Source organism: Paenibacillus sp. PCH8 (assembly GCF_002968835.1).
Classification (GTDB): Bacteria; Bacillota; Bacilli; order Paenibacillales; family Paenibacillaceae; genus Paenibacillus.
In genome coordinates, this window is sequence record NZ_PKQK01000005.1 from 1 (window position 1) to 57,671 (window position 57,671).

Annotated in this window: 54 protein-coding genes, 1 tRNA gene and 2 pseudogenes (1 of these 57 running past the window's edge); 12 read left to right on the forward strand and 45 right to left on the reverse strand. The window is 46.5% G+C overall.

The genetic code is table 11. The annotated features are described in order from the left end of the window. From C0Q44_RS31605 to C0Q44_RS24060, 4 genes are all read right to left on the reverse strand, one after another. Positions 1-3,327, reverse strand: a 3,327-nt coding sequence (locus tag C0Q44_RS31605; protein WP_105409756.1) for a S8 family serine peptidase, incomplete at its 3' end; no start/stop codon positions are given. Positions 3,328-3,617: 290 nt separating this feature from the next. Next, the gene (locus C0Q44_RS31610; protein ID WP_308737467.1) at positions 3,618-3,887 is read right to left on the reverse strand and encodes a hypothetical protein; all 270 of its coding nucleotides are present in this window, start codon (positions 3,885-3,887) and stop codon (positions 3,618-3,620) included. Continuing rightward, on the reverse strand, positions 3,884-4,327 hold the full coding sequence (locus tag C0Q44_RS31615; protein ID WP_308737468.1) for a class I SAM-dependent methyltransferase: 444 nt from the start codon (positions 4,325-4,327) through the stop codon (positions 3,884-3,886). Before C0Q44_RS31615 ends, C0Q44_RS31610 begins: the two co-directional genes overlap by 4 nt. 265 nt (positions 4,328-4,592) lie before the next feature. Beyond that, positions 4,593-4,666, reverse strand: a tRNA-Arg gene (locus C0Q44_RS24060). Positions 4,667-4,942: 276 nt separating this feature from the next. Between C0Q44_RS24060 and C0Q44_RS24065 the strand changes: the two genes are divergently transcribed. Beyond that, positions 4,943-5,236 (forward strand): magnetosome magnetite crystal formation protein family, encoded by a 294-nt coding sequence (locus tag C0Q44_RS24065; protein WP_105409757.1) that lies wholly within the window; start codon positions 4,943-4,945, stop codon positions 5,234-5,236. Between the two features lie 266 nt (positions 5,237-5,502). Here C0Q44_RS24065 and C0Q44_RS24070 read toward each other — a convergent pair whose 3' ends face one another. Both C0Q44_RS24070 and C0Q44_RS24075 read right to left on the reverse strand, forming a co-directional pair. Continuing rightward, positions 5,503-5,859 carry a hypothetical protein gene (locus C0Q44_RS24070; protein ID WP_105409758.1) on the reverse strand — a complete coding sequence of 119 codons (357 nt, stop codon included), beginning with the start codon at positions 5,857-5,859 and terminating at the stop codon, positions 5,503-5,505. A 25-nt stretch (positions 5,860-5,884) separates the two neighbouring features. After that, on the reverse strand, positions 5,885-6,184 hold the full coding sequence (locus C0Q44_RS24075) for a hypothetical protein (protein WP_105409759.1): 300 nt from the start codon (positions 6,182-6,184) through the stop codon (positions 5,885-5,887). Positions 6,185-6,377: 193 nt separating this feature from the next. Between C0Q44_RS24075 and asnB the strand changes: the two genes are divergently transcribed. Beyond that, positions 6,378-8,222 carry an asparagine synthase (glutamine-hydrolyzing) gene (gene asnB, locus C0Q44_RS24080; protein WP_105409760.1) on the forward strand — a complete coding sequence of 615 codons (1,845 nt, stop codon included), beginning with the start codon at positions 6,378-6,380 and terminating at the stop codon, positions 8,220-8,222. 149 nt (positions 8,223-8,371) lie between these two features. On the opposite strand, the gene C0Q44_RS24085 is transcribed toward asnB, so the two are convergent. The 9 genes from C0Q44_RS24085 to C0Q44_RS24125 form a co-directional block, all read right to left on the reverse strand. Then, a complete protein-coding gene (locus C0Q44_RS24085) occupies positions 8,372-10,069 on the reverse strand; it encodes a methyl-accepting chemotaxis protein (RefSeq protein WP_105409761.1) in 1,698 nt (565 codons plus the stop codon). A gap of 390 nt (positions 10,070-10,459) precedes the next feature. After that, on the reverse strand, positions 10,460-11,320 hold the full coding sequence (locus C0Q44_RS24090; protein WP_105409762.1) for an STM4011 family radical SAM protein: 861 nt from the start codon (positions 11,318-11,320) through the stop codon (positions 10,460-10,462). After that, positions 11,317-12,705, reverse strand: a complete 1,389-nt coding sequence (locus C0Q44_RS24095) for an STM4012 family radical SAM protein (RefSeq protein ID WP_105409763.1) — start codon at positions 12,703-12,705, stop codon at positions 11,317-11,319. Before C0Q44_RS24095 ends, C0Q44_RS24090 begins: the two co-directional genes overlap by 4 nt. A 16-nt stretch (positions 12,706-12,721) precedes the next feature. Further along, on the reverse strand, positions 12,722-13,507 hold the full coding sequence (locus C0Q44_RS24100; protein ID WP_105409764.1) for an STM4013/SEN3800 family hydrolase: 786 nt from the start codon (positions 13,505-13,507) through the stop codon (positions 12,722-12,724). After that, entirely contained in the window at positions 13,473-14,708 is a 1,236-nt protein-coding gene (locus C0Q44_RS24105) for an STM4014 family protein (protein WP_258166530.1), read from the reverse strand. Before C0Q44_RS24105 ends, C0Q44_RS24100 begins: the two co-directional genes overlap by 35 nt. A gap of 6 nt (positions 14,709-14,714) precedes the next feature. Continuing rightward, on the reverse strand, positions 14,715-15,560 hold the full coding sequence (locus C0Q44_RS24110) for an STM4015 family protein (RefSeq protein ID WP_105409765.1): 846 nt from the start codon (positions 15,558-15,560) through the stop codon (positions 14,715-14,717). Between the two features lie 362 nt (positions 15,561-15,922). Next, entirely contained in the window at positions 15,923-16,546 is a 624-nt protein-coding gene (locus C0Q44_RS24115; RefSeq protein ID WP_105409766.1) for an XTP/dITP diphosphatase, read from the reverse strand. A 1-nt stretch (position 16,547) separates the two neighbouring features. After that, complete coding sequence (rph, locus tag C0Q44_RS24120; protein WP_105409767.1) at positions 16,548-17,303, reverse strand: ribonuclease PH; 756 nt, start codon at positions 17,301-17,303, stop codon at positions 16,548-16,550. Between the two features lie 117 nt (positions 17,304-17,420). After that, positions 17,421-18,476, reverse strand: coding sequence for a GerMN domain-containing protein (locus C0Q44_RS24125; protein ID WP_105409768.1), 1,056 nt, complete (start codon positions 18,474-18,476; stop codon positions 17,421-17,423). Positions 18,477-18,635: 159 nt separating this feature from the next. Between C0Q44_RS24125 and C0Q44_RS24130 the strand changes: the two genes are divergently transcribed. Further along, the gene (locus C0Q44_RS24130) at positions 18,636-19,202 is read left to right on the forward strand and encodes a phosphatidylglycerophosphatase A family protein (protein WP_105409769.1); all 567 of its coding nucleotides are present in this window, start codon (positions 18,636-18,638) and stop codon (positions 19,200-19,202) included. A gap of 205 nt (positions 19,203-19,407) precedes the next feature. Here the strand turns inward: C0Q44_RS24130 and C0Q44_RS24135 are convergent, their stop codons facing one another. From C0Q44_RS24135 to C0Q44_RS24155, 5 genes are all read right to left on the reverse strand, one after another. Continuing rightward, positions 19,408-20,061: a ferric reductase-like transmembrane domain-containing protein gene (locus C0Q44_RS24135; RefSeq protein ID WP_181151158.1), complete on the reverse strand. Its 654-nt coding sequence runs from the start codon at positions 20,059-20,061 to the stop codon at positions 19,408-19,410. 36 nt (positions 20,062-20,097) lie between these two features. Then, positions 20,098-21,141, reverse strand: a complete 1,044-nt coding sequence (locus tag C0Q44_RS24140) for an FAD:protein FMN transferase (RefSeq protein WP_105409771.1) — start codon at positions 21,139-21,141, stop codon at positions 20,098-20,100. Further along, positions 21,138-21,554 carry a hypothetical protein gene (locus C0Q44_RS24145; RefSeq protein WP_105409772.1) on the reverse strand — a complete coding sequence of 139 codons (417 nt, stop codon included), beginning with the start codon at positions 21,552-21,554 and terminating at the stop codon, positions 21,138-21,140. The genes C0Q44_RS24140 and C0Q44_RS24145 overlap by 4 nt, the downstream gene beginning before the upstream one ends. Positions 21,555-21,764: 210 nt before the next feature. Further along, the gene (locus C0Q44_RS24150; RefSeq protein ID WP_258166531.1) at positions 21,765-22,748 is read right to left on the reverse strand and encodes an MBL fold metallo-hydrolase; all 984 of its coding nucleotides are present in this window, start codon (positions 22,746-22,748) and stop codon (positions 21,765-21,767) included. A 26-nt stretch (positions 22,749-22,774) separates the two neighbouring features. Then, entirely contained in the window at positions 22,775-23,518 is a 744-nt protein-coding gene (locus tag C0Q44_RS24155; protein WP_105409773.1) for a class I SAM-dependent methyltransferase, read from the reverse strand. Positions 23,519-23,934: 416 nt separating this feature from the next. On the opposite strand from C0Q44_RS24155, the gene C0Q44_RS24160 reads away from it, so the two are divergent. Then, positions 23,935-24,810, forward strand: a complete 876-nt coding sequence (locus C0Q44_RS24160; RefSeq protein WP_105409774.1) for a DUF72 domain-containing protein — start codon at positions 23,935-23,937, stop codon at positions 24,808-24,810. A 319-nt stretch (positions 24,811-25,129) separates the two neighbouring features. Here C0Q44_RS24160 and C0Q44_RS31260 read toward each other — a convergent pair whose 3' ends face one another. The 3 genes from C0Q44_RS31260 to C0Q44_RS24170 form a co-directional block, all read right to left on the reverse strand. Continuing rightward, complete coding sequence (locus C0Q44_RS31260) at positions 25,130-25,534, reverse strand: hypothetical protein (protein ID WP_258166532.1); 405 nt, start codon at positions 25,532-25,534, stop codon at positions 25,130-25,132. 214 nt (positions 25,535-25,748) lie between these two features. Further along, the gene (locus C0Q44_RS29905; protein WP_146113507.1) at positions 25,749-25,910 is read right to left on the reverse strand and encodes an AraC family transcriptional regulator; all 162 of its coding nucleotides are present in this window, start codon (positions 25,908-25,910) and stop codon (positions 25,749-25,751) included. Further along, positions 25,888-26,400, reverse strand: coding sequence for a hypothetical protein (locus C0Q44_RS24170; protein WP_105409775.1), 513 nt, complete (start codon positions 26,398-26,400; stop codon positions 25,888-25,890). The genes C0Q44_RS29905 and C0Q44_RS24170 overlap by 23 nt, the downstream gene beginning before the upstream one ends. Positions 26,401-26,744: 344 nt before the next feature. Between C0Q44_RS24170 and C0Q44_RS24175 the strand changes: the two genes are divergently transcribed. From C0Q44_RS24175 to C0Q44_RS24185, 3 genes are all read left to right on the forward strand, one after another. Next, the gene (locus C0Q44_RS24175; protein WP_105409776.1) at positions 26,745-28,100 is read left to right on the forward strand and encodes a dipeptidase; all 1,356 of its coding nucleotides are present in this window, start codon (positions 26,745-26,747) and stop codon (positions 28,098-28,100) included. Positions 28,101-28,612: 512 nt separating this feature from the next. Beyond that, entirely contained in the window at positions 28,613-29,188 is a 576-nt protein-coding gene (locus tag C0Q44_RS24180) for a TetR-like C-terminal domain-containing protein (protein WP_105409777.1), read from the forward strand. 156 nt (positions 29,189-29,344) lie between these two features. After that, positions 29,345-30,931: an oleate hydratase gene (locus C0Q44_RS24185; RefSeq protein WP_105409778.1), complete on the forward strand. Its 1,587-nt coding sequence runs from the start codon at positions 29,345-29,347 to the stop codon at positions 30,929-30,931. A 647-nt stretch (positions 30,932-31,578) separates the two neighbouring features. Here the strand turns inward: C0Q44_RS24185 and C0Q44_RS24190 are convergent. From C0Q44_RS24190 to C0Q44_RS24225, 8 genes and pseudogenes are all read right to left on the reverse strand, one after another. After that, complete coding sequence (locus tag C0Q44_RS24190; RefSeq protein ID WP_105409779.1) at positions 31,579-31,950, reverse strand: hypothetical protein; 372 nt, start codon at positions 31,948-31,950, stop codon at positions 31,579-31,581. A gap of 123 nt (positions 31,951-32,073) precedes the next feature. Then, positions 32,074-33,267, reverse strand: coding sequence for an N-acetylglucosamine-6-phosphate deacetylase (nagA, locus tag C0Q44_RS24195; protein ID WP_105409962.1), 1,194 nt, complete (start codon positions 33,265-33,267; stop codon positions 32,074-32,076). 17 nt (positions 33,268-33,284) lie between these two features. After that, positions 33,285-34,013, reverse strand: coding sequence for a glucosamine-6-phosphate deaminase (gene nagB, locus C0Q44_RS24200; protein ID WP_105409780.1), 729 nt, complete (start codon positions 34,011-34,013; stop codon positions 33,285-33,287). A gap of 4 nt (positions 34,014-34,017) precedes the next feature. Beyond that, positions 34,018-34,880, reverse strand: a pseudogene (locus tag C0Q44_RS24205) (MurR/RpiR family transcriptional regulator). Positions 34,881-35,109: 229 nt separating this feature from the next. Continuing rightward, positions 35,110-35,649 carry a DUF4303 domain-containing protein gene (locus tag C0Q44_RS24210; protein ID WP_105409781.1) on the reverse strand — a complete coding sequence of 180 codons (540 nt, stop codon included), beginning with the start codon at positions 35,647-35,649 and terminating at the stop codon, positions 35,110-35,112. A 255-nt stretch (positions 35,650-35,904) separates the two neighbouring features. Then, on the reverse strand, positions 35,905-36,129 hold the full coding sequence (locus C0Q44_RS24215; protein ID WP_017692532.1) for a helix-turn-helix domain-containing protein: 225 nt from the start codon (positions 36,127-36,129) through the stop codon (positions 35,905-35,907). 153 nt (positions 36,130-36,282) lie between these two features. After that, entirely contained in the window at positions 36,283-37,221 is a 939-nt protein-coding gene (locus C0Q44_RS24220) for a nucleotidyl transferase AbiEii/AbiGii toxin family protein (RefSeq protein WP_105409782.1), read from the reverse strand. Positions 37,222-37,294: 73 nt separating this feature from the next. Beyond that, entirely contained in the window at positions 37,295-37,828 is a 534-nt protein-coding gene (locus C0Q44_RS24225) for a type IV toxin-antitoxin system AbiEi family antitoxin domain-containing protein (RefSeq protein ID WP_258166534.1), read from the reverse strand. A 368-nt stretch (positions 37,829-38,196) separates the two neighbouring features. On the opposite strand from C0Q44_RS24225, the gene C0Q44_RS24230 reads away from it, so the two are divergent. After that, positions 38,197-41,208, forward strand: a complete 3,012-nt coding sequence (locus tag C0Q44_RS24230; RefSeq protein WP_105409783.1) for a TrlF family AAA-like ATPase — start codon at positions 38,197-38,199, stop codon at positions 41,206-41,208. Between the two features lie 23 nt (positions 41,209-41,231). Here the strand turns inward: C0Q44_RS24230 and C0Q44_RS24235 are convergent, their stop codons facing one another. From C0Q44_RS24235 to C0Q44_RS24260, 6 genes are all read right to left on the reverse strand, one after another. Next, positions 41,232-41,591: a YopX family protein gene (locus C0Q44_RS24235; RefSeq protein WP_105409784.1), complete on the reverse strand. Its 360-nt coding sequence runs from the start codon at positions 41,589-41,591 to the stop codon at positions 41,232-41,234. Between the two features lie 454 nt (positions 41,592-42,045). Then, the gene (locus C0Q44_RS24240; protein WP_105409785.1) at positions 42,046-43,041 is read right to left on the reverse strand and encodes a YhcN/YlaJ family sporulation lipoprotein; all 996 of its coding nucleotides are present in this window, start codon (positions 43,039-43,041) and stop codon (positions 42,046-42,048) included. A gap of 244 nt (positions 43,042-43,285) precedes the next feature. Continuing rightward, positions 43,286-44,266 carry a DUF4340 domain-containing protein gene (locus C0Q44_RS24245; protein WP_181151159.1) on the reverse strand — a complete coding sequence of 327 codons (981 nt, stop codon included), beginning with the start codon at positions 44,264-44,266 and terminating at the stop codon, positions 43,286-43,288. Further along, a complete protein-coding gene (locus C0Q44_RS24250; RefSeq protein WP_105409787.1) occupies positions 44,263-45,657 on the reverse strand; it encodes a GldG family protein in 1,395 nt (464 codons plus the stop codon). The genes C0Q44_RS24245 and C0Q44_RS24250 overlap by 4 nt, the downstream gene beginning before the upstream one ends. 4 nt (positions 45,658-45,661) lie before the next feature. Further along, entirely contained in the window at positions 45,662-46,378 is a 717-nt protein-coding gene (locus C0Q44_RS24255; RefSeq protein WP_105409788.1) for an ABC transporter permease subunit, read from the reverse strand. Continuing rightward, positions 46,375-47,535 carry an ABC transporter ATP-binding protein gene (locus C0Q44_RS24260; RefSeq protein WP_105409789.1) on the reverse strand — a complete coding sequence of 387 codons (1,161 nt, stop codon included), beginning with the start codon at positions 47,533-47,535 and terminating at the stop codon, positions 46,375-46,377. Before C0Q44_RS24260 ends, C0Q44_RS24255 begins: the two co-directional genes overlap by 4 nt. A 1,192-nt stretch (positions 47,536-48,727) precedes the next feature. Between C0Q44_RS24260 and C0Q44_RS32050 the strand changes: the two are divergent. Together C0Q44_RS32050 and C0Q44_RS32055 are read left to right on the forward strand one after the other, a co-directional pair. After that, a pseudogene (locus tag C0Q44_RS32050) lies at positions 48,728-48,892 on the forward strand (glycosyltransferase); the annotation flags it as partial. Positions 48,893-48,904: 12 nt separating this feature from the next. Then, the gene (locus C0Q44_RS32055) at positions 48,905-49,033 is read left to right on the forward strand and encodes a hypothetical protein (protein WP_483874457.1); all 129 of its coding nucleotides are present in this window, start codon (positions 48,905-48,907) and stop codon (positions 49,031-49,033) included. A gap of 83 nt (positions 49,034-49,116) precedes the next feature. On the opposite strand, the gene C0Q44_RS24270 is transcribed toward C0Q44_RS32055, so the two are convergent. Together C0Q44_RS24270 and C0Q44_RS24275 are read right to left on the reverse strand one after the other, a co-directional pair. Continuing rightward, the gene (locus tag C0Q44_RS24270; RefSeq protein WP_105409790.1) at positions 49,117-50,601 is read right to left on the reverse strand and encodes a DHA2 family efflux MFS transporter permease subunit; all 1,485 of its coding nucleotides are present in this window, start codon (positions 50,599-50,601) and stop codon (positions 49,117-49,119) included. Between the two features lie 265 nt (positions 50,602-50,866). After that, entirely contained in the window at positions 50,867-51,226 is a 360-nt protein-coding gene (locus C0Q44_RS24275; protein ID WP_105409791.1) for a hypothetical protein, read from the reverse strand. A gap of 183 nt (positions 51,227-51,409) precedes the next feature. Here C0Q44_RS24275 and C0Q44_RS24280 point away from each other — a divergent pair, with 183 nt between their 5' ends. Together C0Q44_RS24280 and C0Q44_RS30390 are read left to right on the forward strand one after the other, a co-directional pair. Then, positions 51,410-52,648, forward strand: coding sequence for a glycosyltransferase family 4 protein (locus C0Q44_RS24280; RefSeq protein ID WP_105409792.1), 1,239 nt, complete (start codon positions 51,410-51,412; stop codon positions 52,646-52,648). Next, positions 52,645-52,815 carry a hypothetical protein gene (locus C0Q44_RS30390; RefSeq protein WP_181151160.1) on the forward strand — a complete coding sequence of 57 codons (171 nt, stop codon included), beginning with the start codon at positions 52,645-52,647 and terminating at the stop codon, positions 52,813-52,815. Before C0Q44_RS24280 ends, C0Q44_RS30390 begins: the two co-directional genes overlap by 4 nt. A 281-nt stretch (positions 52,816-53,096) precedes the next feature. Here C0Q44_RS30390 and C0Q44_RS24285 read toward each other — a convergent pair whose 3' ends face one another. The 6 genes from C0Q44_RS24285 to wecB all read right to left on the reverse strand — a co-directional run. After that, positions 53,097-53,813: a glycosyltransferase gene (locus C0Q44_RS24285; protein WP_105409793.1), complete on the reverse strand. Its 717-nt coding sequence runs from the start codon at positions 53,811-53,813 to the stop codon at positions 53,097-53,099. 281 nt (positions 53,814-54,094) lie between these two features. Further along, entirely contained in the window at positions 54,095-54,811 is a 717-nt protein-coding gene (locus C0Q44_RS24290) for a glycosyltransferase (protein ID WP_105409794.1), read from the reverse strand. Further along, positions 54,808-55,749 carry an NAD-dependent epimerase/dehydratase family protein gene (locus C0Q44_RS24295; protein WP_105409795.1) on the reverse strand — a complete coding sequence of 314 codons (942 nt, stop codon included), beginning with the start codon at positions 55,747-55,749 and terminating at the stop codon, positions 54,808-54,810. Before C0Q44_RS24295 ends, C0Q44_RS24290 begins: the two co-directional genes overlap by 4 nt. After that, on the reverse strand, positions 55,731-56,558 hold the full coding sequence (locus C0Q44_RS24300; RefSeq protein WP_105409796.1) for a dTDP-4-dehydrorhamnose reductase family protein: 828 nt from the start codon (positions 56,556-56,558) through the stop codon (positions 55,731-55,733). Before C0Q44_RS24300 ends, C0Q44_RS24295 begins: the two co-directional genes overlap by 19 nt. Then, the gene (locus tag C0Q44_RS24305; RefSeq protein WP_105409797.1) at positions 56,555-57,541 is read right to left on the reverse strand and encodes a polysaccharide biosynthesis protein; all 987 of its coding nucleotides are present in this window, start codon (positions 57,539-57,541) and stop codon (positions 56,555-56,557) included. The genes C0Q44_RS24300 and C0Q44_RS24305 overlap by 4 nt, the downstream gene beginning before the upstream one ends. Then, positions 57,534-57,671, reverse strand: partial view of a non-hydrolyzing UDP-N-acetylglucosamine 2-epimerase gene (wecB, locus tag C0Q44_RS24310; protein WP_105409963.1) — the 3' portion only. It continues 954 nt past the right edge of the window; the window shows 138 of its 1,092 coding nt (coding positions 955-1,092); the start codon falls outside the window, past its right edge; the stop codon is at positions 57,534-57,536. Before wecB ends, C0Q44_RS24305 begins: the two co-directional genes overlap by 8 nt.

Genomic DNA, 57,671 nt, shown 5'->3' on the forward strand with positions numbered 1-57,671 from the left:
CGCCGTATTGGCTGTACCCGAAAGCCCCTGTTGGTCTTTGACCCTAAGTTCAACGACATATTTGCCCACTTCGATCCCTTCCAAAGGAAGACTGAAGCTGCCATCAGGTTTGACTTCAAAAACACCCTCTTTTTGAATCGAACCATCCTCGTTTTTCACAACATACGTTGCTTCCAAGGAAGCGGACGGATCAAACTCAATGTTCCATCCACTAGCAAGCGCAGGAGCAACACGGAAGTACAAGTCTTCGACGCTACCGTTAATGACAGCAGATTCATCCTGCTTAAATTCCAACGCTTCTGGTGCGGTTACAGCCGGAGCTGTCTTTTTCACCAAAAATGGAGAAGTATCTTCCTTATAGGTTTTGCCGTCGGCACCAATTGTAGTGATGTCAACCGTATATAAACCATCTGGAATCTCAGTCACTTCGTCAGTCGTGTAATCGGCATATTGACCACCCCATGCCAGATTGTATCTTGCATTTGCATTAAAGTTGTAATAGTTACCGAAAATGGAGCCGATGTATCCGTCCTGGTAATACCCGCCTTCTGGGTTAAGACCATCATAAATCTCAATCAGGGCGAAAGTCATTGGATTATAGAATTCCATCGCTACATTAAGCGTATCCAGTGTACCATCAGCCTTTAATGGATAATGGAACGGATTTTTCTCAGTACCTTTTACCGTTTCAATATACTTAACACCAGACAATGTAACATTAAAATGAGCCACATATGGCACCGTAAACGTATCGGTTCCATTAGACAACTCAATATATCCTTGTGCTTCTGTTACTGCGGTAACCCCGCGTGGAACTGTGATTGTGACTGCAAGTTCTTCCTCACCATTCAATGTGAATGAACTCTTGTCCACAGCAACCGATACTCCAGCGACAGTGCGAGTCGGATTCACATGCACTGTATAATCCCCACCGCTGCCGTTTAGCGCTTCAACCTTAATCGTTTTGGTAATCGTTTTTTCATCTGTGCTCAGGAAATTACCATAGTTAATGCTTCCGGTGATATTTTCCTTTTCCACAACGGAGCCACTTTCCGTGTACTCTGTCACATCCATAACTTTGACAAAAGCAGCAGGATCAATGGTTCTCACAGCCTGAATCCGGCCCGCACCTTGATCAAACACATCAAATTTGGTCGTATCCAGCACTTTACCATTGTTCATGAGTGCGACTTTGATATCAAATGGCGTCCAATCCGGATGTTTCTCAATCAACAGGGCAATCAACCCCGCTACGTGAGGTGTAGCCATACTTGTACCACTTTTACGATCATATGCTTGTGTGTAATCTGCGTCAGGTTCATCCTTGCCATAGGCAGGAATCGTAGACAGAATGTTAGTACCCGGCGCAACAATATCCGGTTTAATATCCAGTGTTACCTTTGCAGGTCCACGTGAACTGGATGGATTCATTTCATCACCAGGGGTTTGATCACGTTCGAAATCACTAAAGCTCACTTCAACGGCTTGTCCCGCATCCAGCTCAGCTTTGATGACTTCTCCATCTTCTTTGCTCATGCTCAGCGTCGGAATAAGCTCAAAGTTATCACCCAGACTAACGCCGATTGGACCCGGGATATTGTTGTATACGATAACCGCCACGGCTCCTGCTGCTTTGGCATTGGCGATTTTCTCTACAAATGCGAGTTCACCACGCTGTACCAAGGCAACTTTTCCCGTATAATCCTTGCCTTCGAAATCGGCAGGCTTACCAAGTGCTGCATATTGAAGCTCATACTGCTCTGTCAAAACCGTTTCAGGATCTGCCGACAGACTCCAGCCCATCAGATCCAGTCGATAGACCGATTCTGTAACAGCCCGTGGAGCTTGCTGTGTCTCCATCGGGGTGATGACAGACTCTTCCACTGGTGCAGAAGGCGCTACAGTCTGAGCATCATCTTCTGTCGCACCCTCGTCTAGATTCGAAACTTCAGCGTCAACAGGCGTTTCAACTACAGTTACATCTTGTTCCGATCCAGCAGCCGCGGCTTCGTTAACAAGGGAATCCTCCACGCTTGCTGTATTATCTTCTGTGCCAGGTGCTGTTCCCAATTCAGGAGATTGTTCAATCTCCGGCACAGGTTGTTGTTCCGGCAACGTCGCTTCGCCTTCCTCACCAATCCAGAAATGAGTATTGGCTGTAATAAGCTGGCTAGGTCCTGTAGAGTTACCTACCGTAATCGCCATTGCAGATGCACCCGGGGAGCCGAGTGTATAGCGGTTAGGACCACTGTTACCACTTGCTACAACTGCTGTCACTCCAGACAGCATAGCATTATTAAGGGCAACCGAAGTGATATAACTCGGATCGTTGGCAGCGTTACCCAGCGAGAGGTTGATGACATCCATTCCATCCGCAACGGAACGGTCGATTCCGCCGAGGACCCATGAAGTTTGACCACTGCCATAAGGTCCAAGTACACGGTAAGCGTAGATATCCGCTTCAGGAGCAATACCCACAATGCCGTAGTCTCCCGCTTCGCGAGCAGCAATGGTACCCGCTACGTGAGTACCGTGGGATGTATAATAGGCACTTCCAGTATCATTAAACTCAGGTTGGCCAGATAGCTTCCATTCCTGATAAGTTGCTTCATATGGATCATTGTCGTTTCCAACAAAATCCCAACCGCCCATATAGGCTTCTTGTAAATTGGGATGTTCATAGTCAATACCTGTATCAATGACACCCACTTTGATGCCGTTCCCTTTGTAACCCAAATCCCATACTTCCGGTGCACCGATAAAAGGTGCTGTGTCTTTCATGTATGGGTTTACTTCATCTGTTTCGGGAGCTATTGTATATTCAAGATCAGGATATACGCTAACCACGCCAGGTATACGGAGCAATTGCCCCACTTGATTTCCTTTGATCTCAATGGCTACACCATTAAGCACATATGCGTAATTTTCCAATACTTCATGTTTGATTTTCTTCTGAGTGAGGCTATGTACAAATGACTGTTGTTGTTGTTCAACTTGAGTCACAGCCTTTGTTTCCATAGTGGAGGTAAAAGATTTTCCTGAGAGGGTTGATTCACCTTGCGCTACAGCGACCGGTTTGTTGGAAAGCTCAACGATGACTCGGGTGTTCTCTCCACCCAGGCCTTCCAAGCGTGCATCCATAAATGGATCTGCGGCAAGTTTCTCTTCCCGCCCTGCAAGAATTTCTCTCCACTGTTTCGCTTCGGCCTTGCTTGGCATATTCTCAAGCTGAACAACTGAATCTGCGGGAGCGGCTCCAGCCGCTGGAAGGATAATAGAGAAGACCATCAGAACACTTAATAACGTGGATATCAATCGTTTACTCAAGGCTATGCCCCTCCTTTATAAATGTGAATTCCTCACCAAATGATGGGTTCCTGCTGTTAGCAAGCACTGCAATACCTGAGACATTTTCACCACCCGATCTGCAAGAAGATTGACCCTTGGTAAATTATTCTATCAAAATACCACATATCCCTTCTAAATAATTACAAAAATGATATAAAAATTACTTATATGGGTCTTAGGTATCATAAAAACGTAACTTTGTATTTATTTGTCGTTTGAATAGTTCAATTTTGAATTAAACCAATAATAAAAGACCGGGAACCTCTTTATCAGAAAGAGATTCCCGGCTTCACTGCCTCTATACGCAGACGCTTGTAATCAGCATACATCGCATCTTCTTTCCAGAGGTAAGGCATTGCGATCCGACTGGTTTCGTGGCATATTTGCTGTATCTCTTCATGGTTGAAACCTTCGAAATAGTCTCCTCCAAATTGAGCCAACCAGCCCACTATCCCTTGCTCACCATCTTCCAACCTAGTAGGACGGTCATAGTGATGGGCCTGACGTACCATAAATCCACTTTGTTCCAATGCATTCACAATGACTGCACGTTCCCTTTACCGCCGAATTCTGCCACAAAACGTCCCCCTGGCTTCAAAGACTCCCATATCCTATCCACGGCCAATCGCGGACTTCGCATCCAATGGAGAGCTGCATTAGAGAAGACGGCATCATACAGTCTGTTCGTCTGAAACTGGTGTCCGTCTCCTTCGAGAAATTCAAGCTTAGTGAACTTCTCCCTTGCACGGCGAATCATGTCCGGGGATGCATCCATGCCAACCACCTCAGCCTGCGATAATGAGATTTCATATGTCAGATCCCCCGTACCACATCCCAGATCAAGGATGTATTCCCCTTGCCTTGGTTGAAGCCATGAGATAAGGTTTTTGCCGTATCCAGATACAAAAGCCAGTTTATTGTCATACTCATCTGCTTGCCATCGATTAATTGATTGCATCGGCTCCACCATCACTTCCATGATTGATAGTCTCATTGTGACACAGATTCATTTATTACAAAAATATATAAATACTATATCAACTATAGGTAAAACCAATGATATAGTATCCTCAGAACGCGAAAAAGCTCCCCCGAGGGAAGCTTCTTTTAATACGTCCCAGGAGGGATACTCTCCTTCCTGTCGAGACCGCGAAGTAACGCTAACGAAGCGGATGCTCCGACGAATCTCTGGGGTTCTCATCCTCAGAACGCAAAAAAGCTTCCCGAAGGAAGCTTTTTCTTTACGTCCCAGGAGGGATTCGAACCCCCGACCGACGCCTTAGAAGGGCGTTGCTCTATCCAGCTGAGCTACTGAGACAAATATGTAATAAAATTTTGCCGCGATTTCTATTATACTCTGATTTCTATATTTTTCAATAGTTTTATAAAAAATTAATAATTAGCCTTTAAACTGTGCTTGATCGGGTTATTCTCATACTTCATTTATCCTCGGAATATGATATTCTTAACCAACCAATATTGAGGACATTGGAACAAACAGAGCAGATGTTCACGAGATATTTTCAATGTCAGACTAGCTGGGTAATCTTTTGCATACATACATTTCAAAGACCACTGAAGGAGAGAGAATCGCATGAGACAACTTTTATCAGCCCTATCGTATTTTAGTATTTTCTTTGCTCCGTTTCTGTTTCCGATTATTGTGTGGATTGTAGCCAAGGATGCGTACATCGAGGGACATGCCAAACGCGCTTTATTCTCACACATATTCCCGTTTCTTGCTGCTATTCCGCTACTGTATTTCTTCGTGACAGCCCACAGTCTTGGTTCCGCCATCGGGTTTGTCATTTTGTTCTTTGTCATCTACGCTTTAAGCTTTGTGTATAACATCGTGAAAGGTATTCAAGTGCTGCGTGAATATGCCTGATTCCTTCTCAAACGAAGCACGCCTGTGCATAACTAAACCCGCCGTTCCCAACGGCGGGTTGTGCTGTTTATCCGTTACTCGTTAGCGGTTACTGATTACAGTTATCGACCACAGATCACCGGCTAACATCTAACGGTTACCCGTTACCAATCTTTATTTTTCACGTTGCCGTATCCACAACGTTCCTTCCACAAGTAAATCCAGCCAACCACATTTAATCGATATGCCACACTGTTAAAGTGGACCCATTAGACTCACCTCTACGACTAACCCTGCCCGATCAGATACCGCTGAAGCGTTGGGCCCAGTAACCCAAAAGCCAACAAATTGCTCTGGAACTGAGCCTTGTCTTCTTCGGCAGTCATACCTTCGCTGTTCTCAAATGCTGTTTCTGTCGCATCTTCAAATGCGGTATGCATATTATTGTTATACCAGTCGATCGCTGAATCGGAGTGATTACGTACAACACGAACCACTTCCAGCGAATTTCCAGGTTGAGTTGAAGCTACGTATACAAGTAAAGATGGATCGCCGGCATTTCCAGGCTGAACTTCCACTTCTGCACAGGACAATCCATCTACCTCGGTTAATCTGCGTATCTTGGCATCTTGAATGACATACATTCGTTATCGCGCTCCTTTGTCCTTATCATGTACTTTGTTCGATCTGATATCGTGTCTCCGGTGTCCCCAATCGGTAGATCTCCCGATACACCTGCTGTAATACCGCTTCATACGTCTGGTTCACAGAATCCTCCGGTGTATCTGGCCATGGGAATACCATCCCTGGAAAGGCTTCTTCCTCCTTTTCCTGCATCAGATTAAGCAGTCCCAGTAATTGCTCCGCTTCCTGTGGCGTTGCCTGAATGATCCATTCATACGACGTGGCATACGGATCTGGAATAACGGAGCGGCCCATGACAGATACATAATATTTCATACTGTCCATTGCATGTTCTCTCCTTCACAGGCATGTTGAGGCCGTTGTTCCTAGAGCTAGTTTCCGAAGAGGACAGACATTTTATGCCTGCTTTCGGCATATATTTGTTACGACCTCTGACGAAAAAGACAACATTTGCTGGCTGGCAGTACTCAAGCAGCCATACGGATGAATGACTCGACCAAGAAAGGATGAACATACCATGTGCGGTATTACCGGCTTCATACAGTGGAATCGGGATCTGACCCAGGAATCAGAGCTGCTGGTCCGAATGACGAATAGCTTGTCGAACCGGGGGCCCGACGCTTCAGGTACATGGATCTCCAATCCTTGTGCCTTTGGACATCGGCGTCTCAGCGTTATGGACCCCGAGAACGGGGCGCAACCCATGCATGCGTTACAGGGAGACACCTCCTATACCGTCGTGTATAACGGAGAACTATACAATGCACCCGAATTAAAAAAAGAATTACTCCAGCGGGGGCATCACTTCCGCACACAATGTGATACGGAAGTGTTGCTCGCATCTTATATTGAGTGGGGACCGGCGTGTGTTGACCGGTTTAACGGTATTTTCGCTTTTGCCATATGGGATGGGGGACGCGAACAAGTTTTTATTGCACGAGACCGCCTCGGTGTGAAACCTCTCTTCTACAGTAATGCAAAAGACACACTCGTATTCGGCTCAGAGCCCAAAGCACTGCTCATTCACCCGGATGTAGAAGCTGCTGTTGGCCCGGAAGGATTGGCCGAAGTCTTCATTGTAGGGCCTGCACGTACACCTGGTCACGGCGTATACTCTTCACTGAGCGAACTCAAACCTGCACACGCTCTGATCTACAACCGAAACGGCATTCGAACCTATGCATATTGGAAGCTCGAAAGTGAGAATCACGAACATAACCTGGAAGAAACGGCAACCGAGGTGCGAAATCTGCTACAAGACACACTGGAGCGCCAGTTAGCATCGGATGTTCCTGTATGCTCTCTGTTATCGGGAGGCCTGGACTCCAGTGCCTTGTCAGCGTTAGCCGTGGATTATTACAACCGAACCGGTCAAGGCCGAGTGAGTACGTATTCCGTCGATTATGTAGATAATGCCAAGCATTTTCAGGCTCACTCTTTTCAACCGGGGGCAGATGGGCCCTGGATCAAACGAATGGTGGAAGAACTCCAGACAGATCATCACTGGATTGAGATTGAGAACGGAGAACTCGTTCACGCACTGACACAGGCTATGCTTGTGAGGGATCTGCCTGGCATGGCAGATGTGGACTCCTCGCTGTATTTGTTCTGTAAGGAAATCAAAAAAGGAGCTACTGTTGCTATTTCAGGCGAAGCAGCAGATGAAGTATTCGGTGGTTACCCCTGGTTCCACCGGGAAGAGATGCTCAACTCCGGCACATTTCCTTGGTCCGTAGCACCTGACATGCGAGCAGGACTGTTATCGCCGGACATTCGGGAATGGATTCGGCCACTCGATTATCTTGCAGACCGTTATTCCGATGCAGTGGCTGAAGTACCTTCGCTAGTAGGAGAAACCGGCAAAGCCGCCCAGATGCGGGTCATGTCCTATCTGAACATCACACGTTTCATGCCCACACTTCTGGATCGCAAAGACCGGATGAGTATGGGGGCAGGCTTGGAAGTGCGGGTACCTTTCTGTGATCACCGCCTGATCCAATACGTGTTTAACATCCCTTGGGAGATGAAAATAACTGGCGGGCGGGAAAAAGGGATTCTACGTAAAGCACTTGAAGGCGTCTTGCCTGACGATGTGTTATACCGCAAAAAGAGTCCATACCCAAAAACACATAACCCGGAATACCTGGCTGCAGTTAAACAACAGGTACTTGATATACTGGATGATCCGACTTCACCCATTTTACCTTTAGTCGACAAAGCCCAAATCCGCAAATTGGCCTCTTCTGCGGATGCAGCATCCAACCTCCCCTGGTTCGGGCAATTAATGTCGGGCCCACAGTTATTTGCATATCTGACTCAGATCAATTCCTGGTTACGGACCTACAAAGTGGCTATTCGTTAACCTTATACTGCCGCACATTGATTCTATATTTCGACTAAAAAAGGGGTGTCCAAACAGCTACTTGCTGTCTTTTGGACACCCTTTGATCACATAACAATATCTATGCGTGTGCGCTCATTCTTCACATGCACTTCATTCAGTTCAACACTTTATTTAACTTTGAAACGACTGACCGTCAGTTGCAACTGCTCTGCCATGGACGAGAGATCATTGGCTGCGGAAGCGATCTCCTGCATCGCAGACAACTGTTCTTCTGAAGATGCACTGACTTCTTCCGTTCCGGCAGCCCCGGTTTCCGTCACTTCCATGATCGTTTTCATAGAGGTACTAATCTGCTCCACACCTGCTGACATTTGTTCGATTGAAGCAGAGACTTCCTGTGTTTGACCCGCTACATTACCAACCGCCTCACGAATTTCGTTAAACGTAGCTCCCGCTTGGTGAACAAGCTCAATTCCCTCTTGAACCTCTGCTGACACTACACCCATAGATTCTGCGGCATTTCGCATCCCCTTTTCAATCGATGCCACCAAAGGAACAATCTGTTCAGCAGAAAGTGCAGATTGTTCAGACAATTTACGAACCTCTGTAGCAACAACCTGGAATCCTCTTCCATGTTCTCCAGCTCTCGCAGCCTCAATTGCAGCATTGAGGGATAGTAGATTCGTCTGGGCCGATATTTCAGAGATGCTATCCACCATTTTGACAATAGCCTGAGAGTGTTTGCTCAGTTCCTGAATCACTGCCGAGAGTCCCGATACCGTATCGTGTATAGAATTCATTTGACCTATGGCAGACTGAACAGACTCGCTACCAGATATGGTTTTTGCGGAAGCCTTGGTAGCTTCCTCGGACATATTCAGTGTGTTCTCCGTAACTTGCTGAAAACCTGTCGTTAACTCATTCATCGTTTGGAATCCATCACTAACCATTCGAACCTGTGTATCCATGCCTGTTGCAATCTCACCCATTGTGATAGCAACTTGCTCCGTGGCAGTTGCTGTCTGTTCTGTGCTTGCCGTCAATTCCTCCGAAGAAGCAGCTACCCGTTCTGCGTTATCCCCAACCTGATGAATGAGTGCACGCAAATTCGCAGACATGATATTGAAGGCTTGCGCGAGTTCACCAATCTCATCCTTATTGCGAACCACAATAGGTTCACCGGTCAGATCTCCGTCCGCAATCCGGCTCGCGGCTTGCTCAACAGCGGCAATAGGCACGGAGATTAGTCTGCCAATGATGATTGCAACGAATGCGCCAACCAGTATAGCGATAACTCCAACAATCGTGATCCACCGAAGAACCTGAGCAATCTGAAGATTGGCATCTACGATTCCTGAATCCATGGAACTTTGCTGATGTTTCTCCATACTTCCCACAATTTCATCCAGTTCAGCGATCAAGCCCGGGGCAGTATCCTGCATCAATCTTGTGATTTCGCTGTTATTATCCTGTCTTTTCAGTGTCATGATGTTCTGAGCAAAATCTTGATACTTGTCCATCGCCTCATCTGAACGTGTAAGGTAGTCTTTCATATTTTGACTTTTAACCGTTGATTTAAGCTCCTCGGTTAACGCTATGTAATTTTCATAAGCCTTCTTAAATTCCTGTTCGTAATTTGCACTGTCTGCCATCACATAATTTCTCAGAGCAATCTGCTGTGATTTAAGATCTATCGACATATTCTTAATAAGCAGGAGTTTGCTTGTTCTGTCATTAATTAATTCTGTATACGTTTTTTCGACTGATACAAACTGAGTATAAGCGATCACGGTTACAGCCACCAGTAATAACAGCACAGATGAGAAACCCATAAGTAATTTACGGCTAATTGATATTCTTTTCATGTCTATTCCCCCCGAAAGTTCAAATAAAATACATGGTGTTTCAAACTTCTCGCATCTGGCCTCCCTTAGGATTATTAAGTCTTTAGACCCATTTTCAAATATATACAGCGACTATAAACGCCCATATCATTTAAATAAGGGTCTTTATTCCTAATTGTATTAACCCAATAACTATGAAATTTGAACCATAAAATATTCATGAATTATTTTCAGAAATTTTCAAAGAGATTCTCGACTTATCCATGAAAAATAAATTCACCTTCACACGAAAAAACAAAAAATACACCTCCATTATGGCGTGTTCAAACCAATGTGGTTTGCTTCACTTTCACTCTGAAGATGTATCTTTATGCCGATCAATATCGTTTGTGAGCAATGAAGCTCATTCAATCAACGTATGGATACCGGATTTCGCTCAAGTAATCCACTACCAAACGTATCTCTGAATGGAGAATCCTCCATATGAATATAACCAATGTAACAACCACATTTCTTCATGCCACAAGGTCGATCCGCTGCCAATGCTTGCAGACCATCACGATACAGGTGTCCAATGATCCGGCGATCCTTATAACACCTTCTCACACGCCCTGACCCTTGGACATAAAACACTTCCGAACCCGCGGCACAGCGTTTGCCGAAACTGTCATAGTCCTGCAAATTGCCTTCAAAAAGAGGGTCAAGTCCAAGCAAAAACTGAATCTCTTCCGGCGTATAATACTTGGGTCGATCTTTGAAGGCATTGACCCACATATATACATCATCTGGCAAAGACTGCCTCATTGATTCAATTGCGGGGAATGCGCTGCGTAGTCCAACTGTCCCGACACTGAAAGCAAGTCCCATCTGTCGCAAAGTTAGACACTGTTTTACAAATGAAGCCTCTTTCGTCTCGCGAGGATGATACGTTGCCCAGAAAGCAGCCTTGTTCGCATCCAGCTCACGGGCCCAATCCAGCTTGACGGAAAGGTTGGTTTGAATTGCAACTTTATCCACATGAGGCATGTGTGACAATTCAATCATGGCTTCCCGATACCAGCGCCGTACCAAGGCCTCCCCATAAGGATTGAAAAAAATGGAGAAGCGGTGCCCCTCGTCTTGCTGTTCCTTAACCCAATCCACAAATTGACGCAGTTGTTGCTCATCGACATCCAGCGTTTCTCGTGAATCGACCGTTTTGCTAAAAGGACAGTATGGACAGTCGTAATTGCAGGAAGACAACTTTCCCCGATAATACAATGTCGCTCTCATGAGAAAACAAACCCTTCCATCTGTTCACGAATATCGGCAGATATAAGCCAATCTCCAATCGCATCAGAGTAACCCAGGCCCTCTTCTGTCAGTCGCAATACCCGCTCGTCTTCCTCCAACTCGAACTGTGCCATATCTTCTGTGAACAACTCGGCCAGCCAAGGATAGTCTGACATCACATCGGTACCGAAGCGCTGATGGTAGTCTGACAATGTCAGTCCCTCCCGATGCAGCAAAGCCTTCAATATAAATCGACGTCGCTGCTCTTCACGGCTTAACGCGATACCGTAATCAGCCACATCGTAACGCTCGGTTGCCACATAATCGGCAATGATACTCTGTGTAGCCTTGTAACTCACGCCGTATTTGGAGGCATAATGGACTTCACTCGTATAGGAGCGTGCACCACATCCCAGACCAACCATGCCTTCCTCCTGGCAGCTGTATGGCAGAAGGGCTTTGGAAGACGACTGCTCCTTCGCAAATCTGCGCATCGAGTATTGCACATAACCTCTACTTTTCAATGTCTCACGAGCCGCCTTGTACAGTTCCATTCGAATATCCGGTCCCTGACGGCGAATATCATCCGGCTTCACAATTGTATTCTCCCGTGTATACAAGGGATAGATAAAAATCTCGCCCGGCCCATAGGCCAGTACCCGTTCCAGTGAATAGAGCCAGGATTCTACCGTTTGACCCGGAAGCCCATAGATCAGATCGAGATTCAATAAAGGAAAATCATACCGCGCAAGCTTCTCAAGCGCCCGTTCAACTTCCAGCGGTTTCTGTGGGCGATAGATAGCTGAAGCTTCGGCTTCAATGAAACTCTGGATGCCCATACTGACACGATCCACACTGCGTTCCTTCATAATAGCAAGCTTGGCATCCGTCACGGTATCCGGTGACGTTTCCACTGATATTGATGCTTGTGTGGGGTCCAGCCCCATCACATGTTCAGCAATGTCAAACAGACGATTCAACTGAACCTCATTCAATAACGTAGGTGTCCCACCACCAATGGCGAACCTCGAATATGGTCTCCGGGATGTGATCGGTGCCCACTGCTTTGCCTGACGTTCCAGCGCATCCACATAACGTTCATGCGTATCATCCCGTCGATCCGGCAGTGTAAACAGATTACAGAATCCGCAACGAGCCGCACAAAACGGAATATGCATATATAAAAAATACGTATCGGTATTCTCCCGTTCCCACAAGGATTTCAGCGGTAGTGGCGGGTCCAGCTCCCGATATGCGGTCTTGTGCGGGTAAGAGTATAAGTAAGAACGATACGGGAAGGCAAGTACTTCACTGAGACCTGTAGTTATGTTAGATCCAGACGGTGTGGAATGGTTTTTTGTCGTATATTGTGATTGTTTGTCCATCGGTTTCCTCCTGTCTCTATACTAAAAATTCACGGTAAGGCACGGTCCAGACGACATCATGCGCGAGTCGGTGACCCTGATATCCATCCTCACCATAGGCCGTACCATGATCGGAAAAGGCAAGGCAAAATGTAGGTCGGGAACGCTTCCTCAGCGCGTCAAACAAGGGCCCAAGAGCCTCATCCACATACCGAAGTGCAGCTCGTTGGGTCTCCACCGAGTCCTCCTTGGCCCCTTCTACAAAATAACGATTGGGGCCATGAATAGCAGACACGTTCAAAAACATAAATATCTTCTCATCTGGCTCCGTCTGTTCAAGCAGCTTTAACGCATGCTGCACCTGATGCTCTGTCGATTTGGGGTTGGTTACCCCAAAGTTCATTCGCCAGTAGCTCTGTTGGAAATAGCCGGGTAGTACTTTCGCCAGCGGATTTTTTTTCGTAAAGAAAATGACGCCGCCAATGCAAATCGTACGGTACCCTTCAGCTGCGAACCCGGATACGATATCCGGTGTATCAAACAGCCAGGTATGCGGATGTGTCTTGAGTCCGGTGTTTCGGGAGTGAAATAACCTGACATGAGATGCCTTGTCACTATTCGCCGGCGTGGGCATGAAGCCACCAAAAAAAGCATGATGTGCGGCATATGTAAAGCTGCCCGGAGTATGACGTTTTTCCCAGGAACCTGAGCCGCACAGGTTCGGGCAATTGTGCTCTTCCAGCTTGGCTACGTCATATCGTAACGTATCCAGCGTAATCATTAACATGTCATGAGAGCCCACGATGGTGTTCATATCCGGCATGTTGAAAAGGCTCCTTTCGCAATAGTTCCATTTCCCATTCATAGGTTCCGAGTCCATGATGCTCGACTCTGTACAGTAAATCTCCGAACGGATTCACGTCCAGCACATATGCCCGCGGGTTCGCACCACCGGTAAGCATCACATCAATACCGGCTGACCATGAACAAGGAAATGCGGACATGGCCGCCTGGGCTGCCGTTCGAACCAACGACATCTGCTCTTCAGCCAATCCTGCTTCGGCAGGCAACATGCGTTCGTTGCGCAAATGCAGATTGGTTATAGGAGTGCTGCTAAGGCGCATAATGGCGTGACCTGCTTGTCCACCCGCAACGAGCTGACGAATATCATAGGCGCGTTGCTCTAGCGTTGCTTTGGGCATCCAGCGTTCAATCTGTACCCCTTCAGCGCAAAGCCAGTTCATGAGAACACTAATCTCTTCCCTACTGGTGTATCTGCGCAGACGTCCTTCATTGTAGAAAATGGTTTGGCCCTGTGCATGTTCCATGCCTACTGTCGTTATAGCGATCTCAGCACCCGTAAGCGGGTTAACCTGATAAGCGACAACGCCTGAAGCTCCCGAGCCAGAGGCGAGCTTAACAAATACACGGTGCATCCGTGCCAATTCCATGGCTGTACGCAAGATGTCGTAACTGCGGACAGGCTGTAAAGACTGCAATGTTGGAGGAACAAGAATTCCATGCCGGGACAGGTGCTGCTGACAATCCCTTTTGTCAAACATCAATCCAATGTCGGCAGGGTCATTCATGAAGCGCACATCAGGCCACATCTCTCGTGCTTCACGGCCAATGCGCTCCAGACAGGCTTTCCAGCCACGGAACCACTGGGCGGGAGCGTAAATTCTACCCCATTCCTGTTCCATCATAAGTGTCTGCTCTGGGGAGAATGCTTCAGTATCATCGATGCCATTCAACAAGGGTGATCTGCCTTGAATGGCTCCAAGATACAACAGCTCACGCTCTACTTCCCATACCTCTCCAGGCGCATCTATCCGTATCAGCGGCTCAGGCAGATTTGAATGTATGGCATCTATCATCGTTCCGCCCTGTCTCCAGGTTTGGAGTAATTCGTCATACGGCAGCACAACCGCAGGTTGCAGACCTACTCTATGCCTGGCCTCTTGCAGCCCCTGAGTTCGTCGGTTATTCGGATTACCAATTAACAGCATCGGCTTAATGTCCAACACTCGTTATTCCGTCAATAACGGGAAACGCCAGTCGTCTTCGTCACTCTGCTGCTGATCGCTGACATCTACCGAAATCCCTGACTGTTTCCACCGGGTGAGCATCTTGTCTGTCATGTAATGGTAACTCAGATTGAGATGTTTCAGCTTTTGGATCTTGTCACTGACCAGAAGCGCCTCCGCTCCCTCATCAGACAACGTCCCCTCGGACAGATCCAGTACCTGCACCTGATCCAGAATCGGCGCATCAGCTATCGCTTTGGCGATCTCGTCCTGAATCTCGCTGTCTTTCAGACCCAGGTATTCCAGCTTTGGAAATAGACCCTTTTCCAGTAACGGCAAAACATCCTCCAGCGAACCGTCGAATCCGTAATCTTCCACACCCAGATACAATTCAAGCTTCCGCAATTCCGGCAGCTCGGCACGGGCAATAGAGGCTAACACGGTTTTAGGCAGACCTCCACAGATAATGACCAATTCTTCAAGGTTCGCATGTTGTATCGGTTCCAGCCCCAGACCGCTGCTGCCCTTGATCAAGAATGCTTTTAATTGGGGAAAGGCTTGTAGCAGAGGTGCAAGATTGGTCTGAATAATCCATGATACTTCGCATTCCTCGGAGTCCATATCTCCGATAAATAGTCTCTTCAATGCCGGGAAGCTTGGAGCCAGCTCAATCAGGGTACTCATGAATCCTTCTTCGGGTGAATTCTCATAAGCCTGTCCCCAATCTCCGATAACCAGACTTTCCAATGCGTTCGCTTCTGGTTTGGCCACCAGTTCCTTAATCAAATCTCCCATTCGAATCCCTTCTTCATAGTCATCATAGGATACAACCAGCTTCACTTCTTGCATGAGCAAATCCCTCCGTTTAAGGTTCATTTATGATTCGTTAATTTGAATGTTAACCCATACCAAGCGAGGCTTGCAACTTCTTCCAACTCCAGTCCCAATTGGATTCCCAATCATGCAATATATATGATTTTCTAAGTAGGTATAAGAACATATGTTCTATACTATAATCGCGAAATACCTATCCTGCATTAGGTATATCGACGGACCTTGCCACATCTGGATCAAACCCTTTATTCCATAACAAAAAGCGCTAATGGCTGGTGAAACATTCCACCCGGAATGCTTCTGTCCTTCCATTAACGCTTTGATATTCGTACATGACGAAATTGTTCTAAGTTAACAATGTAAACTCAGGTTCAGGCTCAGCCTTCAAGTCTGGATACGAGTGCTCTCAGTGCGTGACCACGATGACTGATCGCTTGCTTTTGTTCCAGCGTAAGCTCTGCCATCGTCATCTCATATTCAGGCACATAGAAGAGTGGGTCATATCCAAAACCACCAGTACCCGCAGCTTCAGCTGTAATCCAGCCTTCAGCCGTGCCTTCCGCTTCATACTTGTCTCCGGTTGTCGGATCGTACAATACCAAAGCACAGACGAAACGAGCCGGGCTTAATAACGGCTGCTCCGTGTCCTCACCGGATTTCAACGATCCCAGCGTCCCAAGCAACTTCGCATTATTCTGTGCATCCGTTGCTTCTTCGCCTGCATATCTCGCTGAATATACGCCCGGCTCCCCGTCTAGCAGGTCCACACAGAGTCCTGAATCGTCTGCCAGAACCGGCAAACCAAGCGCATCGCCAACGGCCTTGGCTTTCTTCCAGGCATTCTCCGCAAACGTTACGCCGTCTTCCACCACATCTGGCAGTTCCGGATAGTCAAACATACTTTTGACCTCTTTGCCAAGCGGTGCGAAGGCATGGGCGAATTCGCGTACTTTACCCGCATTGCGGGTTGCAACGATGAGAATTGGGCTGTCCAGACTCATCTTAGGCTTCCCCTAATCCACGCGCGCCGATCTTGAGCGCAATCGGTCCGAGCACTTCTTTTTGACGTTCGATCATCTCCAGAATGCCCTGCTCGCCCAGTTCCAGCATCGCGTTCAGCTCACGGCGATCGAATGGTGCTTCCTCGCCGGTTCCCTGAAGCTCTACATATTTACCGCCACCTGTCATCACCAGGTTCATGTCTACCTTGGCTTTGGAATCTTCATCATAGTTCAGATCCAATACAGGCTGTTCTCCCACCACACCCACACTTACTGCTGCAATGAAATCCGTAATCGGGAACACTTGCAGTTTGTTTTGTTGGGAAAGCTTGTTCACCGCAAGCGCCATCGCTACAAACGCACCGGTGATGGACGTTGTACGTGTGCCTCCATCCGCTTGAATGACATCACAGTCGAGTGTAATCGTACGCTCACCGAGCGCCTGCAGATTCACAACTGAACGCAGAGCACGACCGATCAGACGCTGAATTTCCATTGTGCGTCCCGTTAATTTACCACGATTGGCTTCACGCTGGTTCCGGGTATGCGTTGCACGTGGCAACATGGAATATTCTGCGGTTACCCAACCTTTTCCTTGCCCTTTCATAAAGGGAGGAACACGTTCCTCCACCGTAGCTGTACAGATTACCTTTGTATCTCCGACTTCAATCAGTACAGAGCCCTCAGCGTATTTATTCGTGTTCACTGTTAAATTCAGCGGGCGCAGCTGTTCGCTGGTTCGTCCGTTTGATCTCATTTTTCTGCCTCCTACGACTTAAACATCCTGTAATGTTGAGCTTGTTCACACTTTTACTAATCCCTTATATTTTACCAAAGAGTTCAGTTAAAAGCATCCTCAAGCATGCCTTGTTTATTAAATCGGAATTTCATTGATATATTCAGGCTTGGAAACGGGCGCACTGTAATCCCTGTTATCGTCACCCATGACTGTTTTTTGACCGTTCCATTCGATCTGCACTTTGGCATCCTTGCTGGCTGTATTCTCCGCGGTTGTTAATACGACGGACTGTAACAACTCACTCGGAACGATATCCCCTTCAGTAAACATATCATCTTTCAACGCAACCGTTACCGTGCCATCCTCGGCCGTTTTGACCGATTTCAGCTCTGTCCCGCCCGTCATGACCTCTTCCAGCTCTCCACCTTTGGCAGGTCCCTTAATCAACTCATTCAATGCTGCCTGCACCCGATCTTCACCAGGTGTCACGAGACGTGTAACCGGAACATAATATTGGATGCCTGCTGGCGAAGCAGCGGAGAAATAGACCGTTACCGGACTGCTATTCGTCACAAAGGTATCCCCCAGATCGAGATTAATTCCCACTGCCCGATTCAGCGGTTCAGGCAACGGAGTGCTGTTTACCGGCATTTGCGTTAACTTTTTGCCATCCACCCAGATCTGCACATTCTCCACATCAGGCGTTCCCGTTAATGTCCACGTGACAGCTTCTAGCATTTTCCGTTCTTCCTTGGCATCATACTTGGCAAAATTACCCGAGAACTCCGCGACCGCCAGCTTGTCATCCGCATGAATCGTTACACTCTGAACAACAGTACCCTGCGGGAGAACCCCTTGAAATCCTTCAGGCAACATACCCGCATAGGCCCCGCCTGTGACGAGTGTATCCAGTGCTGTCTTCGGACTGCTGGCATCTGTTCCAGACGGAAGTGTCAGGGATACCGGAGCGAGCAGACCCTGCTGGTCTTGCAGATATACCGTCGTAAGCGGAAGCGTTGCAAGTGCTTTATTCCCTTCAACCGCCTGAATCATAGCTGCTTCCTGGATAGGCGGTGGTGGATCAATCGCTTCGGAAGACTGGGCTCCAAACATGCCACAACCTGACAACACCATAGGAATACTCAACAGCGCAGCTGCCGATACCGTACGCAAAGACTGGATCTTTCTCATGATCACGTTCCCCCTCATCATTTTTACAGTTTGTACTACCATGTATACGAGCCTTTGTCCAAAAAATAACTAAAAGATAATAAAGAAACGTAAAACGGGTTAATAACGTATTAGGAAGCATAGGTAGGGACATTGCTAACTTCAGAGGAGGAATCGCCCATGGAACATCCGGAGCAAGAAAAAATCCCTTACAGCCTGAATAGCCGCAAAGTAGCGGAGGCCACAAGGGAATGGCTGCACAAGCGGGGCGTCACGATCCCTGAGATCGCTGAACTGGTCATGTTATTGCAGAAAAAATACTATCCTGATCTTACCATGGAAGAATGTATCGACAATGTGGAGAAGGTTCTCCGTAAACGCGAGGTACAGAACGCTGTGCTGACCGGGATACAGCTCGATATCCTGGCAGAACAGGGTCAACTCATATCTCCTTTGCAGGAGATGATTGAGAACGATGAGGGACTATATGGCGTGGATGAGATTTTGGCATTTTCCATCGTCAATGTATATGGCAGCATTGGATTCACCAATTATGGTTACGTGGACAAGCTGAAACCGGGTGTGCTGGAACGTCTGAATGACAAGAGCCTTGGGCCTGTCCACACATTCTTCGATGATATTGTCGGTGCAATTGCATCGGCAGCGAGCAGTCGCATTGCCCATCGCAAACAATCCGAAATGGAAGAGGCACTTGGAGAAAAACCGGTCAGTGATGATATCGTGTAGTCCACTTGCTCATATTTGAAGTAACGCGGAACTTGGAACAGGTGGATGAATAACTATTTTATCATTTGATTTCGATCTATTTCTTGCTAACTGAAAAATGCTTATGAGATGTATTCGAAATGCTCATGTAATTTATGCATGTAAAAAGCGGCCTGATGGCCGCTTCTTTTGTATGTGAACCATTTTTTTGATTATTCATAACTTATTATTTCATGTGCTTATGTTGTATGGTTCCCGCCAAACCGTATACTTCAACCCACTTCTGTTCAGTGCTTGACTCTGATTGTGTACGTTTCGGTCCAATGGTAATTTCCGGTCCTTTGCGCTCTCGCAGCAACCCTCGCAATACAGACATGCCAAGGATACATAGTCCAGTAAATACATACATCAGCCGCACGACTACATGACCAGAATCCGTCCCCGTCACCATACCATGAACCAATAAACCTATGAATACGGGATAGGATAACATATGGAACATCAACCACCATTTGCGACCCAGCTTGCTCCGCAGATCACTGGATAGCAGTACAATCAACAGACCATAGAAAGCTAACGTACCCAATCCACTGCCAAGGGGATGCACGGATGCGGTAAAGGGAATAAGCAGTTCACTCCAGGTGAACGGGCTGTAATGGTCAATATACAACGTTAACGCATGTACGAGTCCAAGTCCGAAGGCGAGCCAGGTCGTCCGGGTATGCCATTGGAACATGGCTGCTTTCGGTTTGCCTTTGACCATAGGCATCCCTTGAGCAATACCCAGGAACACACCAGCAAAGAACAACAAATAAGCAGCAATTCCACTAATTCGAATGATATTCCATGTCGGCAGGTAATCTACAATCCATTGTGCCATAACCGGCTCCCCCATATCTGATAGACTTATCCTCGTTTATATCAGACTGAAGCGATGATCCGGATCAAATCCGGGCCAATGTTCAGCAAGCGTATTCGTATTGCCTCTAAAATAAATACTCCCATCCTGCGTCATCCACAGAACATCATGCCGATCATAATGTCGGTTTAACCAGCCCACTGCTTCAGCACTCCCCACAATGCAAACCGTCTTGGCAATGATCTCGCATTGTGACGCATGTTGTCCCAGAACGGTACACTGTAGCACATCGGTATCCGCAGGCTCCATCGTCCGGGGATCTATGAGATGATGCGAGAAGCTTCCATCCGCATTCTGCCATTGTCTGCGTGCAATCCCTGAAGTGGCAACAGCTCCTCGCTGTAAGCAAACTGCACCCGACACATGATTCTGATTCTGAAAAGGATCTGCTACTTCCAAGATCCACTGAGGATGGTGTGGTGTACCCCATACCTGTATATCTCCACCGGCGTTAATCATACCCGCTGGAATATGCAATGTACGCTGCAACCAGTCCGCAATGCGTTCGACTGCCCATCCCTTAACGAGACCTCCCAGGTCCAGTTGTGCTCCGGGGTCCAGATGTACCATTCGACTACCTTCCTGCTGAATCCAGCTCGGGCGGCTGTGATCATATTGATCTTCCATCATACCTGTTGATTCAGATGTTCTCGTTCGTAATATACGTTCAAGCAACGGACGTTGCGGTTGTCTTTGTTGCACTTTCTCGAAGGTGAGATCGTATCCTGAAGCCTGAAGTGCCTGCGAGATGCCAGGCTGAAAAATCCCTTCGGTCAAGCCCATATATCCGTATGCCAGACTCAATACTTCATCCATCGCAGCAGAGATCGACATCCATCCGTTTGAACCATTCAACCGACTCAGTTCACTGTCTGTAACAAATCGACTGAAGCGCTGCTCTTGTGTATCGAACCAATTCTTCACCAAGGTTGCTGCGTGTTCAGCTTCTTCCTGTCCAGCAGAGAGCTGCACTTCAACATCCGTGTTCATCGCACGAAACTGAAACTTGAGCGGACGTACGACTTGCTCCGTGCGGCTCATGACGCACCAGTACGTGACTGATAGTTACCACTGCTGTATCCAGAGTCTGTACTCTGATTATTTGGTCCAAAACGCTGACGTTCTAAATAACTTCCCTTGTTGCTCATGCCCTGATCCAGACCAGCGGATTGTCTGCTATCAGATGTTCCATTATCTTGGCTATCCTTATTGTCATTGTCCTGCGTATTCCAGTTATGGCTGTCTGTTGTACTACTGATCCATTCATCCATCACATCGTCACGCGCTTCCATCTGGCTTGAAGAAGTAACGCTTGTATCCGAGCCATTAGTTGCTGCATAGGCCACATCAAAGGCATCCGAAGTTCTTACATATTGAAAGAGTGCAGCCACGGTCAACGTTGCTGCCGCTGAAGCTTGCCATTTTCTCCATTGGTTCCGTTTTCTTCTTGTCATCGCTCTTCCCTGCTTTCTTTAGGGTGTGTCTCCTTCAGAGTTCTAAGACACGCCCTAGCGAAGTTCATAGATGTATCATAGGCGTGCTGGCTTAAAAATAGATGAATGAACCGTTAAGAAAGGCTAAAAAGGCCCAGAACAGGTGAATTTCCTGTCCCGAGCCTCTATATAAGATCACATTATCATTTCATATCGATATCATCATTCCGTTTAGATTTGAAAATAGAACGTACCATCCGGTTGCTGCTCTTGCTTCGCTACTTCTCGTCGAATTAACTCCTGCAGATGCGCGAGCGTCTCACTCATGGCAAAACGAAGTTGATGGGTACCAAGCCGATTGCCAAACATGTGCACACAGAGGTCATACGCGTTCGCTGGGTGCTCCCGTAGCTGTTCAGTCATCTTCTGAAGACGTTCCTCATGGTGTGCGAGCAGCTGAACGGTCCGTTCGGTGAACGTGGAAAAAGGATTTCGATGCCCTGGGTACGCCTGCTTGACATGCAGACCTCCTAGACGATGCAATCCTTCCATATAAGATTGTAAAGGCTGAGGGTCACTGCCTGGTTGCAGACTGATATTCGGTGAAATCTGTGGCAAAACCGCATCCCCGCACAGAATCTCCAGAAATTCAGGAGCGTAAAAGGATATATGCCCTGGGGCATGTCCACCCGTCTCGACAGCGACCCACTGTTTTCCGCCCATATCAAGCCATTCACCATCTTCGATGGGTGTGATACCCGGAAGGGGTGTGATCTGCGAAATAAATGTCTTCATATGTTCATGCATCTGTCCAGTCATATCTTCCGGCATACCGTGACGACCAAAATAATCAGGCAAGGTTGTACTCATGCTCGACTGAGGTCTCCACATCACATCGGCCTCCTGACGGGATCGTGTGGACATTCGAACGGGTGCACCCGTCATCTGTTGCATCCATCCCGATAGTCCGAGGTGATCCGGGTGATGGTGGGTCAGTACAATTTGACGAATATCTCCGAATGTCAGGCCGAGCCCCTCCAACGTGTCGTACCACTCCTGTTCCGTTCCCGGATTTCGCGGTCCCGGGTCTACGATGGTGATGCCTCCATCCGGTTCGGATAACACATAACTATTGACCCAACGCAAGGGAAAAGACATGGTAACCTTCACCCGATACATTCCCTCTGTAACCGGTATCTCTTCTGTTCGTTTCAATGGTATTCCCCTTCCGTACGGTCTGTTCACTCCACAGGGCGATGACCCACAAAAATCATACGTGGGGAAGTCTGCTCATCATATTTTTCTTCATCATAGCCGCCATGCACCTGATCCACCTGAAGTCCTGCTTCACTTAACAGCTGGCTCAGTTGTTCCCGTGTATACAGCTTGACACGTTCCTGATATGTCCGCGGTTCATCGCCGGATGTGGTATCCATGATCCGAATTTCCTTTTGCACGAAACCATCTTCAATCTTGCGGAACTCCTCAATTCGCTGGCCTTCATCCTCCCGAACGGAGTGTGACACCAGATGACGAGTCACATAAGCGGTATTCATAAAATCAATAATGTAGCTGCCACCCGGCCGAAGCATGCGATGAATGGCGCATAACACTTTGAGTTGTTCTCCGTCCTCAAGGAAATAACCAAACGAGGTAAACAGGTTGACTACAGCGTCAAAGCCACCTTCCAGCGGGAGTTCGCGCATGTCGGCATGGCACCACGATACTCGATGTTCGATATCCATTAGGCGGGCTTCGCGAAGAAGCACATCGGACAGGTCGATTCCAGTTACTTTCAATCCTGCATCCGCCAGGGCCAGTGAGTGCCTCCCCATACCGCAGCATAGATCCAACACTTCTGAATCAGGCTCAAGCTTCAACCAATTGATCATCTTATGTACTTCCTGACAGGCACCCTGCACATCCCGATGCTTGTACACGAGAAGATAATCTTCTCCAAAACTCTTTTTATACCATTCGGTCATTCGTTCTCGCCCTCCACCTGGTCACCGACCCTACTGCCTGTCATACGCTGTCGTACAGGTCTGAGTATTTCCACTAAGCTTTCATTGATTGTACCGTCTTTACCCTTCAAACTCAAAAAACTCCAATACTAGGACGTCTCTCCACATTGAACAGCCAAAATCCACACGATATAATGTTAAACATACGCATGGCCCTGCGAATCGGTTAACTATAAGAGGTTGTTCAAAAAGCCCGCTTTTGATTACGAAGGATGCCTAGTGGCATCATCAGCATCGAATATGGAATTCAGCCGAAATGTCCGTTGCTCACGTAGTCTCCCTACGCTCCGCTACTCCATTTCTAGCTTCATCCCATCTTCTCGGTACTGAAAACCGTTCTTTTTGAAAGCGTACTATAAGCAACAGGAGGTGTTCTTATGATTCGCATTGGACTTACCGGATGGGGAGATCAGGAAGATCTCTATCCAAACCGTACCAAAGCCAAAGACAAGCTCAGTCTATACGGACAATACTTCTCCACCGTGGAGGTGGACAGCTCCTTCTACGCCGTTCAGCCGCGGGACCGGATGGCACGGTGGGCCGCTGAAACGCCGGATTCCTTTGCTTTTATCATCAAAGCCTATCAGGGGATGACCGGACATCTGCGCGGCAAACCTTACTTCACCAGCACGTCGGAGATGTATAAAGCTTTTCGGGAATCACTGGAGCCCGTGATTGAAGCAGGCAAGATGCAGGCAGCTTTATTTCAATTTCCGCCGTGGTTTGAGTGCAATAAGGACAATGTGAATGAGCTTCGAGAAGTGAAACTTCGAATGGAGGGCATTCCGTGCGCCCTCGAATTCCGCCATCGCAGCTGGTATGAGGATAGTATGCGTGAGCGGACGCTCGCGTTTATGAAGGAGCAAGGCTGGATTCACAGCGTCTGTGACGAACCTCAGGCGGGTCCAGGTTCCATTCCCATCGTGCCACAGGCCACGGATTCGGACATGACACTGGTTCGCATGCACGGACGCAATGTATCTGGCTGGCATCAGAATGGTGCGCCCAACTGGCGCGAGACCCGTTATTTGTACCGTTACAGCAAGGACGAGCTGTTGGAGTGGAAAGATTATCTGGAGCAGTTGCAGAAGCAGAGCAAGGATGTCTATGTTATTTTCAACAACAACTCCGGTGGTGATGCAGCGGCCAATGCTCAGATGATGATGGAATTGCTGGATCAGCCGGTGCAGCCTTTTCCAGACCGTACTGAACCGGAAAAGGAAGCTGGACCGGAGCAGCTCGAATTATTTTAAAATCTTATCAACGATGTACCAGAATAACCTTCCAATCGCTGTTATCCCCAGATTTTTTGGATTCCCTTCACGCAAGGGAAAATCCGGTGATAAAGGCGAAGCAGATGCTTCCGATACAGCTTTCTTTCAGAAAGCTTTTAGCTTCGCTTGTTCAGATTTTTTCTGTCCTCTCCGTTATCGTGTAAAAGATTCGTTCAACTTATATAGTTCGCTGATTAAAATTCTAATATGGAACTTCAATAACTAAAAGCGGCAAGCCTGAGGGCCTTGCCGCTTTTATTAGCTCGTTATTCATGTACAAAAGTTGCCTACTTCTCTGTTATTCGGAACGGATCAGCGTTGAGCCGTTGGTACCGAAGAGTTGAGAGATGCCTCGCAGAGTTGCTGGTTCATTTGATACACCTCGACACCTGCCAAAAGTACAATCCCGATCCCATAGACCATAGCGATCAAACGAAGTACTCAGGCTAATATGGTCCAGCACATACTGGATATAATCATCACGTCCCAATTCCTGTCCCGTCTGGAGCAGTCCAAGCAGGGTAACGCCAAGCGGATAATTCCACTTTCCGTAATGGGTATTCTCCAGGTAAGGACGAACATGGGTTTGAGGCAGATCTACCCGCCAATATACACCTTGTGCGCCATCATCAAATACGGTATTCGTTACCACAATGTCGGCGTGAGAGGGCTCCTCACTATACAGCCGATCTTTTTCCGACAACCTTCATTTTTTGCACCCATCGGTTAACAGGACTGAAAAGCCCGCTATAGCGCCATTCACACCTGACATGGTACATCTCGTAGTATGGGGAATTGAACATTTTTGCGGGTTTATCCTTCTTTGTATGGCGGTACACAATGAAAAAAACGGCATCCACAACTGTGGATACCGCTCAAAGAAAGATGACAGGCGCATAACCGACTGCTGTCTATCGCTATTGTCCGAACCATCGATCGCGATACTGACTCGGCGTTACACCCTCCTTTTTCTTGAAAATCCGATTAATATAACTGTGCTGATATCCCACAGCTACGGCAACGTCATCACCAGCTTGACCGGCAAAGTGACCGAAGTCAAAGGGGCTGATTGCCTTCATCCGTATGCAATAAACTATGATTCATCGAATGTGTTATATCGCTGTTCGTGTTGGACACCCAGTCTGTCCAGTACACATGGTTGCCCATGGTCAGATAACGGTCATATGCCTGTACTCTGGCTTCATCTTTCAATTTGGTATAGTCCCGATTAAACAGGATCGGCTGCGGTTCTTGCAAATATAGCTGCGCTGATTTGATCAGTGGATGCGAACCCTGCAACACATATAATGTAGTCACAATCTCCTGAGTTTCATTGAAATAATAAATAAATTCCAGCGTCCGCAGTGCATCGCCAAACCTCGGTTCAAACGCCCAATGGGATAAGGTCATCTCCAGATAAGCCAGTTGGTCGTCCACATTACGTGCCCGATTCTCGATCTGGTTCTGATGCATCCGGTTAAATTCTGTCTCCATCCGGCCAACGACCTGTTGATACATGACGATGCCTGTGATTAACCCCGGAATGCTGGCAATGAGTAAGATCAGCATTAGGCTGTTTCGGTAAAATCGTCCTTTATGTCTTCCCGCCTTCAAACCGGATAACCACTTGAATCTGCCAGAAAACCCTTCTCTTCTATTCGGTTCCAGCGGTGCTCACCTGCCTGCTTGCATAGGGTCTGACTGTCATCGAATCTTCCTCAACTCCCCTGTTGAATGGTAGACCTGCTGGCATACATCTGAGAATATATGGATAACATCCGTTTCCTGTATTACACACACAATCTTCGCATGAATGAAACGGTGCGTAACGGATCATTTTTTAACCAATGTTTTATTAACATGGCAAAATGGATTACAATGAGATATAGCAAACATGAAGGAGGATCTTTTAAATGAAAGAACAGACTTATTTTGAACAAAATAGAGAGAAACATCTGGCAGAACTGAATGAATGGTTATCCATTCCAAGTATTTCCGCCATTTCCGACCATAAAGAGGATATTAATCGTGCAGCACAATGGGCAGCTGATGCGCTCACACGTGCAGGTATGGAAAATGTAGAGGTCATCCACACGGCTGGTCATCCCATTGTCTATGCAGACCACCTGCATGCTCCCGGCAAACCGACAGCTCTGATCTACGGACACTACGATGTACAACCTGTCGATCCGCTGAATCTGTGGGATACGCCTCCTTTCGAACCAACCGTTCGTGATGGCAAGCTGTATGCCCGTGGCGCAACGGATGACAAAGGACAGATTTTCCTACATATCAAGGCCGTGGAAGCCATGCTTGCCGAGAACAACGAACTTCCGGTTAACGTGAAATTCTGTATCGAAGGCGAAGAGGAAATCTCCAGCCCGAACTTGCCGATCTATCTGAATGAACATACGGACAAGTTGCGTGCAGACATGGTATTGATCTCGGATACGTCTCTGCTCGAAAAAGGAAAACCGGCAATCTCCACTGGACTGCGCGGCTTATGCTCCCTTCATGTGGATCTGAACACAGCGAATACAGACTTGCACTCCGGATCATTCGGCGGTGGTGTACCGAACGCACTGCATGCCCTCGTGTCCCTGCTCGCTTCATTGCATGATGAGCAAGGCCGTGTAAGTGTAGATGGTTTCTATGATGGTGTTCTGCCATTGTCCCCTGAGATGAGAGAGGAATTCGTGAAGCAAGGCTTCAATGAAGAACAGCTTCGCCAAGACCTTGGTCTGGAGCAATTGTACGGCGAAGAAGGTTACTCTTTCGTGGAACGTATTGGCGCACGTCCAACGCTGGAACTGAACGGCATATGGGGTGGCTTCCAGGGTGAGGGCAGTAAAACCGTTATTCCGAAGGAAGCTCATGCCAAAATTACATGCCGCCTCGTTGCGGACCAAGATCCACAACATGTGCTGGACCGCATTGAAGCCCACCTGCGCACTCACGTTCAACCGGGCGCAACGCTTCATGTGAAACAGATCGAGAAGGCCTTTGCGTTCAACACCGACCCTACCGATCCTGTACTGCAAAAAGCAGCGGATGCGTATGAGAAAGTGTATGGTGTACGTGCCCTCTTTACCAAAGACGGCGGCTCCATTCCGATTGTTGAGAAGCTTTCCCGTGTACTCGGTGTACCTGCCGTGATGATGGGCTTTGGTTTGCCGGATGAGAATCTGCATGCACCGAACGAACACTTCAACCTGGAGAACTTTGATAAAGGGTTGTTGACGATTGTTGAGTTTATGAAGAGTTTGTAAAAGTTAAAACACACACTTACACGGAGGTCACTACGCGGGGAGAATAAGCCTCCGATCGCTGTTATCCCCTGATTTCTTTGATTTCCTTTTCTAAAAGGGAGAAATCTGGTGATAGCATATGCTTCCGAAGTAGCTTTCTTACAGAAAGCTTGTAGGCGAACGCTTCGCTTCTTCAGCTTTTTTCTCCCCACTCCGTGAACGTGTAAATTATTTATTTAACTCATTACAGTGGGCTGTAAGGATTGCGAACAAGTGGCTACCTGTAAGCCGTCTGGTTATTAAAAGAAATTGATTGCTAAAGAAACGATGGCCTATAAGGTTGTCGTTTCTTTAGCAATCAATTCATGCATTAGTTCAATGCTAGTACGAGGAATTATCTTCTATGTTGAGGACTACATTGATCGTTTTCTTTTATCTTGCAGTGATGAATGATATTACATATTTAGGTTCTGGATGTTAATCTCTTTGTTGGGTTCCCAGCAAGCCTAAATCTCAATAATGAGGTGAATATTGTGTCTGCTTCTCACCTAACGAAAAATGCGCTGGCTCATTCGCTTAAATCACTGATGGAGCATACTCCACTGAACAAAATTACGGTCAAACATCTGGTTGACGATTGCGGAGTGAACCGACAAACCTTTTATTATCATTTTCAGGATATTTACGCGCTGCTTGGGTGGATCTATAAGACTGAAGCGGTGGAAAGCCTGACGGAGTATCGAAGCTACAACACATGGACGGATGGATTTCACAAAATCTTCTGCTACATTGAGAATAACAAGTCGTTCTGCTGCAACACACTCGACTCACTTGGACGTGCCCATCTGGATGTGTACCTCTATGACGTGACCTGTGATCTAATTATGGGCGTCATTGATGAGTTGGCCTGTGGAATACAAGTTCGTAGCGAGGACAGACAGTTCGTTGCCAACTTCTATACGCTGGCTTTCACTGGGCTAATTATTCAGTGGATGAGAAATGACATGAAAGAACCGCCAAAACAGATTATTGAGAAGCTCAGTGAGCTGATCGAAGGCAATGTCCTGAGAGCACTACACCGATATGAAAATAAGCTACCATCCCCTTGAGAATGTGCGGCTTTTTTCACATGAGATTTCGTGACTAAAAGTTAGACACTTTTCCAAAAGTGACTAAAAAATAGACACTCACGTTCTTTTGGCCATACCTTACTTCTCCTGCAAGGTTTACATTAGGAATGTGATTACAGTAACTTTTGGAGGCGAATGATCGTGAAAAAAGAACACGGTAATAAACAGGTCTATTTGGTAGGCGGCGGCATTGCATCGTTGGCGGGTGCAGCATATCTGGTCAGAGACTGTGACTTTCCTGGGCAGAACATTCACATTATTGAAGAAATGCCGATTCTCGGCGGCAGTAATGACGGGGCCGGGAATCCCGATCAAGGTTATATTATCCGCGGCGGGCGGATGCTTAATGATGAGGCCTATGAAAATCTCTGGGAGCTACTGGCTTCCATCCCCTCCATCGATCATCCCGACAAGTCTGTTCGACAAGAAATTACCGAATTTGACGATGCTAATCCCACACACTCTCAAGCGCGGCTCATCAACCGTGACGGCAAAGTCGAGGATGTGCTGTCCATGGGATTTGATATGGCAGATCGACTGGCGATGGGCAAACTGATTGTTACTCCCGAAGACAAGCTGGGTAAGCTGCGGATTAACGACTTGTTTGGCCCGCACTTCTTCCAAACGAACTTCTGGTACATGTGGGCAACCACCTTTGCTTTCCAGCCTTGGCACAGCGCCGTGGAATTCAAACGATACATGCTCCGCTTTTTCCACGAATTCCCAAGAATTCAAACACTGGAAGGTGTCACTCGCACACCGTTCAACCAATATGACTCGATCATCCTGCCTCTGCAAAGATACCTGGAGCCGTTCGGCGTAGACTTTACGCTGAAATGCACCGTCACCGATCTCGACTTCCAAGACGGCGATGGCATTACGGTCACTCGGATGCATGTACGCCGAAACGGTGCCGAGGAATTCTTTGACATTCAAGAGGGCGATCTGGTCATCGTAACGAACGGCTCGATGACCGAAGGAGCAGACCTTGGCTCCATGACTTCCGCTCCGCAGCTGAAAGGCAAGGGCAGTTCATGGAAGCTGTGGGAGAACATTGCGGCCAAGCAACCGTTGCTGGGTAATCCGTCTTCATTTAACGACCATGTGGATAAGTCCAAATGGGAATCGTTCACCGTCACCTTCCATGATTCAGTCTTCTTCGATCTGATGGAGAAATTCACGCGTAACCGGGCAGGTACCGGGGCTCTGGTTACCTTTAAAGATTCCAGCTGGTTCATGTCCGTCGTTCTCGCCTTCCAACCGCATTTCCGCGGTCAGCCGGAGCATGTCAAGGTGTTCTGGGGTTACGGATTGTACCCGGATAATGTAGGCGACTATGTGAAAAAAAGAATGTGCGATTGTACGGGCGAGGAGATCATGCAGGAGTTAATCGGCCATCTTCATTTCCAGGAGCATCAAGAGGCGATCATGGCTACAGCTAACTGCATTCCGTGCATGATGCCTTACATTACATCCCAATTCATGCCAAGACTGAACAGCGACAGACCGAAGGTTGTGCCTGAAGGCTCCACCAATCTGGCCTTCATCAGCCAATTCTGTGAAATTCCCGACGACGTGGTATTCACGGAAGAATATTCAGTCCGGGCGGCGCGGATCGCCGTGTACACCCTGCTTGGAGAGAATCGTCCAATTGAGCCGATCAACCAGTACCAGTATGATGTTCGGACGCTGTTCAGCAGCTTTGTGACTTCGTTCAGATAAAGATTTGAGATAAGGATTTGGCATGAGATGAGTTGGTTGTACTATGCGACTCAGTGGTCTACGGGGGAGGGCGAGCAGTCTGGCCTGAGGATCAGTGAAGTTAAGTGGCTAATGATTGATTTGTAGATGTAGCCGTTATACCAAACACAAAGAGAGCCCCTTCAGTAATGATAAGGCGCTCTCTTTTTCGTTAATTATATAAGCCAAACTATTGTAACGATAGCATATCTGCCTACAAGTAGCGCTCGCTGGATCTTCTGGCTGGATATAAGAGTGGTCGAACATGTGGTGGAGCCCAGTATGCCTATTGGGATTGGAAGGTTTCTTTATAACGCCCGTCTAACGAATCACACACGCCCTATTGCTCAAATATCGCAAATTTGAAAATGTAACGAATCGTATACACCTTATTTACGCCGAAAACATGCTTTTGCACCTAAATATCGCGAGTTGCGATGAGATAGCGTGCCTGAGGTTCGTTAGATTTTGAATAGCTGCGAAATCATTGAAATAAGGTGTCTCCGATTCGTTAGCACAGCGGCACTCTGGAGAAGACTACTCGTGCAAATACAATCCAATCCATTTCTTACTGTCGATCCATTCTAGTCAATTCATTTCCTCTTAATGTTAATGCTGTTCCTGTTTTCTTATGTGCGAAACGTCGTGAACTTCAGCATGTGCACAAGCTTGGACAAATGTGTGATTTCCTGCTGGACTCCAGAGGTATCTGTACCTGCCATCGCTTGGTTCGCCCGCAGCGTTCTGCGCGTGTTCAACATACCCTCAATCAGTTTCATGACCGTGTTGCGTCCACGATGATCCACAATCATATACTTTTTGAGTGCGTCCAGTTCGACCCATACGATGTTGCTGAATGATGTGAACAGATGCTTGCGATACTGCTCCATATCGGTCTCATTGTAATGCTCACCATAAAAGGCATAGTATCCGTGTATGTGCAATTTCTCCGCTAGCACTGTGATAAACGGATCATGTTCGAGCATAGCGTTACGTTCCATGTTTCACGCCTCCGTTATGCGTGATCCGCAGATCCCGTCTTTTTGAGATCTATTTTAACATATTATCCGGGGCATTTCCTCTCAGGCAGTAACTGACAGTGCTGATCCTTCCCGATCCCAAGCTCACTCGCCCATTCGTCTGCCCTTCACCCACACACCCTCAATATCCAGCTCCGCATTCAGCAAAACGAAATCTGCCTGTTTTCCTTGAGCCAGGGAACCTGTCCGGTGATCAATCCCAAGCAGACGTGCAGGGGTCAGACTGGCTGCCCGAGAAGCAGCATTCAGACTCATACCTACTTCCTGCACCAGATACCGGAAACCACGAATCATCGTCAGCGTACTTCCAGCCAGTGCGCCGCCTTCTTTCAGTCTGGCCTCACCATGCTTCACGATTACAGGCAAGTCGCCAATCTTATACTCCCCATCATCCAGTCCCGCAGCAGACATCGCATCCGTAATTAACACGAGTTGATCATCATGTTGCTTCAGTTGAGCCAAAATGGAGATTGCCGCAGGATGCACATGAATGCCGTCAGCAATCACCTCGGCACTGATGCGCGGATCACTCAGAACAGCTCCAGCCGCTCCGGGATTCCGATGATGCAGCGGTGTCATGGCATTGAACGTATGTACCGCATGATGCAGGCCAGCTTCGACTGCCCGCTCCACTTCTTCATAAGTCGCATCGGTATGACCGAGTGCTGCAGTAATCCGCTGTTCACGCAGCCATGAGATAACTTCCAGCGCGCCTTCACGTTCCGGTGCCAATGTCACTTGACGGATCAGGCCAGGATATTGCTTCTCCCATGCTTCAAGCCAGGAAACATCAGGTAGCATGATATGCTCCGGGTTTTGTGCGCCAGGCCATTTCGGACTAAAGAACGGCCCTTCCAGATGTACGCCCTCAAGCTGTGCGTACTGCATGGGGCCGGAACGATAGCGGTCCACTTCAGCAAGTACATTATCCAGACGTTCTTTGGGAGCAGTCATGGAGGTCGCAAGCATCGCTGTTGTGCCCTGTGTACTATGAAAAGAAGTGATCTTGTCCAATACTTCCGGGTCGGCATCCATGAAGTCTTCTCCGTTCCCACCATGCACATGGATATCAATGAATCCCGGTACGATTATACTTTGTTCAGGTACAGAAACAGATACGGCTTCACGCCGAATAGACTCGGGCAAGCCTTCCGGCAGGCCCGCATAGAGAATTTTTCCGTTACCCCAGACGAGTACACCCTGTTCTACAACGCCGTCCGGCAGCACCATTTTACCCTGAAGAAGAGAAATGGGTTCATGACGCTCCGTTCCGTTCATATCTCCATTCGATGCAATCATCTCACCAGCCTCCCTGCGGCACGGTCCAGCAAGACCACCACATTCGGATGACATTGCAAAAGCGATGCTGGGCAAGCTGTCGTTATGGGTCCCATGAACGCCTCGCGAATAATCTCGGCTTTCTCCTCTCCACGGGCGATGAGCAGAATCTGTTTGGCTTTCAGAATGGTACCCACACCCATCGTAATGGCCTGAACCGGAACTTGATCAATACTGTCGAAGTAGCGTGCGTTGGCCTTTCTCGTCTCTTCTTTTAGATCCACGACATGTGTTCGTCCGGTCAGCTCGGTTCCTGGTTCATTGAAACCAATATGGCCATTATGTCCGATGCCCAGCAATTGAAGGTCTACCGGTCCACGATCATCCAGCCTTTGTTCATAGGAATTACATTCTTGTTCCAGATCGTTAGCCTGGCCATCAGGCACATGAGTTTTGGTTGGATCGATATCAATATGACGGAATAATTGTTCGTTCATGAAACTGCGGTAACTTTCCCGATGTTCCGTTGGAAGTCCGACATACTCATCCAGATTAAAGGAAGAAGCCTGAGCGAAACTGACCAGTCCCTTTTGATACAACGTAATTAGCTGTTTATATATACCTACAGGAGAACTTCCCGTTGCAAGTCCGAGGACGGCTCGTGGTTTCGTCTGTAATAAACTGGCGATGACTCCAGCACCCATGGCGTTCAAATCTTCTTCATTTTCAAAAATACGTATATTCATCTGGTTAAGCACCTCCGTTGTGTTGTACGCGATAAGACTGCACGTTGTGATAGGATTGTTCCAGTCTGGGGATAAAACGGTCGAAGTCGGCACTCACCATGCCCGTGAACAAAATATCGACCACATGCAGCAGTGCAATACGTGAAGCCATATCGCCCCGCCTCATGCCCTCTTCCAGAGAAGACGTGAAGAGTGGGATATCCGAGACGGTTGCGAGTGTATTATTGCCATAAGAAGTCAGTGAAATCGTTGAAGCTCCAGCCTGTTTGGCACAATGCAGTGCATCAATAGTCTCCGGCGTTTCTCCTGAATAAGATACGGCCATCGCCACATCCCCTCGGCCAGCGAAGATGCCGATGTAATCTGCATGTGTGAATCCGAGAAGGCAGTACAGCTCTTGCCGATGCGCACCAGTTTCTGATAGAAATCCTGCGTGACAATAGACGAAGTAGCTACACCGTACAGATCAATGCGAGGAGCCTTGCATAATAGTTGAACCGCATGCTCCAATCTGCCCAAGTCCAGCAAACGGGTGGTATCTGCGATGGATGCAAGGTGGTTCGCCTCAATGGCTGCAACAATTTTGGAAAGCGGGTTGCCTGCTACGATATCCTGATACGCCGTTTCATCGGAAGAATGGGACAATTCTGCGGCGAGTTTCATTTTGAAATCAGGAAATCCTTTGAAATGAAACGATTTGCAAAAGCGGGTTACCGTCGCCGCACTCGTTCCACTCTGCTGTGCCAGATGACTAATCGTCCAGCCGGGAATGTCCGATGGAGATTCCATGATGACTTCGGCAATGCGTCGTTCCTGAGACGGAAGGTTATTCAGTTCTTGTTGCAACGCATGTAATATGGCTGCCATAGGTCCCTCACTTCATGAAAATTATTTTTATATATTTTTAATTAAAAAGGAAAATCATTTTTATAACTTCATTTTAATCAAGACGATTCAGCAAATCAAGAGGATTTTCCTTCAAATGAATACAAACTTGTAATTTTAAGAATTCACTTATTTTCTTTTTGGAAAGTAAAAAAAGCCTCACCCCATTCTTTTGGATAGGAATAGGGAAAGACTTGGGTGCTACTAAAGCTCAGTTCAATTCATCGTATCGTGTAAGAAATCCACTTACCAAGCTGTCTGCTGTCATTTGTTGAACAGATTGATTTTCAATGTCCTCAGCCATATCATCATCTGTCATCGATATGAAGAACGTAATGTCCCCTTTGACTTGTCCATATCGGGCAAAAACGTCATCTGCTGTCTCATTTACAACTTCGGCGATAATTCTAATGATCTCATCCTTATACTTCTGAACCTCTTCTGTTGCATACAACAATCGGCTGATGTGGTTAAAGTGCGTATCCTCTCCATACTGATATTCGGAGCAGCCCCATCTATAATAGATTTCGTCCTGCTCGCTGTCGCACAACTCCTGTTCCTTCATATCGGTGATATGTTTGCTCAATGACTCCTCTGTATTTACCGTCATAAACAGCGTTACCCAATCGCTGTCCGTTCCAAAGGCACAAGCATATACTTTTTCATGCTGCACCTTAGCCAGCGTTTGTTCCAGATCGGGTAGAAAACCCGCTCTAAAATGGTCTTCAAATTCATTTAAGAAACGGTCCAATTAGATCATCCTTTCTACCAGTGATTCACTTTCAAGCCTTACCTACTGCCTTATCTGCTTCAAATATGTAATCATTATGGTCTACTAAAATGTTTAAAACAAGCAATGCTGCACTTCGGATTTCCCCTCAATTTATTGTTAATTCCCTCACTTCATCGTCCATACCAGCAAAAAAGCCTTGCCCCATTCTTCATGATAAAGAATAGAGAAAGGCTTTCATGCTGCTACTTCATTCATCCTAACTGTAATTCGCAACTAAATCTTCAGTTCTCCAAGCTTAATCAGCTCGACAACTGCCTGCGAACGACCCTTAACATTGAGTTTCTGCATCACATTCGAAATATGGTTACGCACCGTTTTCTCGCTGATGAATAACTGCCCTGCGATGTCACGCGTTGTTTTGTCTTGAACCAGTAATTCGAATACTTCGCGTTCACGGTGGGTTAACAAAAATTTGCTTTTATGATCGATACCCTTCAATGTTCACCCCTCCTTGCTCGGGTTGTGTTGGTGTAACAAGGTTAAGGGGATACAGTCAACTCATCTTATGTCAGCTCAGGGGCGTTGGTTCAGTTTTATAAGAAAAATGGGCAGGAATTTGCATACATCGCTCTATAATAGTTGGTGCATGTTTCATAAACTTATGTATGAATCAGTATTATTCATCCACGCTCTTTTTGTATAACTCCAACACCTGAAAAACTCTTTCTCATCAATTATTGAATGATAAACAGGTTCAAGAAAAGAAACAAGAGCATCCATCACATCCTGAAATGCAAGTTGCTCTTCAATCCCTAAACGACGCAGAAAAACCTGCCACTGTTTTGTCCGACCTTCATCTTTAGCAAATTCTTCAAGAAACAGAGGATGCTCTTTTTCTAATATTGTGCCACGTTGTTGGAAGGTTTCAGACACTGCCTCGTAAAGAATTCGACCATCAAAGTTGTTCGTTGTTAACAGCGTATAAATATCATAAAAATCCTTCATCCGACTATTCATCACAGACAATGTAATCATGGCTTCAAATTTTTCTGAAATGACGGATTCCTTCGAGTAGGCTTGTACTTGTGGTGCTGCCATATCCAGTAGAACAGGATATTCAATAAGCTGCGGCTTAGGGACCACCACATCGCCAAATCCAATATCAAACTGCAAGCTTTTTCTCATCCGCCCTAGAAGAGCGGTTACCTTAATTCTTACGCCCTCATAATCAGCATCTTCTTTAATTCTCTCCGTTGTCATTTCATCCAACTGAAATACAATACCATCCGTGGGAACAGCTATTGAGCAAATGGAGACAAATGACTCTCTTAATAAATCCAGCTCATTAGCAATCTGTCTGGCGAGAAAATCAACGTCTTTGGTTGGACGTGCCTTGAACTGGGTTTGTGAGAACAGAAACAACCCACCCTTTAAAATGAATCTATCCCTGTACTCAGAAATGGATAAACGATACAAAAATCGCTCCTGAAAATAAAGCAATAGTAAAGTATCAAACGCTCTCCCTGATTTTTTCGCTATATTTTTCAAGCGTTCAGAAACAGAGGCGGAGATATTTTTAATCTCGCTCATCAGATCAGCACCTCCAGATACTTTTGCAAAACCGTTCGAATTCGTAGCTTATCAGCATAGGAGACAAGCTTTGTTATATTTTTGTGGGAGATTGAAGGTAATTCCTCAGCCCTTCCTTCATCAAATCAATTCCAATTTTTTCACGATACCTCACCATATCACAAATTGTTTTTTCACGATCATAAATTTTAACCGCCCAGCCATCGATACAGACTTCATCAATTCCAATTTTGTATTGAGCATCTGCAAAATAGATTACCTTAATAGGAGGATAGTTTGGAAGCTTTGGCTTTTTACCGCCTCGATGAATAGAAATCTGATATTCCCATGAATTGTAAGTTGTCAGTTCATAGAAAGAGAGCGCAGAGAGAAGACATATAACCCCTTTGGGAACCAGCTTTGATACTTCAACCATTTCATTGGGCGGTTCGTTAAATTGACCAGACTGTCGGTAAATACCCTGCTTTACTCGTTCAATTTCACCATTGGATTCCAGCTTTTTTATGTAATAAGGAGATATACCCGCCATAATGAAATCTTTTGTTCGAGCAAAACCATGATGTTCTTTCAGCACTCGTATTGCTGCAGTTACAATCTGCTCGTTCATAAACTCACCACCGTTCACATTTGCTAAAGAATTATTTAATACAGAAGGTATTCTAGTTTACTAAGTAGATTCCTTTTATTATTTACAAAAAGTTCTGCACTTAGACGAATGAGCAGAGAAAAAACCAAAACAATTCAATTCATGTTATAGGACAGAATGACTACTTTATTCAATAAGTGTTTAATTGCACAATGGTCTTCAAGCGTAATGTTATATTAAAGCTCTTTTAAGTATACCAGAGCAAGATTAGGTCTTAACTCCCTTCTATCAATAACAAAAATCTAAAAGCAATCAACCAAAAGCAGGAAATATATCCTCTTTTGTCGAATTTATCTCCAACAAATTCCTTGGGGAGGGACGTTTTTACTATGAATTATGAAAAAGGCTCTATGTGGACAAAATGGGACTTGCACGTGCATACCCCATATTCAATAATACATCACTTTAACGGAACAACTGAGGACGAAACTTGGGAAAACTACATAAGGGATCTAGAAAACCTACCATCAGAGATTAAAGTTCTTGGCATTAACGACTATATATTTATTGATGGCTATCGTAGGGTCAAGCAGTACAAAGACAACGGTCGTCTGTCTAATATTGATTTACTTTTACCTGTTGTTGAACTCAGACTCGACAAATTTGGTGGGGCGAAAAACAAGCTTAGTCGGATCAACTTTCATGTCATTTTTTCTGATCAAGTTGATGCAGACTTAATTGAACAATGTTTCCTTAATGTTCTTACAAGCAAATACGAACTTTCTCCTCTTGCAAGGGAAACCCAAGTGAGATGGAATTCTGTAGTGACTAAAAGGACGCTTGAACAATTAGGTCAAATGATAAAATCTACTATTCCTGAGGAACAAAGAGGACTTTACAAATCTGATTTGGAAGAAGGGTTTAACAATCTAAATCTTGATAAGAATCAAATACTTAAAACTCTTGATCAACATCATTTTATTGGAAAATATATAACCGCTGTTGGTAAAACAGAGTGGGCAGATATAAAATGGATGGACGGTTCCATAGCGGAAAAGAAAAGCATTATTAACAGTGTTGATTTAGTTTTTATATCATCATATTCTGCTGAAGACTACCATAAAGCTGTAAACTCTTTGTATGAATCGGGAGTTAATGACAGGTTACTTGATTGTAGCGATGCTCATTACAGCTCTTCATCGTCAGAAAAAGATAAACTTGGGAAGTGCTACACCTGGCTTAAAGCTGACACTACCTTTGAAGGACTCAAACAAGTATTAAATGAATGGGGTGAGCGAGTTTTCATTGGTGAACTGCCTCCTAAACTATCCTCAATTAATAATAATAAGGGAAAGTATATCTCATCGATTTCTGTAAACAAAATAAATGGTGTGAACGGTTGGTTTGATGATGTGACATTACAACTAAACCATGACTTGGTTTCAATTATCGGTAATAAAGGAAATGGAAAGAGTGCCTTAGCAGATATTATTGGTTTAGCTGGAGGAACTAAAATTTCAAGTGACTTCTCATTCCTTACAAAAAACCGATTTAGACAGGGAAAATTAGCCCGAAATTTTGAAGCTACTCTTGTTTGGGAAAATGGCGTTTCTGAAAGTATATCTCTTGATGAGAATCCAAAAGAACATTCGATCGAAAAAGTAAAGTATCTACCTCAACGTTACTTGGAGTTACTCTGTAATAGTGAAGACGATAAATTTGAAAATGAACTAAAGAAAGTAATTTTCTCTCATGTGGAAATTCAAGATAGGCATAATAAGTCATCCCTTAACGAATTAATTCAATATAAGAGCGAGACAATTAAAGAGTCTATACGGATTCTTTCAGAGCAGCTTCTAGCTATTAACGAGAAATTAATAAAACTAGAGAACAGAGCAACTCCTAGTCACATTTCAAATGTTCATGAACTTCTCAAAAACAAAGAACAAGAACTAGAAGCTCATGTTAAACAGAAGCCCGAAGAGATATTACCTCCAGATGCAAGTGTAGTCTTAAATGAAGAGTTACGAGAGCTTTCTCAGCTTGTAGACGATTATAAAAATCAACTCCAAAATTTGAATGCTTTAATTGAAAGTCAGAAAACTAAACACATTGATGTAAAAAATAAACTAGCAGCGGCTCATCGACTTGAAGATAAAATCAAAAACTTCGAGATGCAATATGCTCATTTTAATTCAAATTGCTCTGATGAAGTTACTTCACTCGGTTTGCAGATTGAAAATATTGTTAAGTTAAATGTAGATTTATCTGCACTGAAAAACATTCAGTCTAATTTACTTACACAAGATACACTACTTACTAAAGAGCTAAGCGATAATGAAACCAATAGTTTGATAAAACAACGCGAAAAACTTGATTTTGAAATCAAAAACGCCCAGAGCAGGCTTGATGAACCAACGCAAAAATATCATGTGTACAAAAAAGCGTTGTTAGATTGGGAGACTAAAAGAGATGACATTTTCTCTGAAATTACGAATTTCACGCAAGATATTTCATATTTACAGTCGGAACTTCAAAATGAAATCACCAAACACAAGGAGCTTAGAGTTGCAAAGACACAAGAGATTTTCGCTGACATATTGAAAATATCTGAAATTTATTCAAACCTATACAAACCAGTACAAGAATTTATCGATAAACATTCATTAACTGATGTTGATTATGAATTGAAGTTTGAAGTTTCCATTGATGGTAGCGCGGCGCTAGACGGAGTATTAGGAAAAATCAATCAAGGAGTTCGAGGCAAATTTTACGGAACAGAGGAAGGTAGAAAATTACTATCGACTCTCCTTGAGGAAGCCCATTTCAGCAATATTGATTCCACTGTTTCATTCTTAGACAAGCTATTGAATCAAATGATTAATAACTCCAGCATTCCAGATTCTTCAAATATTGAATTGCAATTAATAAAGAATGCTACGGTTCTAGATTTCTACCAATATTTATTTTCTCTTGAATATTTAAAGCCATTCTACAGCCTAAAGCTTGGAGACAAAGAAATATCCAAGCTATCTCCCGGTGAAAAAGGCGCACTACTACTGACATTTTATTTATTGGTCGATAACGATGACATACCGTTAATTATTGATCAGCCCGAAGAAAATCTTGATAACCAATCGGTTTTCAAAATGTTGGTTCCTTGCATAAAAGAAGCCAAAAAGAGAAGACAAATAATCATGGTTACACACAATCCAAATCTAGCTGTTGTTTGTGATGCAGAACAAATTGTTCATGCTCAAATGAACAAATCAAATAATAACTACATCAGCTATAAGTCAGGGGCAATAGAAAATATTGATATCAATAAATCCATTGTTGATATTCTCGAAGGCACACAACCTGCATTTTCAAACAGACAATCAAAATATTCACTATTTTAAAAGGAAAAGGCGAGTGGAATAATTCACCTCGCCTTTTCGGTATAAAAATTACCTACAACAATAAATCTTCTCCTCAGCAATACTTCCAAAGACTCCTCCTCAACGCTATTAACTTCTGTCCCGCAATAGAGTCCCTTACTTTTGTTGTAATTGATACAGAAGGTTTTTACTCCATCAGATAATAAATCCGACTCGTATACCTCATTTCCATTGTTATCAATCATCTCTGTTGATTGAATTATACAAATATCCTCGAATTCATAAACATTTTCTAAATTACCCTTAAATTGAACGGATATTTTGTTCTTTTTGAAATCAATAGCTGATACTGAGTAAAGTTTCTTATCGAACTCATCAACTGCTTTAAGAATAATTTTCCTCATCAAAACCGCCTCCTCGGTATAACATATTCATTTGACTTATTTAAAATGAATATGTTATATTATCGTTTTCCAATAATGTAACGGAATCTAACTTCGACCTAGAATTTTTAACACGCCACAATTTATGTTTTCTTTTAGCATCTCCAAAAGGCAATGATACGACACAAAAAGCACTTTTATGACTTCATAATGAAAGCTGTCCATCTCAAAAGACAATGGAAGCAAGGGTTTTAGTCATCTGAGAATGGGTTTGTTTCAAACCATATCTCCTTCGAAATATGGTTACCTCCTTGCCCAAGTTGTGTTGCTAATTATGGAATTCATTGTCCACAAAGAACATGTACAATCTTATATGTAATAGATCGTATAAAATCATATTTCATTAGAACAAACATGCCCTTGCGACTGATGTTGCCATCCGCGCAAAGGCACACTTGTTTATGCACTTTGGTCCTTATCGATTCATTCGGTTCATCACGCCGCCATCGTTATGATTACGGTTCATGAGACCATCCCCAAGGATGCCATCACGGTGATTTGAATTCATCGCATTCGTTGGGAAAATACGTTCAACCATCGATTGGAACGTATTGATCATGCCACTGACCGGTTTACCATTGCGAATATCTGTGGAATAGTTCTCGACATGCTCCACAAAATCCGGATTGGCCGATACATATACATTCTCAATGTTCGGTGCAAATTGCTTAATCTTGGCTGAGATCTTACCTTTAATCTCAGCTGATGTGTTATCATCCGTGCTATCTACACGTTTCCCTTCACTCTTCATACCATAATGTCCATCGTCCGTCCCACGTGCTTTGCCACTGTTCGTCAGACCACGCATCATGCCAACCGCTCCTGTGCCCATCGTGCCATAAATACCACGATCATTGCCCATATGGCTGCGGTCTGTTGCAGTGTCTGTGTTCAGTCCTGGAGCAATTCCACTGGTGCTGTACGGAGACATGGTTCCGGTTCCGCCATTCACACGCATACCGCCCATATCCCGATTCATGTTTCCACCACGCATAGTGTCACTGGCATGACTACGCATGGTTCCATTCAACGTACCATTCGTGCGACCAGTCGACTTGCTTTCCAGCTTGCCTGTGTGACCATCTGCCAAACGAACAGCTACATAAGCATTACGATCTGTTAACATGACACGGGCGGATTGAACCTCTTTCATCTCCGTAATCCGTTTCGCCAGTTCTTCACTGGATTTCAGGTCGGTAACATTATGCATGCGATAACTTTTGGCACGAATGCCGTCCATGCCATTCGTTTCTACACCGTAACGGTTAATGCCATTCGCTTGCTGACGCACACTTTGCGTATGCATATTGTTCGTATCCCGATTCGTGCCACAACCTGTCAAGCCGGCCATTACAAAAATTGCAGTAGACAAGGATAATGTAATAGCTGTTGCCTTTTTGACTGCTGGCATGTACTCATCCTCCAATGTTGTTGGTTTAGGTCACTACGTTAGGATGCGCTTGTGTACGTGCCGATATGCTGAAAGGATATGGTACTTTATCCTGTAGTCTTTGGGTTTATATCTATGGTCAGTTGGTGGAGTCGTTGTCGCTTATAAAAATAAAAAACAGTACTGCTAATAATCGCAGCACTGTCTCATGCAACTTGCATTTCATCTCAAGTTAAGATCAATCGCTTTTTTTCTCTTCATTTCATTATTTAGCGGAACTTGATGATTCATTCGACGAAGTCGGTGATGCTTTAATCGTATCCGGGAACTTCTCCGCCTCCGTCAGACTATTCACATCCATGGCATATGCCCACACACCATCCGGGGTAATGACCCAGATCTGATTGGGATCGGATGGCAGGGTAAGCCCCCGATATACCTCCCTGATTTGCTGTCCATTTACCGTCTGTTCAACAGAAAGGGTGAAGCGAGGGACGGTTCCCTTCAGCTCGGAAGCTTGGCGTACATCATCCGCTGTAGACAAGTTTTTGATTTTGCCAATGAGAGATACGGCATCTGTGGCTGCAATAGATTGACCATTCAGAGTCCACGCCTGTTCCACCGCACCATTCTCTGATGTGGTTTTCAACATCCAACTGGCTGCCTCACCTTCCCACTCCAGAGAAGCGACATTCGTCTCATCCATATTAAAAGGCGTTGTATCCAGCAGATCCCGACGTGATAAGGCGATATTGGTAATCGTCTCCGTCTGCACAGCCACCACGGGACCTGAGTTAACCTGCACATAACGCGCATCATCTGCGGGCAACTCACCCCCGATTGCCAGTTTGAGTTCACGATTATCCTTCAACTTCATATCCAGTTGTGAAGCACCAGTGCCCAATCCGTACTTATCCAGATCCGTTGGTGTTTCTTCTACCATCAGTTCCTGATTCGCGCCACTCAGGGCATCAAGCCAACTGCTCACGCTATAACCGTTGAGAGGGTAAGCTTTCGGTTCAACCATCTGCCATACACCATTCTCAAGCTCCAACGTCGAAGATGCTACTGCCCCAGTTGTACCCTCAGTATCATGTATCGTAATCGATTGAATATCCCCGGACTGAATACCAAGCAACTTCGTTTGTACCGCTTCTTCTTCTCGAAAATAATTCTGACTTGCTGCGTACATCCAGCCCACGATCAGCACAACTACAACCAGGATGGTTGGAACCCATTTTCTCATACTTGTCTGCGCCTCCACCATAAGAGTACACCGATTATAACAAAGATCAGCGGGAACGCGACAATCGCTACGAAGAAAATCGTTCTAGCCTGTTCACCGTTCAGGTAAGCCATCTCGTAACTCGCTTGGACCCGTGGGCGAATCGTCAGTCCATCTTCTTTTTCACTTAAATAGTTCACTGTATTCAGAATAAAATCCAGATTGCCGCCATTGGCTATTTCCGAATCCTGCATGAAGATGGATGAGCCCAGAATAACCGCCTTCGGTTTACCATCCGTCGTATCAGCTGCATAGCCAAGTTCTACAGGACCCTGAATGTCTACATCCGGATCATTGGTCGTTTCATTCTGCAACAACCCACCAATATTCGTCTCTCCATAACTATCGTCCGAGGAATGGATTAATGGAGATAACGTGTATTTATCCTGTTCTTTGGTGGTCAACGCAATCGATAGCGCCAACATCGGAACCAACTGGCTCGCAGCGAGTTTGTCCGTAATTGCATGTGTCCCATACTCCGGCACCACCCAGAGCAGTCCCATCGTACTGGCTTGCTGATGATCCACCATGACCGCATGCTTATCCACGACGCCATAGTCAGCCATCAGGGCATCGATGTTTTTCCAACTGGATTTCATATCTTCTACGAATCCGAGGGATAATAACAACTTGCCTCCATCACTCAAATAGGTGCGAATAGCTTTCATTTCCGTATCACTGATGTCACGTTGTGGACCAATGATGGCAAGCACATCTGCATCTCCGGGAACCTTACCGGCTTGATTCAGCTGCAACTCTTCCGTCTGCACATTATTCTGTTCCAGGGAGGACTGTAGCGTAGTCATCTGATCGAGACTCAGCTCTTCATGTCCAGTCAAAAAGACCATTTTGTGCATCTCGGTGGATGACATATTCATGAGCGCCTGGGTCAACTTCTCCTCACCTGTAAACTCATATGATCCATCACTTCCGTCCCCTGTCGCGGTGAACAAACTGGCGATATCAATCACCTTATGTTGATCTCCCTGCTCCAACACAATGGAGCTGCCGGTTATCCCATATTTGGATGCAAGCGCAGGTTCCTGGGTCAGATTATACTGCTTTAGCTTCAGCTTGCTATTGCGTTTCGTGTATTCCTCTACCATATCCGTTACCTCGCGGTTCAGGACGGTGTTGTTCGCATTTTCGACAGTTAACACCAGAATGTTGACGTCATCCTTCACATTTTTGATCGCAGTAAGCGACTGGTCAGATAAGGTATATTGTTTGTTCGAGGTCAGATCCAGCTGGAAGCCGCCAAGTGAATTCAGGAACAGTGTTAGCAAAATAAAGATGCCAATCACCGCTACGGACAGCACGGTACTGTTGGTATGACTTAACCATTTTTTCATCTTCTCACCTCCACCGCTTCCGTTCCACAATTTGAATGCTTAACAGCAGAAACACACCTGAAAGTGTGACATAGTACAATATATCCGGGCCACTGAGTACGCCCTTCATGAAGCTGTCGAACCGATTCGTCAGCGCAAACGGGCTCAGCCACTGCTGTAAAGCAGATCCTGTATTGCCCGCGAATGAATCAAGCATCCACAAAACGAGCAAAATAATAAAACCCGCCACCGCAGACACCATCTGATGCTGGGATAACGTAGAAGCAAACAACCCGATCGCCATCATGCTTCCGCCAAGGAAGAATAAACCTAACGCAGACATCCATACCGTTGTGAAATCCAGTGTCCCATAGAACGACATAATGAAGGGATACACCAGACTGCACAGGATAAGCACGATCAGAATGGCGAGTGAAGCCAGATATTTGCCAAAAATAATTTCAGTGACACGTGCCGGAGAGGTCAGCAGCAATTCATCCGTTCCCTGCCTGAACTCTTCTGCGACTAAACGCATCGTTAACAGAGGCACCACAAACAGCAGCATGGATAACGTATCCCCCAGCACGAGACGATAGTCGACGATGCTCGGCTGGTAATACACGAAGCTCGAATAGAACAACAGACTGGTCATCAGTACATATATGGCAAAAGCAAAATAGGAGGTCGGTGACAGAAAATAAGCTTGCAACTCCTTGTTGCATACCGCCATCATTCGTCTCATTTGGAGTCCTCCCCTGTATGAGAATCAGACGGAACATTCGTCGATGTACTCGACGACGAGTCGATATCCCAAGTAGCATCCTGATCCACCTGTTCCCCGGCATCGGAAACATCTGCATGACCTGTATCGCTGTTATCTACTTTATCCACATCGGCAGAATCCGCTTCTGTCCCGGTTGTCTCGGTCGTGGTCAGCTTCAGGAAGATCTGCTCCAGACTGAGATTCTCCTTCTTCATCTCCAATATAGGCAATCCTGCACCAGATAAAAGGTAGAACAGCTCTTCCCGGAAATCCTCCGAGTTTACTCCAGTAAGCAGCATTTTGACGGTATCCGCTGAATCTGAAGCATGCAAAGGTTCTTTGGCAGCTTTCACATCTGGTGTCTGAATGACTTCACTATCCACCTTCTCCCATGGTGTGAGCACGTTATGTAGTTGCTGCGCGGTGGCTTTCACTTCAATCGATACCTTGAATTGATCACCCATCGCCGATCCAAAATGCTGAGGTGAACCGTCCAACACGAGCTGTCCCTGATTAATAATTAGCATGCGATTACAGAGCGCGCTCACTTCAGGCAAAATATGTGTGCTAAGAAGTACCGTATGGTTATCGCCCAGCTCCCGAATCAGATCCCGGATCTCGATAATTTGATTCGGATCAAGTCCCGAGGTTGGTTCATCGAGGACAAGCAGATCCGGCTTATGAATAATGGCTCCAGCCAGCCCGAGGCGTTGCTTGTATCCTTTGGATAACCCGCGTACCAATTGTTTTTCCCGACCTAGAAGTCCCAACCTGCTTACCATCTCACTGACCCGCAGCTTGATTTCACGTGCCGGGACATCTCGGAGATTCGCTACAAACTTGAGATAAGACTGTACGGTCATGTCCGGGTAGAGGGGCGGGGTCTCAGGCAGATAGCCAATCTTGGAACGAACACTCCGGCCCTGATCATGCACGGAGACCCCATCTACGAGAATGGAACCCGCGGTAGGATGCAGATAGCCCGTAATCATACGCATCGTCGTTGTTTTGCCAGCCCCATTGGGCCCGAGAAATCCGACAATCTCACCACGCTCCATGGTGAAATCCAGTTCCTGCACGCCGCGCTGCCCTTCATACACTTTGCTGATCTGTTTCACTTCGAGCACATCATTCATCCTTTCCCGTTAAAATACCCGTGCAGCATCGTTCGTTATATAAATTCAACTGAAAAATATTACACTTGCACTCCGATGACAGAATAACCTTCCGATCACTGTTATCCCCAGATTTTTTTGATTCCTTCATTCAGAAGGAAAAATCCGGGGATAAAGGCGAACGCTTCGCTTCTTCAAGTTATTTCTGCCCTCTCCGTTAGCGTGTAAATGTTACGTTGAACTTATATAATGTGATGGGCACGGGAAGTTCCTTGTATCTTATATGAGCTATCCTAGCCTCAGCTTAATGTCACTTAAAAGAAAGCTTAAAAATAGTTGTCCAAATTGTGAACACTTTGAGTAACACCCACACCCTGTGCTTATAGAGAACGTAACATAGAGTACAGGAGAATGTGCTCCTGACCAAAAGTCAGAGGGTGAACCGTGTGAAAGTATTATTCACGTTTTATGTTCCAAGCGGTGGCGTGGATACGCTCAATCGACTGCGCACCGCTGTTCTGAAACGTCATGGCATTGAAGCGCACCTATTGTATCTCAATACAGGTTCTGGATTACAGAACAACAGCGATACCCCCATCTTCACCGTATCCAGGGATGAGGATATTCATCATTTAATTCATACCCAACATTATGATGCCATTATTGCTACCTCGGACATTGCCATGCCGGGTCGCCTGAGAGGGCTTGGCTATACAGGGCGAATTATTTACGAAGCTCAGGGACTGGGAACGCGCGAACAGGCTCTGGAAACTATACAGATGGCTGTACCTTATCTTCAAGCCCATTGCGATGCTGCTGTTCTACCTCCCACAGACCACCTACTGGATATGTTCATTCATATCTGCCCTTGGCTTCATCGATTTGTTATTTCCAATATGCTGGATACAGACACATTTGCCCCGATCTTGGTAGATACCCCGCCCTATCCGGTGCTGGCATGGGTAGGGCGACTCGAACACAACAAGAACTGGCGTGAATATCTAACCATATCCAGTAAAATCATCAAAAAAAATCCGAAAGCCAGACTATGGTTGTTTCATGATCCCACCTTGGCTAATCCTGAAGATGAAGTCATGTTTCGACACATGCTGGCCGAATACGGGCTTGAGGATCGGATTGGTATCTTCATCAATGTTCCTCATTCTCAGATGCCCACATTCTATTCCATGATTGCCGCTTCAGGGGCATCCTCTTGTCCACTTCACTGCTTGAAGGATTCGGCTATGCCGTCGCTGAAGCCATCAGTTGTGGCTGCCCGGTACTCAGTACGGATTCGGACGGTGTGCGTTCATTTATCACACATAATAAGACTGGAAAGTTCTACCCGATCGGCAATGTCAAGGCAGCTGTCTCCGAAGCAAAGGACCTTATGAACAACAAGAAATTGCGTGAATATATCCGTATCCAGGGCAGACAACATATGAGCTTGTCTTTTTCACCAGATCGGTATGCCATTTCTTTCCGTGAAATGATGACCGCATTGCGTGTTTTCCATTGAATGATGCAGCAAAAAAAAGCGAAAAGGCAGTTCAGAACGATTCTCTGAACTGCCTTTTATGGTTAGAAATTCTTTTAGAAATTTTAGTGTCCCATCATCATGGCCGGATCAGGCTTGTCGCCATTCTGAAGATCTTCTTCCGGCATCGGTTTTGGTTTACGCAGAATCAGACTTAGCAAACATCCGAACAGTGCAATACAAGCGGCCAGGAAGAACGTATCATTGAATCCGCCGACCAAGCCGTGCACAATGTCTGCTGGCTTTGCACTCGCAGTGTTGTCTGCAATACGTGAAGTAAGGAAGCCCGTAAGTCCAGCAACCGCGAAGGATACGACCACTTGCTGTGCAGCAGCCGTAAGCGGTGTAACCCGTCCAACCAGTTTGCGTGGTGCAGCATTCAATACATGTGTATTGAGCGGCATCATGGACAAGCCCATACCCAAGCCCATCATGACCAGAGCCGTTATAATCAGGCCAAGTCCTGTCTCTGCGGTAATGGAGGACAGAATAAACAAGGCTCCCGAGATAATCCCCAGACCTACAAAGGCCAGAGGTCTCGCCCCAATTTTATCAAACAACCGACCGCCGAGCGGCATACCTACTCCGGAAGCCAGAGCTTGTGGCAGAAGAATCAATCCGGTCTCAAGTGCGGTGTATCCTTTGATCTGCTGCAAATAGAGCGGGATCAGGATCATCGCCCCAAACAGAGCCACTTGTGACACCCACGCCAGAATAATTCCCCGCGTGAAATCCGATGATTTGAATACACGGAGTTCCAGCAATGGATTCTGATGACGAAGTTCTACAATAATGAACAGAATGAGCGCTACGCCGCCCACAATTACACCCGTCAGTGTTGTTGCAGACGTCCAGCTCGTGCCACCCTCGCTCACACCAAAGGCGAGCATTGAGAACGCAATTGGAGCCAGAATCATACCCAACAGATCCAGTGCAGGCGTGCGTCCACGATCTGTATCAGGCAAGAACTTGATACATAGAATGAAAGCTGCAATACCAATGGGCAGGTTAATCAGGAAGATCCAGTGCCAGCTCAGTGATCCGATGAACCAGCCGGATAGTACCGGACCCAGTGCAGGGGCAAGCAGCATGGGAATGCCGAGCATACCCATAATGGAGCCTCTTCGTTCAGGTGGTGCCAGACGGAAGACCATCGCCATACCAATCGGAGCAACCATACCGCCGCCAAGACCCTGAATGATACGGTAAATAATTAATTGTTCAGGAGATTGGGCGATCGAGCACAGTACAGAGCCCAGGGTAAACATGGCAATGGTGAACAAGAATACTCTCTTGGCACCAAAGCGATCCGTTAACCAGCCCGCTAGTGGAATCACCGCAGACAAAGCCAAGGTGTAACCTGTAACCGTCCATTGAATAGTCTTTAGATCTGTCTCGAAATATTGAACAAGATTCGGAATGGCTACGTTAACCACCGTGCTGTCCAGAATAACCATAATCATTCCGACGATAATTGCCAGGAGTGGCAGTATAATGGCTTTAAGCGAAAACTCCGCCGACTCCTGAGGTACTGCTGTTTGTTCTTTCACGTTCTCCACACTCTTTTCCGGCCAGGAGATTGCAGGCTTATACCCGCTTCTCAGTTCAGCCTATATTGACGACTTTTTTCAAACTATTGTTTTAAACCGTCGTTTTAAACTTTTGTTTAATCCTGATCTAATTCTAATGAAAATACCTTTGCTGTCAAGCTATTTTTTCGAAGACTTCCTACTATGGATACATACCAAAAAAATGGAACAGACACTTTCCTGCTCCACACATGGGTTGATACACATATTCAACTATGTTCATATATTAATCTGCAAGCTTAATCATCTGGTATTCCGATAGTATACCCAAAGTCTGACCGTCAATACTTCTGCAATACATTCGAATCACCAGATGATAAGGTGAAGAACTATTGCTGATAATTCTCAGTTCATAAGGTTCGGCAGACACATCCAGATTATGAATGACATGATTACCGCCCGCCGCCCCTGAACCCGATCCGAGATGAAAAAGATGTCGATACAACTCCCCGTGGATGCCGGTCCCACCAACAAATACATCCACTCCTTCCTCGCTGCCGACATAAGCCAACTCTATATCCATATACTTGACGGGGGCAAACATCTGTAACAGATTTTCATGAATCCCGAGTAAATATGCAGCCACTGTAATCCCTCCTTTGGCGCATGAACCTTCCTGTACATAGAATATGCTTCCTCTCGTCCATTGCCATTTGCATTCACCTATTTTCGATCAATTACACGAAAATGCCCGACCTTCCGGTCCACTTTTTTCATAGAATAAAAGGATAGAAGCTCGGCCTGCGCAGGCCGCGATAAGGAGGTACTTATGAGAGTTCTGCTCGTTACGTATTGGGAGCTTACACATATGGGCGGGATCTGGACATATGTTAAACAGCTTGCCGACAGGTTGATGGCACTGGGGGTAGAGGTTGATATCATGGGCACTAACGGTGCCAATAACGAAGTATATATCCGTAACCTGAACCGTGCATTCTCCAAAGATAAAGTATGGCCCATGCTGCAAACCAAGCTTAATCCAACAGATCTGCCTCAATTCACGGCTGACCCTCTTCTGGCTTATTATGAATTGAACAGATATGCCTTTGAGATGGCTGCTGCTTATCTGGGGGTGGATCATTACGACGTCATCCATGCGCAAGATCCGGTAGCCGCTGTAGCCATAAAGCGCATACTGAATCGTAACATCCCGCTCGTCACCAGTTATCATGGAGCCCTTGCACGCGAAGCCTTCTACGATGCTCAAAATTCTAATCCACAACTTACCCTCCCGGCATATTTGCAATCGAAACGTGGACGTTACTTTCTCTCTCTGGAAGAGCGAAGTGCAGCGCACTCCGAACTCATCCTGGTATCCAGTCACTGGATCAAAACCACGCTGACGGAGCTTGCGGTACCTGAATCGAAGTTCAGACAGATTCCCTATGCTGTGGATCTTCCTGCCTACCATGCATTTGCCGCTATCAAGTTTCGCGAGCGGCCGCCTAAAGGCAAGAAAGTCATTGCTTTTACCGGAAGGCTGGAATATATCAAGGGTGTGCATATATTGATCAAGGCGCTCGCCAGTCTGAAGAATAAGCGTTCCGATTGGGTCTGCTGGATCGCCGGAGAAGGCAACCTCCTGGAAGAACTGCGCGGACAGGTTGCCGCAGCAGGTATTACAGCCGATGTGGTGTTCTGGGGCAAGCTGGACAATATCCCTTCCTTCCTGCGACATGCCGACATCTACGTCCAGCCCAGTCTGCAGGACACGCAGCCGTTCTCCGTTACCGAAGCGCAGCTAGCAGGAGTACCCGTGATCGTCAGTGGTACAGCCGGCATGCCTGAGATGGTTGAACCCGGACGTACAGGCTGGGTCGTCCCTCCGCAGGACGTCGATTCACTCCGTGAACTGCTGCATGCACTTCTGGAGGATGACGTTACCCGTAAGAAGGTGGGAGCTGCGGCCAAAGACTGGGCTGAACAACATCGCTCACTGGAAGAGATGGGACTTCATACATTTCATGTCTACCAGGAAGCCATCTACAGAGGAGGTCTCAAGACATGACGTTGCTTGTACCGAGTGATCTATACAATCGCTGGTTCTCGCCCCCCGTCTCCACACCGCACATCGACGTGGATTACGCCGCAATGAATGAATTGATGCAGAAGCTTCCCAAAGGATATGTATTTCCTGATCCTGTATCGATGGAGATATTGAACTTAAAAGATTAGTTTCCACTATGACGCCAGCCATGTTCATACAAGATAACTGTACAGAAATATAACCATATAGAAAAATAACGGCACAGCACCAAAAAGGGTTGTCTCTCAAGTCATAACCATGACAGAGGACACCCCTTATTCGCTTTCCTTTGTTCTAAAGAATCTGACGCACAGGTTCGTTATAAAAAAAGAGCGCACCTCTTACAGCAATCAAAGATTGCCAGTCAAGGGTCCGCTCCTGCCATCCGTATTCGTTAGTAATCTTTCTTCCCCTGTTCATCCCTCACTCCTTACTTCCAGTACCCACCAACCTGAAGCAAATTGAGTAAAATAGGTCTATGTTTCGCCTGAACCCTTTCCATCTCGGCAACCAGTGCCTTGAAATGGCGTTTGGTTCCCATGGACTCATGCAATCGGTAGCACATCAAAGGTTCATTGTAATAGAACAGCTCATACATGGGGAAAAGCCGCAGCCACATCTCATAATCATGCGTATAGCGAAAATCCGTGTCAAACAAGCCAAATCGCTCAAACGCCTCCATCTCCACCATGACGGTACAGCCGTTAATGGGACAGCCTTCGAGCAGTACCTGCAACATCTCCAGACGACTCCCCACTTCAGGCTGCACGGTATCCAACCACTCACTATCTGAATTTACATAATGGTAGGCACCGTGGCAGAATGAAGCCTTGACCTCGCGCATAAACTTCAATTGCTTCTCCACCCGATCCAGCAGCATGACATCATCTGAACTGAGCCAGACAAAATATTCTCCTGTCGCCTGCTTGATCCCTTCGTTCAATGCTGTTGCGGTTCCACCGTTTTCTTTACGAATATAGCAGATAGAATCCATGAATGGTTCCAAACGCTCCACGTACTGCGTTGACCCATCATCCACCACGATGACCTCAATATGCGGATACGTCTGGTGAATGGCGCTGTGAACCGCTTGCTCGATATATGCACAATTATAAAAAGGAATAACGATCGATACTTTCGGCTCCATTCGGGCCTCCCCTTCCTCCGCGGATCTCAGAGTAGAATTGCTTTTCCTCTATTATATGAGGGTCTGTTCCATCGGTATTGGACATCTACGGTGGTATAAGAGCACATTTAGATGCAGCAGCTGGATCGCGAATGGCCCCTCTTAGCATGGGTCCTTCGTTTGTACACGGAGAATATTCGTTGAGTTCCATCATTTAATCATTTCCAATGCAAAAATGCTGCACAAAGAGGGCGTTAAGCAGCCACCTTACGGCTCTCATAACCACCCTCCCATGCACTATGCTAACCGCCAATCATGGCTATTCGCTGCAACAACGGTTCCCGGTATCTGGACCATACCATGGATGCCTCGCGGCCAATCACATCCGCATGACGTACGGATCCCATCCCCCCATGCCAGCGATATGCGGTAAGAGGCTCGTTCAAATAAGGGAAACGGTGACCGTTCAATACAATCCGCATCCAGAGATCCAGATCATGGGTATAGGGCAGGAGTTCATCAAACAGCCCCACTCCGCTGAACAGATCCTTGCGCATCATGACGGTGCAACCATTCACCGGATTGCCGTTAACAAACCGCTGCAGTAAGTCCAGATCCGACATCGGCTCAGGCCCGCCATGCATTTTGGTAACAGACGAATGCTCGTTGATGTAATGAAAGTTCGTATGAGAGACGAGCACGTTCTCGCGCTGCATGAACTCTAACTGATAACGGATTTTGTCAGGGTAAAAAAAATCATCCGAACTGAGCCAAGCTACATAATCACCAGAGGCATGGCGAATACCATGATTCAGTGCCGAAGCCGTACCCCCATTTCTTTTGCCAAGCACATTAATATATGGAAGATAAGGTTGGAGCAGCTCCGCATGCCGGGTAGAGCCATCGTTCACAACAACGATCTCCACATCGGGATACGTCTGATTCAATGCACTTTGGATCGCCTGTGGCACGTAAGGGCAGTTATAGAATGGAATGACAATGGATACTCTCGGATTCAACTTGTTGTCCTCCCTTGCTCGGTACGAACATCACTCAAGATGTCCTGAAGCGAAGTGGCAAAGGGAATCACAGGCTGCCAGCCCAGCTTGCGCAGCATCGATAATTCCTCTTGCTTACCCGCCCCATCCGGACCGGAAGATGCCCCATCCCAACGAACAGGGACTTCCGCTGCGGTCATGGACAACAGCAGATCTACAATTTCTCCCAGACTGCGCTCGACTCCTGACACCACCGGATATACCGTACCGCTGGACCCCTGAACAAGGAGGGTCGCATACGCTCTGACCGCATCCCGCACATCCAGAAAGTCACGGGTATTGTCCCGTCCGGACAGACGGAATGCCTCGGTTTTGCCCACCTGCTCACAGGCAACAATATGGCGCGCAAGCAGTGAACAGATCCCTGTGGACGGACCAGCACCGATCAGATTACCCGGCTCCGCCAGCATGATCTGTTGTCCGAAGAGCGACATCCACGACAAAGATACCATTTCTTCCAAGGCTTTGCTGAGACTATAGGGATGCGGAGGCTGGGGAATCCGGCCGGGTTCCGACGTATATTTTAACCTGGACCCCACAATAACGGTTCGTGTTGCCGGACAACTGCGAAGGGCATCCAGCAAATACAGCACAGCCATCACATTGGTCTCCAGGACCAGTAACGGATCAGACCAGGAATCGGGTACCGAATTTTTGCCGGCGAGATGCAGCACATAATCGGGCTGCACCTCGTCGATCAGATGACGAACTTGCTGTTTATCGTTCAGATCACAGACCTGGACTTGGGCCCCTTTACCGAATGAATGCACATCCGGTCTACGGACTACCGCTGCAACCACTGCACCCGCTTCCCGAAAATAAGACACGGCATGTCGGCCGGTAAAACCGGAGGCGCCTGTAATCAATACGTTCTTGCCTGTCAGCTCCGCTCCATCCATAATGCCAGCTCCTTCAGCATTGTAGAATAATCCGGCAGGTCTGTCTTCACATCCTCGCGAGTGGACACCAGCGTACGGTCCTGCACCACACTGTCATCAGGTACAATCGTCACATCCTGCTTATCCCAGGTCTGCTTGAACAACACAAGCAGATCATGCTTGCTGACAGGTACCGGGTGAGCCAGATGGATTAGACCACTGACGGATGACGCCAGGTAATGATCTACCCATTTGGCCAGTTCCAGCGTGGTCACGCCGTTCCAGAATACGCGGGTATATCCGCCAACTTCCCCTGTACTGGACATAAACCATTGCATGAGACCAATGCCGCCCTGCCGAATTTCGGGTCCAATAATGGACGTGCGGATGGTCAGATGACCTGCATCCTGAACTTCGCCAAGTGCTTTAGTAATCGCATAGGAGGAAGTCCCGTCCATAACATCTTCTTCCCGATACGCTCCCCGATCCCCGCTGAACACACAGTCTGTGCTGATATGAATCAGACGTGCACCCACCGTATCCGCAACCCGCCGCAGACGATGTGGCAGGAACCCGTTAATATGATACGCGGTAATTTTGTCCTCATCTGCGAAGCTATTCAATACACCTACAGCATTAATAATCACATCCGGGTGCACCGCTTCTACCAGTCGGTCGACCATGAAGCTGTCGTTCACATCCAGGAGCAGACCATTCGGATCTGTTACATCCCGAGTTGTGTAGAAGACGCTGTGTACACCTTGACGGCGGAAATAGTCGACCAGAATATGGCCGGCCATTCCGTTCCCCCCAAGTATCAGCAGTTTCATGACAGAAATCCTCCGCGTTTGAGAATTTCACGAATCTCCTCTTTGGTCATCAGTTGATGCTCGGAACTGAAACTGTTGAAGGAAACCGGAGAACAATTGGTATAATGTTCACGCAGTCCCGGTATGCCAAGGGTTGGGAGAATGACGAGGTACTGTTCATCATATACAACAGTAGTCATGCTCTCGAATTCACTCATCAGAATTTCATGAATTTTCTCCCCTGGACGAATACCCCGTTCCACAATTGCAACGTTCTCCACACCCGAATCCTCAATCAGTACTTCCGCGAGATCCACGATTTTGCAGGTAGGCATCGTCATGACAAAGATCTCTCCACCGACACTTTCCACCGAAGCTTTGAACAGCAGCGTAATCGCGTCCTTCAGGGTAAGAAAGAACCGAGTCATGCTCATGTCCGTAATAGATACCTGACCCTTCTGGCGGATCTGATTCTTGAACAGATGCACCACACTGCCGTTGGTTCCCAATACATTCCCACCACGCACCGTAACAAACTTGGTATCACTGTGGAGCAAATTCGCATATACGATTAACTTCTCACCGATCGCCTTCGTCATGCCGTAGAAGTTGGACGGATTCGCAGCTTTATCAGTCGAGATATAGATGACTTTTTCCACCTTGTTCTCAATAGCTGCCTCAATCACATTCTGCGTACCAATTACATTGGTTTTGAGCGCTTCGTATGGCTGGTCTTCACACACCGGCACATGCTTGAGCGCAGCCAGATGAAATACATAGTCCACATGCTGGCAGGCAGCCGTCAGGGCGTCCTTGTCACGAATATCTCCAATCCGGAAATGAAGACGCGGGTCTTCAAATTCACGACTCATGGCCACCTGGCTGGACTCGTTCCGGGAATACACAATAATTTCTTTGGGCTGCTGGGGCAGCAGTTGAGCCACAAGTTCATAACCCCATGATCCCGTACCGCCAGTCACGAGTATACGCTTATTTTCAAACATGCATTTTCCCTCCAAGCAGAAATTTAACCACTTTATTGGATACATCTGTTGCTTTGTAACCTTGCGGGCATTCCCAATCGTTGGACATTTGGGTCATCACTTTCACACAGTCGGCGATACGTGCCGCATC

Coding starts and splice junctions, on each gene's coding strand:
- C0Q44_RS31615 (WP_308737468.1), bottom strand. CDS start 4,327: ATGGAAGTGATGGTGGAGCCGATGCAATCAATTAATCGATGGCAAGCA.
- C0Q44_RS24065 (WP_105409757.1), top strand. CDS start 4,943: ATGAGACAACTTTTATCAGCCCTATCGTATTTTAGTATTTTCTTTGCT.
- C0Q44_RS24070 (WP_105409758.1), bottom strand. CDS start 5,859: ATGTATGTCATTCAAGATGCCAAGATACGCAGATTAACCGAGGTAGAT.
- C0Q44_RS24075 (WP_105409759.1), bottom strand. CDS start 6,184: ATGGACAGTATGAAATATTATGTATCTGTCATGGGCCGCTCCGTTATT.
- asnB (WP_105409760.1), top strand. CDS start 6,378: ATGTGCGGTATTACCGGCTTCATACAGTGGAATCGGGATCTGACCCAG.
- C0Q44_RS24085 (WP_105409761.1), bottom strand. CDS start 10,069: ATGAAAAGAATATCAATTAGCCGTAAATTACTTATGGGTTTCTCATCT.
- C0Q44_RS24090 (WP_105409762.1), bottom strand. CDS start 11,320: ATGAGAGCGACATTGTATTATCGGGGAAAGTTGTCTTCCTGCAATTAC.
- C0Q44_RS24095 (WP_105409763.1), bottom strand. CDS start 12,705: ATGGACAAACAATCACAATATACGACAAAAAACCATTCCACACCGTCT.
- C0Q44_RS24100 (WP_105409764.1), bottom strand. CDS start 13,507: ATGCCGGATATGAACACCATCGTGGGCTCTCATGACATGTTAATGATT.
- C0Q44_RS24110 (WP_105409765.1), bottom strand. CDS start 15,560: ATGCAAGAAGTGAAGCTGGTTGTATCCTATGATGACTATGAAGAAGGG.
- C0Q44_RS24115 (WP_105409766.1), bottom strand. CDS start 16,546: ATGAGTCTGGACAGCCCAATTCTCATCGTTGCAACCCGCAATGCGGGT.
- rph (WP_105409767.1), bottom strand. CDS start 17,303: ATGAGATCAAACGGACGAACCAGCGAACAGCTGCGCCCGCTGAATTTA.
- C0Q44_RS24125 (WP_105409768.1), bottom strand. CDS start 18,476: ATGAGAAAGATCCAGTCTTTGCGTACGGTATCGGCAGCTGCGCTGTTG.
- C0Q44_RS24130 (WP_105409769.1), top strand. CDS start 18,636: ATGGAACATCCGGAGCAAGAAAAAATCCCTTACAGCCTGAATAGCCGC.
- C0Q44_RS24135 (WP_181151158.1), bottom strand. CDS start 20,061: ATGGCACAATGGATTGTAGATTACCTGCCGACATGGAATATCATTCGA.
- C0Q44_RS24140 (WP_105409771.1), bottom strand. CDS start 21,141: ATGAGCCGCACGGAGCAAGTCGTACGTCCGCTCAAGTTTCAGTTTCGT.
- C0Q44_RS24145 (WP_105409772.1), bottom strand. CDS start 21,554: ATGACAAGAAGAAAACGGAACCAATGGAGAAAATGGCAAGCTTCAGCG.
- C0Q44_RS24155 (WP_105409773.1), bottom strand. CDS start 23,518: ATGACCGAATGGTATAAAAAGAGTTTTGGAGAAGATTATCTTCTCGTG.
- C0Q44_RS24160 (WP_105409774.1), top strand. CDS start 23,935: ATGATTCGCATTGGACTTACCGGATGGGGAGATCAGGAAGATCTCTAT.
- C0Q44_RS29905 (WP_146113507.1), bottom strand. CDS start 25,910: ATGAAGGCAATCAGCCCCTTTGACTTCGGTCACTTTGCCGGTCAAGCT.
- C0Q44_RS24170 (WP_105409775.1), bottom strand. CDS start 26,400: ATGCTGATCTTACTCATTGCCAGCATTCCGGGGTTAATCACAGGCATC.
- C0Q44_RS24175 (WP_105409776.1), top strand. CDS start 26,745: ATGAAAGAACAGACTTATTTTGAACAAAATAGAGAGAAACATCTGGCA.
- C0Q44_RS24185 (WP_105409778.1), top strand. CDS start 29,345: ATGATCGTGAAAAAAGAACACGGTAATAAACAGGTCTATTTGGTAGGC.
- C0Q44_RS24190 (WP_105409779.1), bottom strand. CDS start 31,950: ATGGAACGTAACGCTATGCTCGAACATGATCCGTTTATCACAGTGCTA.
- nagA (WP_105409962.1), bottom strand. CDS start 33,267: ATGAACGGAACGGAGCGTCATGAACCCATTTCTCTTCTTCAGGGTAAA.
- nagB (WP_105409780.1), bottom strand. CDS start 34,013: ATGAATATACGTATTTTTGAAAATGAAGAAGATTTGAACGCCATGGGT.
- C0Q44_RS24220 (WP_105409782.1), bottom strand. CDS start 37,221: ATGAGCGAGATTAAAAATATCTCCGCCTCTGTTTCTGAACGCTTGAAA.
- C0Q44_RS24225 (WP_258166534.1), bottom strand. CDS start 37,828: ATGAACGAGCAGATTGTAACTGCAGCAATACGAGTGCTGAAAGAACAT.
- C0Q44_RS24230 (WP_105409783.1), top strand. CDS start 38,197: ATGAATTATGAAAAAGGCTCTATGTGGACAAAATGGGACTTGCACGTG.
- C0Q44_RS24235 (WP_105409784.1), bottom strand. CDS start 41,591: ATGAGGAAAATTATTCTTAAAGCAGTTGATGAGTTCGATAAGAAACTT.
- C0Q44_RS24240 (WP_105409785.1), bottom strand. CDS start 43,041: ATGCCAGCAGTCAAAAAGGCAACAGCTATTACATTATCCTTGTCTACT.
- C0Q44_RS24245 (WP_181151159.1), bottom strand. CDS start 44,266: ATGAGAAAATGGGTTCCAACCATCCTGGTTGTAGTTGTGCTGATCGTG.
- C0Q44_RS24250 (WP_105409787.1), bottom strand. CDS start 45,657: ATGAAAAAATGGTTAAGTCATACCAACAGTACCGTGCTGTCCGTAGCG.
- C0Q44_RS24255 (WP_105409788.1), bottom strand. CDS start 46,378: ATGAGACGAATGATGGCGGTATGCAACAAGGAGTTGCAAGCTTATTTT.
- C0Q44_RS24260 (WP_105409789.1), bottom strand. CDS start 47,535: ATGAATGATGTGCTCGAAGTGAAACAGATCAGCAAAGTGTATGAAGGG.
- C0Q44_RS32055 (WP_483874457.1), top strand. CDS start 48,905: ATGAACAACAAGAAATTGCGTGAATATATCCGTATCCAGGGCAGACAA.
- C0Q44_RS24280 (WP_105409792.1), top strand. CDS start 51,410: ATGAGAGTTCTGCTCGTTACGTATTGGGAGCTTACACATATGGGCGGG.
- C0Q44_RS30390 (WP_181151160.1), top strand. CDS start 52,645: ATGACGTTGCTTGTACCGAGTGATCTATACAATCGCTGGTTCTCGCCC.
- C0Q44_RS24285 (WP_105409793.1), bottom strand. CDS start 53,813: ATGGAGCCGAAAGTATCGATCGTTATTCCTTTTTATAATTGTGCATAT.
- C0Q44_RS24295 (WP_105409795.1), bottom strand. CDS start 55,749: ATGGATGGAGCGGAGCTGACAGGCAAGAACGTATTGATTACAGGCGCC.
- C0Q44_RS24300 (WP_105409796.1), bottom strand. CDS start 56,558: ATGAAACTGCTGATACTTGGGGGGAACGGAATGGCCGGCCATATTCTG.
- C0Q44_RS24305 (WP_105409797.1), bottom strand. CDS start 57,541: ATGTTTGAAAATAAGCGTATACTCGTGACTGGCGGTACGGGATCATGG.